At 57.6% G+C, this 57,671-nt stretch carries 51 protein-coding genes and 1 pseudogene (1 of these 52 running past the window's edge); 31 read left to right on the top strand and 21 right to left on the bottom strand.

Annotated features, from left to right (window positions below):
- Positions 1 to 113, top strand: partial view of a YeeE/YedE family protein gene (locus CU102_RS24500; RefSeq protein ID WP_106713698.1) — the 3' portion only. Its footprint begins 322 nt before the window's first position; the window shows 113 of its 435 coding nt (coding positions 323-435); its start codon lies beyond the left edge, outside the window; its stop codon occupies positions 111 to 113.
- Complete coding sequence (locus CU102_RS24495) at positions 110 to 892, top strand: sulfite exporter TauE/SafE family protein (RefSeq protein WP_106713697.1); 783 nt, start codon at positions 110 to 112, stop codon at positions 890 to 892. Before CU102_RS24500 ends, CU102_RS24495 begins: the two co-directional genes overlap by 4 nt.
- Before the next feature lie 266 nt (positions 893 to 1,158).
- On the opposite strand, the gene CU102_RS24490 is transcribed toward CU102_RS24495, so the two are convergent.
- Together CU102_RS24490 and CU102_RS24485 are read right to left on the bottom strand one after the other, a co-directional pair.
- Positions 1,159 to 1,359, bottom strand: coding sequence for a hypothetical protein (locus CU102_RS24490; RefSeq protein WP_106713696.1), 201 nt, complete (start codon positions 1,357 to 1,359; stop codon positions 1,159 to 1,161).
- Complete coding sequence (locus tag CU102_RS24485; protein ID WP_166648593.1) at positions 1,356 to 1,916, bottom strand: flavodoxin domain-containing protein; 561 nt, start codon at positions 1,914 to 1,916, stop codon at positions 1,356 to 1,358. Before CU102_RS24485 ends, CU102_RS24490 begins: the two co-directional genes overlap by 4 nt.
- A gap of 192 nt (positions 1,917 to 2,108) precedes the next feature.
- On the opposite strand from CU102_RS24485, the gene CU102_RS24480 reads away from it, so the two are divergent.
- Positions 2,109 to 2,945: a universal stress protein gene (locus tag CU102_RS24480; RefSeq protein WP_106713694.1), complete on the top strand. Its 837-nt coding sequence runs from the start codon at positions 2,109 to 2,111 to the stop codon at positions 2,943 to 2,945.
- A 38-nt stretch (positions 2,946 to 2,983) separates the two neighbouring features.
- Entirely contained in the window at positions 2,984 to 3,433 is a 450-nt protein-coding gene (locus CU102_RS24475; RefSeq protein ID WP_106713693.1) for a pyridoxamine 5'-phosphate oxidase family protein, read from the top strand.
- 163 nt (positions 3,434 to 3,596) lie between these two features.
- Here the strand turns inward: CU102_RS24475 and CU102_RS24470 are convergent, their stop codons facing one another.
- The gene (locus CU102_RS24470) at positions 3,597 to 3,845 is read right to left on the bottom strand and encodes a hypothetical protein (protein WP_106713692.1); all 249 of its coding nucleotides are present in this window, start codon (positions 3,843 to 3,845) and stop codon (positions 3,597 to 3,599) included.
- A gap of 630 nt (positions 3,846 to 4,475) precedes the next feature.
- Positions 4,476 to 6,017 carry a bifunctional aminoglycoside phosphotransferase/ATP-binding protein gene (locus CU102_RS24465; RefSeq protein ID WP_106713691.1) on the bottom strand — a complete coding sequence of 514 codons (1,542 nt, stop codon included), beginning with the start codon at positions 6,015 to 6,017 and terminating at the stop codon, positions 4,476 to 4,478.
- A gap of 159 nt (positions 6,018 to 6,176) precedes the next feature.
- On the opposite strand from CU102_RS24465, the gene CU102_RS24460 reads away from it, so the two are divergent.
- The 3 genes from CU102_RS24460 to CU102_RS24450 all read left to right on the top strand — a co-directional run bounded on the left by CU102_RS24460 (position 6,177) and on the right by CU102_RS24450 (position 8,828).
- Entirely contained in the window at positions 6,177 to 7,013 is an 837-nt protein-coding gene (locus tag CU102_RS24460; protein WP_106713690.1) for a universal stress protein, read from the top strand.
- A gap of 98 nt (positions 7,014 to 7,111) precedes the next feature.
- Positions 7,112 to 7,762 (top strand): BON domain-containing protein, encoded by a 651-nt coding sequence (locus CU102_RS24455; protein WP_106713713.1) that lies wholly within the window; start codon positions 7,112 to 7,114, stop codon positions 7,760 to 7,762.
- A 70-nt stretch (positions 7,763 to 7,832) separates the two neighbouring features.
- Positions 7,833 to 8,828 (top strand): zinc-dependent alcohol dehydrogenase family protein, encoded by a 996-nt coding sequence (locus CU102_RS24450; protein ID WP_106713712.1) that lies wholly within the window; start codon positions 7,833 to 7,835, stop codon positions 8,826 to 8,828.
- Between the two features lie 283 nt (positions 8,829 to 9,111).
- Here CU102_RS24450 and CU102_RS24440 read toward each other — a convergent pair whose 3' ends face one another.
- Together CU102_RS24440 and CU102_RS24430 are read right to left on the bottom strand one after the other, a co-directional pair.
- Positions 9,112 to 9,639: an Hsp20/alpha crystallin family protein gene (locus CU102_RS24440; protein ID WP_106713688.1), complete on the bottom strand. Its 528-nt coding sequence runs from the start codon at positions 9,637 to 9,639 to the stop codon at positions 9,112 to 9,114.
- Between the two features lie 321 nt (positions 9,640 to 9,960).
- Positions 9,961 to 11,304 (bottom strand): trypsin-like peptidase domain-containing protein, encoded by a 1,344-nt coding sequence (locus CU102_RS24430; protein ID WP_166648594.1) that lies wholly within the window; start codon positions 11,302 to 11,304, stop codon positions 9,961 to 9,963.
- 273 nt (positions 11,305 to 11,577) lie between these two features.
- On the opposite strand from CU102_RS24430, the gene CU102_RS24425 reads away from it, so the two are divergent.
- The 5 genes from CU102_RS24425 (at position 11,578) to CU102_RS24405 (ending at position 17,749) form a co-directional block, all read left to right on the top strand.
- Positions 11,578 to 12,222 (top strand): phosphoribosyltransferase, encoded by a 645-nt coding sequence (locus tag CU102_RS24425; RefSeq protein ID WP_106713711.1) that lies wholly within the window; start codon positions 11,578 to 11,580, stop codon positions 12,220 to 12,222.
- 103 nt (positions 12,223 to 12,325) lie between these two features.
- Positions 12,326 to 14,185 (top strand): heavy metal translocating P-type ATPase, encoded by a 1,860-nt coding sequence (locus tag CU102_RS24420; RefSeq protein ID WP_106713710.1) that lies wholly within the window; start codon positions 12,326 to 12,328, stop codon positions 14,183 to 14,185.
- A gap of 319 nt (positions 14,186 to 14,504) precedes the next feature.
- The gene (locus CU102_RS30595) at positions 14,505 to 14,753 is read left to right on the top strand and encodes a pyridoxamine 5'-phosphate oxidase family protein (protein WP_245425521.1); all 249 of its coding nucleotides are present in this window, start codon (positions 14,505 to 14,507) and stop codon (positions 14,751 to 14,753) included.
- A 263-nt stretch (positions 14,754 to 15,016) separates the two neighbouring features.
- On the top strand, positions 15,017 to 17,227 hold the full coding sequence (locus CU102_RS24410; protein WP_106713685.1) for a copper-transporting P-type ATPase: 2,211 nt from the start codon (positions 15,017 to 15,019) through the stop codon (positions 17,225 to 17,227).
- Between the two features lie 99 nt (positions 17,228 to 17,326).
- Complete coding sequence (locus CU102_RS24405) at positions 17,327 to 17,749, top strand: EF-hand domain-containing protein (RefSeq protein ID WP_106713684.1); 423 nt, start codon at positions 17,327 to 17,329, stop codon at positions 17,747 to 17,749.
- A 394-nt stretch (positions 17,750 to 18,143) separates the two neighbouring features.
- Here the strand turns inward: CU102_RS24405 and CU102_RS24400 are convergent, their stop codons facing one another.
- Positions 18,144 to 18,491, bottom strand: coding sequence for a hypothetical protein (locus CU102_RS24400; RefSeq protein ID WP_106713683.1), 348 nt, complete (start codon positions 18,489 to 18,491; stop codon positions 18,144 to 18,146).
- Between the two features lie 334 nt (positions 18,492 to 18,825).
- A complete protein-coding gene (locus CU102_RS24395) occupies positions 18,826 to 20,997 on the bottom strand; it encodes a mechanosensitive ion channel family protein (protein ID WP_106713682.1) in 2,172 nt (723 codons plus the stop codon).
- A 314-nt stretch (positions 20,998 to 21,311) separates the two neighbouring features.
- Between CU102_RS24395 and CU102_RS24390 the strand changes: the two genes are divergently transcribed.
- On the top strand, positions 21,312 to 21,683 hold the full coding sequence (locus CU102_RS24390) for a response regulator (protein ID WP_166648591.1): 372 nt from the start codon (positions 21,312 to 21,314) through the stop codon (positions 21,681 to 21,683).
- 162 nt (positions 21,684 to 21,845) lie between these two features.
- Here CU102_RS24390 and CU102_RS24385 read toward each other — a convergent pair whose 3' ends face one another.
- On the bottom strand, positions 21,846 to 22,244 hold the full coding sequence (locus CU102_RS24385; RefSeq protein WP_106713680.1) for a RidA family protein: 399 nt from the start codon (positions 22,242 to 22,244) through the stop codon (positions 21,846 to 21,848).
- 205 nt (positions 22,245 to 22,449) lie between these two features.
- Between CU102_RS24385 and CU102_RS24380 the strand changes: the two genes are divergently transcribed.
- From CU102_RS24380 to CU102_RS24370, 3 genes are all read left to right on the top strand, one after another.
- The gene (locus CU102_RS24380) at positions 22,450 to 23,052 is read left to right on the top strand and encodes a TetR/AcrR family transcriptional regulator (protein ID WP_106713679.1); all 603 of its coding nucleotides are present in this window, start codon (positions 22,450 to 22,452) and stop codon (positions 23,050 to 23,052) included.
- A 178-nt stretch (positions 23,053 to 23,230) separates the two neighbouring features.
- Positions 23,231 to 24,142, top strand: coding sequence for an aldo/keto reductase (locus CU102_RS24375; protein ID WP_106713678.1), 912 nt, complete (start codon positions 23,231 to 23,233; stop codon positions 24,140 to 24,142).
- Positions 24,142 to 24,810: a DUF6064 family protein gene (locus CU102_RS24370; RefSeq protein WP_106713677.1), complete on the top strand. Its 669-nt coding sequence runs from the start codon at positions 24,142 to 24,144 to the stop codon at positions 24,808 to 24,810. Before CU102_RS24375 ends, CU102_RS24370 begins: the two co-directional genes overlap by 1 nt.
- Positions 24,811 to 25,035: 225 nt before the next feature.
- Here CU102_RS24370 and CU102_RS24365 read toward each other — a convergent pair whose 3' ends face one another.
- Together CU102_RS24365 and CU102_RS24360 are read right to left on the bottom strand one after the other, a co-directional pair.
- Positions 25,036 to 26,013, bottom strand: a complete 978-nt coding sequence (locus CU102_RS24365) for a DUF2971 domain-containing protein (RefSeq protein ID WP_106713676.1) — start codon at positions 26,011 to 26,013, stop codon at positions 25,036 to 25,038.
- A gap of 403 nt (positions 26,014 to 26,416) precedes the next feature.
- Entirely contained in the window at positions 26,417 to 26,986 is a 570-nt protein-coding gene (locus CU102_RS24360) for a TetR/AcrR family transcriptional regulator (RefSeq protein ID WP_106713675.1), read from the bottom strand.
- 102 nt (positions 26,987 to 27,088) lie between these two features.
- Between CU102_RS24360 and CU102_RS24355 the strand changes: the two genes are divergently transcribed.
- Positions 27,089 to 27,889, top strand: coding sequence for an SDR family NAD(P)-dependent oxidoreductase (locus CU102_RS24355; RefSeq protein WP_106713674.1), 801 nt, complete (start codon positions 27,089 to 27,091; stop codon positions 27,887 to 27,889).
- A 233-nt stretch (positions 27,890 to 28,122) separates the two neighbouring features.
- On the opposite strand, the gene CU102_RS24350 is transcribed toward CU102_RS24355, so the two are convergent.
- The 5 genes from CU102_RS24350 to CU102_RS24330 form a co-directional block, all read right to left on the bottom strand.
- A complete protein-coding gene (locus CU102_RS24350) occupies positions 28,123 to 28,449 on the bottom strand; it encodes a winged helix-turn-helix transcriptional regulator (protein ID WP_245425520.1) in 327 nt (108 codons plus the stop codon).
- 122 nt (positions 28,450 to 28,571) lie between these two features.
- Positions 28,572 to 29,549 (bottom strand): glutathione S-transferase family protein, encoded by a 978-nt coding sequence (locus CU102_RS24345; RefSeq protein ID WP_106713673.1) that lies wholly within the window; start codon positions 29,547 to 29,549, stop codon positions 28,572 to 28,574.
- A 251-nt stretch (positions 29,550 to 29,800) separates the two neighbouring features.
- Entirely contained in the window at positions 29,801 to 32,002 is a 2,202-nt protein-coding gene (locus tag CU102_RS24340; protein ID WP_106713672.1) for a xanthine dehydrogenase family protein molybdopterin-binding subunit, read from the bottom strand.
- Positions 32,003 to 32,011: 9 nt separating this feature from the next.
- Entirely contained in the window at positions 32,012 to 33,028 is a 1,017-nt protein-coding gene (locus CU102_RS24335; protein ID WP_106713671.1) for an FAD binding domain-containing protein, read from the bottom strand.
- Complete coding sequence (locus tag CU102_RS24330; protein WP_106713670.1) at positions 33,025 to 33,528, bottom strand: (2Fe-2S)-binding protein; 504 nt, start codon at positions 33,526 to 33,528, stop codon at positions 33,025 to 33,027. Before CU102_RS24330 ends, CU102_RS24335 begins: the two co-directional genes overlap by 4 nt.
- Positions 33,529 to 33,818: 290 nt before the next feature.
- Between CU102_RS24330 and CU102_RS31025 the strand changes: the two genes are divergently transcribed.
- The 6 genes and pseudogenes from CU102_RS31025 (at position 33,819) to CU102_RS24305 (ending at position 37,808) form a co-directional block, all read left to right on the top strand.
- Positions 33,819 to 34,058 carry a hypothetical protein gene (locus CU102_RS31025; RefSeq protein WP_166648589.1) on the top strand — a complete coding sequence of 80 codons (240 nt, stop codon included), beginning with the start codon at positions 33,819 to 33,821 and terminating at the stop codon, positions 34,056 to 34,058.
- A gap of 484 nt (positions 34,059 to 34,542) precedes the next feature.
- Positions 34,543 to 34,785 (top strand): annotated as a pseudogene (locus CU102_RS30580) (GntR family transcriptional regulator); the annotation flags it as partial.
- Between the two features lie 9 nt (positions 34,786 to 34,794).
- Positions 34,795 to 35,271: a GntR family transcriptional regulator gene (locus CU102_RS24320; RefSeq protein ID WP_245425523.1), complete on the top strand. Its 477-nt coding sequence runs from the start codon at positions 34,795 to 34,797 to the stop codon at positions 35,269 to 35,271.
- A 103-nt stretch (positions 35,272 to 35,374) separates the two neighbouring features.
- The gene (locus CU102_RS24315) at positions 35,375 to 35,911 is read left to right on the top strand and encodes a flavin reductase family protein (RefSeq protein WP_106713669.1); all 537 of its coding nucleotides are present in this window, start codon (positions 35,375 to 35,377) and stop codon (positions 35,909 to 35,911) included.
- A 14-nt stretch (positions 35,912 to 35,925) separates the two neighbouring features.
- Positions 35,926 to 37,410: a 4-hydroxyphenylacetate 3-hydroxylase family protein gene (locus tag CU102_RS24310; protein ID WP_106713668.1), complete on the top strand. Its 1,485-nt coding sequence runs from the start codon at positions 35,926 to 35,928 to the stop codon at positions 37,408 to 37,410.
- Between the two features lie 8 nt (positions 37,411 to 37,418).
- The gene (locus tag CU102_RS24305) at positions 37,419 to 37,808 is read left to right on the top strand and encodes a cupin domain-containing protein (protein ID WP_106713667.1); all 390 of its coding nucleotides are present in this window, start codon (positions 37,419 to 37,421) and stop codon (positions 37,806 to 37,808) included.
- A 569-nt stretch (positions 37,809 to 38,377) separates the two neighbouring features.
- On the opposite strand, the gene CU102_RS24295 is transcribed toward CU102_RS24305, so the two are convergent.
- On the bottom strand, positions 38,378 to 39,262 hold the full coding sequence (locus tag CU102_RS24295) for a LysR substrate-binding domain-containing protein (RefSeq protein ID WP_106713666.1): 885 nt from the start codon (positions 39,260 to 39,262) through the stop codon (positions 38,378 to 38,380).
- A 115-nt stretch (positions 39,263 to 39,377) separates the two neighbouring features.
- Here CU102_RS24295 and CU102_RS24290 point away from each other — a divergent pair, with 115 nt between their 5' ends.
- Both CU102_RS24290 and CU102_RS24285 read left to right on the top strand, forming a co-directional pair.
- Positions 39,378 to 40,250, top strand: a complete 873-nt coding sequence (locus tag CU102_RS24290; protein WP_106713665.1) for a PhzF family phenazine biosynthesis protein — start codon at positions 39,378 to 39,380, stop codon at positions 40,248 to 40,250.
- A 107-nt stretch (positions 40,251 to 40,357) separates the two neighbouring features.
- Complete coding sequence (locus tag CU102_RS24285) at positions 40,358 to 40,741, top strand: RidA family protein (protein WP_106713664.1); 384 nt, start codon at positions 40,358 to 40,360, stop codon at positions 40,739 to 40,741.
- A gap of 352 nt (positions 40,742 to 41,093) precedes the next feature.
- Here CU102_RS24285 and CU102_RS24275 read toward each other — a convergent pair whose 3' ends face one another.
- From CU102_RS24275 to CU102_RS24265, 3 genes are read right to left on the bottom strand one after another with little or no spacing between them, the layout of a single operon-like run.
- Positions 41,094 to 42,068 carry a sensor histidine kinase gene (locus CU102_RS24275; RefSeq protein WP_106713663.1) on the bottom strand — a complete coding sequence of 325 codons (975 nt, stop codon included), beginning with the start codon at positions 42,066 to 42,068 and terminating at the stop codon, positions 41,094 to 41,096.
- Positions 42,052 to 42,735 (bottom strand): response regulator transcription factor, encoded by a 684-nt coding sequence (locus CU102_RS24270; RefSeq protein ID WP_106713662.1) that lies wholly within the window; start codon positions 42,733 to 42,735, stop codon positions 42,052 to 42,054. The genes CU102_RS24275 and CU102_RS24270 overlap by 17 nt, the downstream gene beginning before the upstream one ends.
- A gap of 48 nt (positions 42,736 to 42,783) precedes the next feature.
- A complete protein-coding gene (locus CU102_RS24265) occupies positions 42,784 to 43,557 on the bottom strand; it encodes an SDR family oxidoreductase (protein ID WP_106713707.1) in 774 nt (257 codons plus the stop codon).
- Between the two features lie 267 nt (positions 43,558 to 43,824).
- On the opposite strand from CU102_RS24265, the gene CU102_RS24260 reads away from it, so the two are divergent.
- The gene (locus CU102_RS24260) at positions 43,825 to 45,414 is read left to right on the top strand and encodes a winged helix-turn-helix domain-containing tetratricopeptide repeat protein (RefSeq protein WP_106713661.1); all 1,590 of its coding nucleotides are present in this window, start codon (positions 43,825 to 43,827) and stop codon (positions 45,412 to 45,414) included.
- 925 nt (positions 45,415 to 46,339) lie between these two features.
- On the opposite strand, the gene CU102_RS24250 is transcribed toward CU102_RS24260, so the two are convergent.
- Positions 46,340 to 46,999, bottom strand: coding sequence for a TetR/AcrR family transcriptional regulator (locus CU102_RS24250; protein WP_106713659.1), 660 nt, complete (start codon positions 46,997 to 46,999; stop codon positions 46,340 to 46,342).
- 104 nt (positions 47,000 to 47,103) lie between these two features.
- Between CU102_RS24250 and CU102_RS24245 the strand changes: the two genes are divergently transcribed.
- From CU102_RS24245 to CU102_RS24220, 5 genes are all read left to right on the top strand, one after another.
- On the top strand, positions 47,104 to 48,288 hold the full coding sequence (locus tag CU102_RS24245) for an HlyD family secretion protein (RefSeq protein WP_106713658.1): 1,185 nt from the start codon (positions 47,104 to 47,106) through the stop codon (positions 48,286 to 48,288).
- Position 48,289: 1 nt separating this feature from the next.
- On the top strand, positions 48,290 to 49,804 hold the full coding sequence (locus CU102_RS24240) for a DHA2 family efflux MFS transporter permease subunit (RefSeq protein WP_106713657.1): 1,515 nt from the start codon (positions 48,290 to 48,292) through the stop codon (positions 49,802 to 49,804).
- Positions 49,805 to 50,164: 360 nt separating this feature from the next.
- A complete protein-coding gene (locus CU102_RS24235) occupies positions 50,165 to 51,484 on the top strand; it encodes an alpha/beta hydrolase (RefSeq protein ID WP_425351597.1) in 1,320 nt (439 codons plus the stop codon).
- A 704-nt stretch (positions 51,485 to 52,188) separates the two neighbouring features.
- Positions 52,189 to 53,925, top strand: coding sequence for an adenylate/guanylate cyclase domain-containing protein (locus tag CU102_RS24225; protein WP_106713654.1), 1,737 nt, complete (start codon positions 52,189 to 52,191; stop codon positions 53,923 to 53,925).
- A gap of 446 nt (positions 53,926 to 54,371) precedes the next feature.
- Positions 54,372 to 57,671 (top strand): DUF5801 repeats-in-toxin domain-containing protein (locus tag CU102_RS24220; protein ID WP_106713653.1); only part of this gene is annotated, 3,300 nt, incomplete at its 3' end.

Raw genomic sequence — 57,671 nt, 5'->3', positions numbered from 1 at the left:
GACCAGCCGTCGCATCGCTGTCGCTCGGCCTGATCCAGTCCGTGCTCTTTGTTGTCTTCATGCTCGCGGGGATGATGCTTCACGACCGCTATCTCGCGCGGAGGGCATCATGACAACCAACATCGTCGCTGCGGTCGGCTCCGGCGGACTTGTCGGCTTCATGCTGGGGCTGGTCGGCGGGGGTGGGTCGATTCTCGCCACGCCGCTGCTGCTCTACGTCGTCGGTGTGACGCAACCGCATATCGCGATCGGTACGGGTGCGCTTGCGGTTTCAGTCAATGCCTTTGCCAACTTGACCGGCCATGCGGTGAAAGGCAATGTCTGGTGGCGCTGCGCCATTGTCTTTGCGCTTCTTAGCGCGATCGGTGCTTTCGCTGGTTCGAGCCTCGGCAAGGCAATGGACGCAATATGGCTGCTCTTCCTGTTCGGCATGGTGATGCTCGTTGTCGGAACACTCGTGCTGCGGCCAAGCAAGCTGCATGCAACTAAAGTCCGTCCGGTCAATCGCCGCATGTGCCTTATCACGGCGATTGTCGCCATTGCTGCCGGCGGTGCGTCGGGATTCTTCGGGATCGGCGGCGGATTTCTCATCGTGCCGGGCCTCATGCTTGCGACAGGCATGCCGATGATCAATGCGGTCGGCTCATCCTTGCTTGCGGTCGGAACTTTCGGCCTTGCCACGGCAATTAACTACGCCCTGTCCGGGCTGATCGATTGGCAACTCGCAGCTGAGTTCATTGGCGGGGGTGTCACCGGAGGTCTTGCCGGAATGCTGCTTGCGACGAGATTGTCTGTTCACAAGAACGTCCTCAATCGCGTCTTCGCAGCGCTAATTTTCGCCGTCGCCTCGTACGTGCTGTATCGGAGTGCGCTCCAATTGATCGTTGGATAAGCGGCTTTGGCCCTCCAGTCAGCACCTCGACTATCCAAATAAGGTGTCTCAATCAGAACTACCAAACGCGTTGCTCGCCCTACGCCTGAACGAACTTGGAGGAGGTCCATATGCCATATTATTTATCATGTCACGCTAGGGACGACCAACGCGCAGGACGTACAACATTTCTATGATGTGGCACTTTGCATCCATTTGATCTCCGCGGACCCAAACAATTCTTAGAAGGTTGCCGTGAACTTGTGAGGCCGCTTTTTCAACACGGCCTAGCGGTTCGGCGGATATTTCCGTTGTTTAATCCAGTTGAACAGCAACGGCCACAATGCCACTCCGGCAACAGTGATCGTAATCAGCATCAACATGATGAACATCTGCAGAACCCCGAAGTTTGTAGCGTCGCGCGCAACAAACCATCCGGTGATCGTGCCGGCGACAATGAGAAAGACTCTTACAGCCCAACCAATCATTGCCCGCCTGCCGCATCGCGTTCTTGGGGAAGACCTTGCAAGAAGTCATCGACAAAGCGCTTCACATCCGTCCAATTGGTCAGCTCGTAATCGTGCTTTGTGTCGATCGGTCCGCCCTCGCCGGCGGCAATGCGTTTGAGCATCCAGCGTTTGAAAAAGTCGTATTCCGTATATTTGAGAGCACCGGCGCAGTTAAGAACGGACTGCGGTTTCCAGCCCGTCTCAGCTGTCAGCGTCAACGGATAATTCCTTGCCTCGGCTTTTTCTTCATCATCAGCACTGGCGATCGACAGCGAGACGGAAATGAAGGCTGAGGGCATGCCGTTGAGGATCTCGCACCAGTCCCGGGCAAAATGGACAAACGCGGCGGGATAGCGACCGATATGGACAGGTGCACAAAGGATGGCTCCGTCGCTAGTCCCGGGATCTGCGAATCCGATTTGATTGGCATCGGTTAACAGGACCATATGGTTTTGTGTTTCCAGGTGGCTGGCGACGGCCTCGGCAATCTTGCGGGTCTGACCCTCGATGGTCGAATAAAGCACCAGGAAATTCATGGCAAAGCCTCCTTGTCCGAACATCCGGAATTCATTTCCGGAGGTCTTCAGCTTCCGCGATGCGGGAACCAGATGCATTGACTCGGATCAATCCAGAGTCATCGCGCCGCATTTGATCCAGCGCAATGCCGAGATGTGATTTCGGAGTTATCCATTAACCAACAGATTTTCGACCCACGTTGGAGAAGAGAGATGACCTTCAAAACCCTGCTGAGTGTCGTTGATGTCAAACAGAACGACGACGATCTCAATACCGCCATCGCGCTTTGCGCGGAGATCAACGCGCAACTGTCGGTCGTGGTGATCGCTATCGCGACGCTTCCGCCGCTTGGTGACTACCCGATTGGTACCGCAGACGTATGGCTGAAGGACCGGCACGACGATCTTGAGGCCCTCAGCAAACGAGTCGACGCGGTGGAAACAATGGTGAAGAACGCCGATATTTCAGCGACAGTAGTCGACGAATACCCGGAACCTGCCAGGATCAGTCGCGTGATCGGCAGGCACGCCCGATACACGGATGCAACAATCATTGGCTCCAGCCTGCTCCGACATGACCTTATGATAACGACTGTCGTTGACGGCGCGCTGTTTGAGTCGGGTCGGCCGATCCTTATCGTCCCGCACGGCAGTAAGCCCACCCTGCGTCCAAAATGCGTGCTTCTCGCATGGGACTCGGGAGTGGAATGCACACGCGCTGCCCGGGAGGCTCTCGACATTATGATCTCTGCCGAAGAGGTTCACGTCACGCTGGTTGATCCGGATACCAGTTCAATCGTGAGCGGTCCTGAACCAGGAGCCGACATCGCGGCCTATCTCGCGCATCACGGCGTCAAGACTACGGTGGACCGCCTTCCAAGTGGCGGCAAGGCCATCGCGGATGTTCTCAAGCAGCATGCCATTGACGTCTCGGCCGACCTTATTGTCATGGGTGGCTACGGTCATTCGCGCATGCGCGAGCGCATCTTCGGAGGAGTGACCCGATCGATGTTGGACGAGCCGCGACTGCCCGTCCTGATGGCCCGTTGAATGAAGGATTTTTAGCCGTCCAACAAGGAGTACATGTCATGCATATCACCGAGATGGATCAATTCGAAATCATGCAAGTGTTGGAGCACGCCACCGTGGGACGGCTTGCCTGCGTGCACGACGGCCAGCCTTACATTGTCCCCCTCAATTTCATCTGCCATCTTGGATGCCTGTACTCGTTCACGACATTTGGCAAAAAGATCGAGTGGATGCGGGCCAATCCGCGGGTTTGTGTGGAATTCGATAACATCGCTGCCACCAACGACTGGCAAAGCGTCATTGTCACCGGGCACTATGAAGAGCTGGCTGGTGACCCCGACACCGTCGATGCCCGGAATGAAGCCTACGCGCTACTAAGCAGGAGAGCCGAGTGGTGGGAACCGGCTTATGTGAAAACGGTGATCCGGGATCATGTGCGAGGGCTGCAGCCGGTCTATTTTCGTATCTTGATCACTGAAAAGACTGGCCACAAAGCCGTTAAGTCATAGGAAACAACGGCGCTCCGCAAAAGGTCGAAGGTCAAGGCCTTGCGCCAAGCGCCCGACAATTCCGCTGATGCCGGCAACACGGCCGTTGAACAAGAGGAACATTGTCACGGACAACAACACTTAGCAGAGCCCGGTGTTCCGATCGTATCGCGACCGTTGGCGCTCAACTCTTCCTGCTGAACTTTTTCAAGTAGCTCGCGACGTCGACCTGAACTCTGGCGTCAAGTTTCAGAGCCGCTTGGTCAGCCACTCTGTTCATCGCGGCAAGCACTTCCAGTTTTCCCCATCCCGCGTCGAAAGCGTCGCTGAGCAGTTCCATCAGGCGCAATTGAATAGCCAGTTCGCAATCTTCGGCACGCTTGGGGTCGTTCAATGCGCGGTGTGGTCTCGCGATCATCAGAAGGCCTTTCATCCTAAGGGTCCGCTTTGCGGCTTCTCGTTCATAGTATGCTAGCGCGGCCGGCTAATCTGCACTTTGATTTCGGTCAAAGAGGCTGGAGCCGTGTGTCCGACCTACATTCCCGGCAGGCTAGCCGGATGTGGCCTTAGCAGTTTGATCTGTCATTTGTGGATCACGTTTAACCTAAGTCAATGAGATCCGGCGTCCTTATCAATCTTTAATTTCGGTTCCCTTTGCCGACACCAATCAGGCATTCATGATAGCCAACCAACATCGACAAATCACATTACTGATTCACAAAACTCTATCTCCCTTGCGACAGATCAATCGGCTCGAATTCAGTTATGACAAAGTTGTGTTGAGCGCAGTCCGGAGTCCTTAGCGCCGCAGGCTAGAGGCTCCAAATCAAGACTTTTGGGTAAATGGCTGGCTCGCTGGGGGCCGTAGGATATGCAATGGCCATTTCCCACCCGCGTGGTAGACACACGGCTTCTGTATCTTGTTGTATTTGCCTGTGTTCCACTCTTCGAGCAGTCCATCGATAGCGGCTCTCAGGTCTATCAGCGTCTGAAGTGCGTTGTGCGGGTCTGGAAGATTCCGATCTCAGTAACGGAAGACAGTTAACACTCAACGCATGTGAGGTCAGGCGGGGGCATGGCTGCATGTGATGTCAATCTCCTGGACGACCAGTTCGACGATGGTATCGACCGACAGGTTGGCATCGATATGCCGCCAACCGATTGCGCCTGTATCTTTCGTTTCCTGCAGAGCCAGCACTTCGACAGTTGCATCTGACACGCTGTCTCTTCGCCCCGTGATGCGGGACTTTAGCATTGAATGTTCGCCCTTCAGCCAAATCCCGATAAAGGGCAGCCCAAGCGCGGATGCAACATGTTCCATCGACGTCCTGTTGCCGGGTTTATCGAAAACTGCGTCAACGATGACGGATCCGCGTGCCGACAGCGCGGCTCCGGCTTTGTTGCAGAGACTTTTGTAAACGGCCTCGGAAACTTCAGGGCGATAGGCTTCGGGGGAAAGTCGTGTCGTTGCCGGAACCGCGAACATAGCCTTGCGGAGGCGGTCACTTTCAAAAATTCGCGCTCCCGGTGCGCATCCGACATGTGCGGCCAGCGCCTCTGCGATCGTTGATTTGCCGGATCCGCTTAACCCGCCGATCGCGATCAAGGTGGGTGAGGGCGGCCCCAGCAAATCAATGGCAAGGTTGAAGTAAGATCGCGCCTCTTGCCGAAGGTTGTCGGGTTTGACTTGGGCCATTTCCCCCTGGCTCGCAACCACGTGGGCACGGACGGCTGCGCGCAACGCCATGAAGAAAGGAAGGACTGCCACGCCCTCGTTATCACCCGTTATGTCGAGATATCGGTTCATCACAAGATTGGCATGGTCACGCAGATTGCGGTGCCACAGGTCCATCAGAAGGAACGCCAGGTCGTAGAGCACGTCGACGGTTGCAATCTGGTCATTGAATTCGATGCAGTCGAAGAGCCGGGGTCCCCGTTCGGTGAGGCAGATATTGCGCAGATGAAGATCGCCGTGACAGCGCCTGATCAGGCCGCTGGCTTCGCGGCGATCCAGGTGTCTTCGGTGAGTTGCCAGTGCCGAACGGAACGCTTCGTCAAAAGTTTGGACTTCGCTCCCGGTGAACACGCGGCTGGTCGCAAACCCGCGCTTGTTGATGTCGAAGACCGCTTCGAGGTTTGCTGAACCGCTGCCGGTATGGACTGCAGCCACGTTTTGATGGAATTCAGCGATCGTTCGAGCGGTCGTATCCATCAGCGCCGCTGTCAGTTGTCCTGCTTCCGCCATCCGGTCGAAAAGATTTTCCTGAGGAAACCGCCTCATCTCGACCACGGCATCGATCGTTTCGCTCGACCCGTCGAAGCAGAGTGACCCGTTTGCATCGCGGGTGATACGTCGGACGCCCAAATAGAGCTCCGGTGCCGTCTGGCTGTTGAGCTCTACTTCCTTCAAGCAACAGGAAAGCCGTGCGGTAGGTGTGGAGAAATCCGCGTAGGGAAACTTGACGGCGCGCTTGAGTTTGAACGCTTTGTCAGAAACCAGGAAAATGAGGGATATATGGGTTTCCAGCAACACGACGGGGCCGTCCAGCCCGTAGTTTCGGGCATGTTTCAAAAACTCGATGGTCTCGTTTTGATCATGGCTCATCTGTCGGCCCTCGGACGAATTGCACCTATGAGTTATCAAAGCAGCAGCTGTAATCCTATCAGATGACAAGACCCGTGGGTTGATCTGGATCAAGGCATCCACGTGCCATGAGGCGCAAGCTGCGGGTGCAGAGTGGTCCGCAACTTCAGGAGAGAACTGATGGCAATCAAAACGATCATGTGCGTTGTCGGCGTAAAGGTTGGAGACGGTGATCTCCAGACCGCCATCAGTCTGTGCGCGGAGAACAATGCACAGCTCTCGGTCCTTGTGGTCTCCTTTGCTTCGCCGCCGCCCATCGGCGATTACACATCCACAATCTCGGACGCGTGGCTGGAGGAGCGTACTCGCGAGGTTCAGAAATTGGCGAAACGCGCCGGCAAGGTTGCGGAGGTGGTGAGAACCGCGGGAATTTCGGCCAGCGTTCATTCTGAATATGCCGAATTTGTTTGGACCGCCGATACGATTGGCCGTTACGGCCGTTATTCGGATTTGACATTAATCGGCCCTGAGGCGCTGAAATCCGACGTGCTCAGATCAAAGGTGATTGAGGGCGCATTGTTTGAATCGGGAAGGCCGCTTCTGATATTGCCTGCCGGAAGTGCACCGACGCTCACTCCCAAGCGCGTGCTTCTGGCTTGGGATTCTCGCCTTGAATCCGCGCGTGCGGCCCGTGAGGCGCTTGAAATGTTGATCGGGGCAGATGAGGTTCACGTCACGATCGTCGATCCCGACACAAGCTCAATGATGAACGGACCAGAACCTGGTGCGGACGTAGGATCCTACCTGGCGCATCATGGAGTGAGGGTGATTGTGGATCGGCTGCCGAGTGGCGGCAATCCGGTCGCAGATGTCCTCAACCAGCACGCAGTCGACATAAACGCCGATCTGATCGTAATGGGTGGATATGGCCACTCCCGCCTGCGTGAACGCGTGTTCGGCGGCGTGACGAAGTCGATGATTGACGTTCCGAAATTTCCCATTCTGATGGCGCGTTGAGTTGATCCGCATCAATGCAGAAACGCCGTCACAAGACCATACTTGATCGTTGGAAGGAGCGGCGATCCCGCTTGCTTCGAAAGCAAAGGATCACAATCATGGACGATACGATTCTGAGGCAAAATATCATTGACGAGCTTGATTTCGAACCGAGCATCGATGCCGCTCATATCGGTGTCGCCGCCGAAGACGGAGTGATTACACTGACCGGGCACGTCCCGACGTTCGCAGAAAAGGACAAGATTGCCGAAGTCGTCTGCCGGGTGAAGGGGGTTCGGGGCATTGCACAGGAGATCGAGGTTCGTCAACGTGGGGAGCATCGGACTGCCGACGACGAAATTGCAAAGCGGGCGGTAAATGTGATCAAATGGAACACTGTCATTCCTGAAGGAGCCGTTCTGGTTAAAGTTCAAAACGCTGTGGTTACGCTCACTGGCAACGTCGAGTGGAACTATCAAAGAGTAGCCGTTACGGAAGCGGTTCGAGGCCTGAGCGGCGTGATTGACGTATACAACAAAATAGAGGTCAAACCGCAACCGACCGCTTTGGATGTCAAGAAGCGCATCGAGGATGCGTTGAAGCGAGCAGCCGAAGTCGAAGCCAAGGGCATCACGGTGGACGTCGACGGTTTTGGGAGAGTCAGACTTGAAGGGCGCGTGAACGCGTGGTCGGAACGCAACGCCGTCAAACGTGCCGCCTGGTCTGCCCCGGGCGTAACGGTGGTAGACGACCACATCGTTGTTGTATGATTGTCGTTGGAATCGCCAGTGTTAAAGCCGCGTTCTTCTCTAACTGTTGGAAGTGCCAATGGAAGCGGAGATGCAAGCGATGGTTCTTCACAAAATCGGAGAGCCGTTGATATTGAAGAGACGCCGGATACCGGAGCCTGGCACCGGCGAAATCCTGATCAAAATCGAAGCCTGCGCGGTTTGTCGAACGGATCTCCATGTCATCGACGGCGATCTCACGGAGGCGCGGTTGCCGCTTGTGCCGGGACACGAAATTGTCGGTATCGTCATTGATGTCGGAGGAGGCGTCGACCCGACCCGAGTGGGGCAGCGCGTCGGCGTACCTTGGCTCGGGCGCACGTGCGGAAGATGTGCTTATTGCAAACGGGGAGCCGAGAACCTGTGCGATGAACCAGTCTTCACCGGATACAGCCGCGATGGCGGATTTGCCACGCATGTCGTTGCAGATGCGGATTTCTCGATCGAACTTGATCCCTCTGCAGATCCCGCCTCTTTGGCACCGCTCCTATGCGCCGGCTTGATAGGCTGGCGTTCGCTGAAAAAGGCAGGCGAAGCCGAAAAAATCGGACTTTATGGTTTCGGCGCTGCAGCCCATATCATCACGCAAATCTGCATATGGCAGGGCCGGGAAGTCTACGCATTCACTCGTCCGGGAGACACGCAGGCGCAAACCTTCGCGAAGGAGCTCGGCGCTACCTGGGCGGGCGGGTCGGATAAAACGCCGGTGGACGAACTCGACGCCGTGATCATCTTCGCTCCGATCGGCGACCTCGTACCAATAGCCCTAAAGGCGGTGCGGAAGGGTGGCCGCGTGGTTTGCGGCGGTATCCATATGAGCGACATTCCAGCCATGCCGTATGCCACAATCTGGGGAGAGCGCGAGCTGGTTTCGGTGGCAAACCTGACGCGTCAGGATGCAAGAGACTTCTTTACGATCATCGGAGAAGCCAGCGTGGAAACGACTACCACTCGCTATAGTTTGGATAAGGTGAACACGGCGCTCGGGGATCTGCGATCCGGACGTTTGACCGGGGCGGCGGTAATCATCCCGCATGGAGCCCAGTAAGACTCGTAACGTCGCAGTTCACATTTCGGACTTCGGTCATTCTAGTCTAATCGGATTCTGTATTCGTTACGCAACCATTCAACGCAACCTTCGTCGACACGCAGATACTTTGCGATCTTGTTGTTGCTCATTCCCAAATCAACCAATGTTGCAAGAGCTAGCTGGGGCCAGGGCCCCAGCTGGCTCTCTGCACCGCGACAGCGCATTTCCACATTCTGAGTTTCTTCCGTGGCGATCATCTACGGAGCCTCGCGGTATCAGCGCTGGTGCGCAGACGCAGACTTTATGCCGGCTTGATGGCTATCTTTTTGTTGGTCTTCTGCGCCTGGGCGGTTTTCGGCAACTTTAGCCTGAGAACTCCCTTGGAAAAGGTTGCCTCGATCTTGTCCGCATCCACTCCTTCAGGCAGCTGGAAGGTGCGATGGAAAGATCCGTACCGCCGTTCCGAAAGATAATAGTCTTTCTCCCGTTCTTCCTTTTCCTCGTTCTTCTCGCCCTTGATGGACAGCGTATTATTTGAAAGTTTGATTTCGATGTCCTTTTCATCCATTCCGGGCAGCTCTGCAGAAATCTCAAACTCCTTGTCATTTTCGACCATATCGGTGGCTGGGGCTATCTGCCACGCGGCGGAATGAGGGACTTCGAGTCCGAAGATCGACCGCCCGAACGGGAACCGCCATGCGGTTGTATGAAACTCATCGAAAATCCGGTCGACTTCACGCCTCAGGCTTTCGAACGTCGATGGTTGCGGTGTGACAGCGACTGGCTTCCTTTCGGATTTGATGGGAAGTTTGGTCAGTTTATCGGCCATATCGTATTCTCCTTTGACTACAGTCTGGAAAGGAAACGCGTTGCCTTGAGCGCTCGAGGGATGCTCGAACGTTGAAGGCCAATCAGTCCAATCCACGGACATGCTCGTTCGACCGACTGGACGGATCCGGTTCCGACCAGGCGATATGAGCGTGCGGTGTGACCATCGATTCATCAAACTCCGATTTTGATCGGACGTCTTTGATACGGATCAAAGTTCGGTGAGCGATCGAATTTTCCCGTCCGCGGTCCGATTCTGACAGCGGTTGGATTTCCCAGTAGAATGATCTGACCTGGGTGGTCCTGTCGCCATCTCGACAATTCATTGAACAGTCAAAAACCGAAGGGCATCGTCACGATAGATGCCAAGAAGTAACGAATGTCCGCTACGCCGGGCCAAGTCCAGCGTTTCCTTGGATGAATGAACGGCTTGTCGGTTTATGCTGACGATAATATCACCGGCCGCAAGGCCAGCCGCTGCCGCCTTGCTGTCCTTGTCGATCGCAATCACGAGCGCTCCGTCTGCCTTCCCATATGGTTTCACGCCTGCCTTAACGTCCAGAAGTACAATGGAGCCAAGGTAGGTGATGGGAGATTCTGGCGAATTGTCGTTTTTGAGCTCTGAGAGCCTCGCGGCAATTTCGAACGATTTGTCCGATCTATCGACAAGCAACCGGATTGCCGTGTCCGGCTTGATGCTTCTTATTCTATTCCGGAATTCCGTCGCACTTCCCACCGGGTGTCCGTCAATGGCAGTGATGACATCGCCGGCCAGAACGCCGGCGCGCTGCGCCGCAGAATCGGAATTGACCTGGCTCACAATCACCCCTGATTCATGGTTGATTATGAGTGCAAGGCGGACCTTTGGAGTCATGTCCTGCACGACGACGCCAAGCTCACCCCGTCGCACCTTTCCGTACGCCACCAGCTCGTCTGCAATTTGCTCAGCCAAGACGCTTGGGATTGCGAAATTGATGCCGAGAGCACTCCCAGCCGTAGCGCTGTTGATGCCGACGAGTTCGCCCTCCAGGTTGACGAGGGCTCCTCCGGAATTTCCGGGATTGAAGGAAGCATCGGTCTGAATGAACGTAGCAAGATTGTCGGTTCCCAAACCCGGTCGGCCGAGGGCGCTGACGATGCCGAGTGTCGCCGTCTGTCCGAGTCCGAAGGGATTGCCGACAGCGACAACATAGTCTCCAACCCTCAGATGGCGGGAATCGCCAAATGGCATCGCCAAGAGATTGTCGGCGCTGATTTCGATAACGGCGAGGTCAGTTTCGGGGTCTGAACCGACTAATCTCGCGTGCATCGTTTTTCCGATGTTAAGACTGACGGTGATGGCGTTGGCATGCTCGACGACGTGGTAGTTCGTGAGGATCAAACCGCGCTGCGCATTGAAGATTACGCCGGAACCGACCGCCTGAAATGAAGAGGTCTGTGGCGGCAATTCCTCGGACAGGCCGTAGAAGCGCCGGTAAAACGGATCTTGAAGCAAGGGGTCGATCTCTTCTGCCGCTTTTCCTTTTACGGAAATGCTCACTACACTCTGAAACACACGCTCCAGCATTGGCGCAAGCGATGGAGGCGACGAATCTGCGAAAGCGATGCCTCCGCCAACAAACAGTATGCAGAGGCCGCTGGCGATCAACTGCAGGGCAATTGTCACTGGAATTCTCGAATCGGCACAAGGCGACGCTTCCTGCGACGCGTGAAAAAACCGCGCCCCCCCGGAATCATCCAACGAGCCGAGGCAAATATGGTACCGGGACCATCCTGCCAAAGGAAATCTGTTCATTTGGCCTCCTTGCCGAAGAATGCACCAGCCAGGTTCCAATCGAGAGTATTTGGCGCGGTGGAGCCTGGCATTGAGCTGGATCAAAGACGGCACCCGAGAGTTTGTTGTAATTCATCAACGGCCAATCAGATGGAGCATGCCGCCATGTTTGAAGACCGGGCCGATGCCGGCAGGCAATTGGCCAATGCCTTGAGACGATATCGGGGTGAGGATGTCGTAGTGCTTGCACTCCCGCGGGGCGGTGTCGCGGTCGCAGCCGAGGTCGCAAAGATACTGGGCGCGCAGCTTGACCTGCTGATTGTGCGCAAGGTCGGCGTACCGTATCGACTGGAACTCGCTATGGGAGCGGTCTTGGATGGCTCTCATCCCATAAAAGTACGAAACGAGGATGTCATTCACAGTCATGGAATTTCGGAGGAGGAGTTTCAGAGTGAATGCGCCGAACAGCTAAAGGAAATCGAACGTCGCCGTGCATTGTATTTCGGAAACAGGATCCCGATCTATATCGCAAGCCGAACAGTGATCCTCGTCGATGACGGCATCGCGACCGGCGCAACTGCTCGCGTCGCAATCTTGGGATTACGGCAGCGCAAGCCACGAAAGATCATTATCGCTGTTCCAGTTGGGGCAAGTGAAACGATGGAGGCGATAAGACATGAGGTTGACGAAGTGGTTTGTCTCGAAGAACCCGAAGCGCTGGAAGCGATCGGCTTCCACTATGGCGATTTCCCACAGCTTACTGACGAAGAAGTTATCGAGATCTTGAAGTTGAGTCAGCCGAGACAGTAGTTGGTCTTTGTTGACCGTCGGCCACCAACCGCATCCTGGCATCTCTACGCTGCCCGCCTTCAAGGTTGTGCCGTCGTTGGATGTTTCCTCGAAAGGCCGAACAATGCTCGCAAAATCCGCCACGAGTGGTTCATTGAGGTCGCTGGATGATCATTTGGATCAAATTCTGGTGGTGATTGCGGTCAGTGGTCTCATAGCCGGTTTGGCGTTGAAATTGACGAATATGCCATCAGCGCCACAGCTCGTATGGGCCGCCGCAACGCTTCCGGTCTTGACCGCTCTTCTTTTCCAGGCAGCACGCTCCATGCTTCGTGGCGATTTCGGCCTCGACATCGTTGCTGCCTTATCCATGACCGTTGCACTGGGCTTTGGTGAAACGCTGGCGGCGAACGTCGTCGCACTAATGTATGCCGGAGGACAATTGCTTGAATCCTTCGCATCCGGCCGCGCAGCAAAGGAAATGACGGCATTACTGGGGAGAGTAGCGCAAACTGCAATGCGCTACCGTGGCAACCGGCTCGAAGAAGTTGCCATTGAAACGCTGGCTCCAGGAGACAGACTGCTGATCCGGCATGGTGAAGTTCTGCCGGTCGACGGGGTTGTCTTTTCGGGCTCCGCTATACTGGACCAATCGGCGCTGACCGGCGAAGCCATTCCAATTGAGCGTCGGGCACCGCATGAAGTCCTTAGCGGGAGTACATCCGTAGGAACCACCTTCGACTTGATGACCCTCCGTCCGGCGTCAGAAAGCACGTATGCGGGCATCGTTCGATTGGTCGAAGCCGCCCAGCGAAGTAAAGCGCCGATGGCCCGCCTGGCGGATCGGTACGCAATCGGGTTTCTGTTTCTCACGATCGGCCTGGCGATTGCGGCTTGGCTGCTTTCCAGCGATCCTCGTCGGGCGCTCGCAGTCCTGGTCGTCGCTACGCCTTGTCCGCTGATCCTGGCAGTGCCTGTCGCTCTCGTCTCCGGACTTTCACGTTCCGCAAAGGCCGGTGCCCTGATAAAAGGAGGCGATGTTCTGGAGGCGCTCAGCCGCGTGCGCGTGGCGTTGCTCGACAAGACCGGGACGGTAACCCAGGGTTCTGCAGAAATTGTCCAAATTCGCTCCGCGCGTTGGGTGCCGGAAGCCGAACTGTTGCGGCTCGCCGCATCGCTGGACCAGGCTTCCAACCACGTTATGGCCGCCGCTCTCGTTGCCGCCGCGAAAAAACGTGGTATTGCGCTTTCGTCGCCAACGGATGTCCGGGAGGACGCGGGCGCAGGAATTGAAGGTCAGGTCGAGGGCAAGCGGGTCATTATCGGCGGCAGCACATTCGTCCAAAACTGCACCAATGAAGGCGATCCGCGGACATTCCGGTTCGGTATCAAGCCCGGTCAGGTCGTTGTTGCAGTGGCCATCGATGGCGCGGTCGCTGGCATCATCGTAATGGCGGATCAAATTAGAAGCGATGCCTCTCTCGCCATCAAGCAACTCAGGCGAGCAGGCATAACAAAGATCGTTCTCGCAACGGGAGACCGCCTTGATGTTGCAACCGGCATCAGTGAAGAGCTCGGGATCGACGAGATACTGGGCGATCTCACGCCAGAAGCAAAGGTCGACGCTGTGGTTGCCGCCAGAAAGTCTGGTCCCGTCATGATGGTCGGGGACGGCATAAATGATGCGCCCGCTCTGGCATCTGCAGACGTGGGCATAGCAATGGGCGCGCGCGGTGCTGCCGCTTCGTCTGAAGCCGCTGGAGTAGTCCTGCTGGTCGACAAACTCGCGCCTCTGGCGCAGGCCATCGTAATCGCGCAACGGACAATCATAATTGCAAAGCAAAGTGTGATTGCGGGCCTCGGTTTGTCATTGGTGGCGATGTGCTTCGCGGCTTTCGGCTATCTACCTCCCGTTCAGGGTGCACTTCTGCAGGAGTTAATCGATCTGGCCGTCATCCTCAACGCTATGCGTGCCCTAAGATGAGTAGCCAGGAACCAAGCCGACTGCGGCACTACGAACCGTGGTGCAGCAGAACAGTGAGGAATGCCCGCAAATGCGAAACATCCAGGCTCACGCTGACAGGCAAGTATTCACCCGGCTTCGTCACAGGCATTCTATTACGAATTGTTCGCCGACCGCTCACGGGAACGGCGTGGTTCGCCACCGCCAATGCTGGAGCCAAATGATGGGTTGCCTCGAGTGCTCTTGATGCAGATCAATGCCAAATGGCCCCGACAGTTCTATGGTCCGCTGATCCTTATCACCTTGGCCGCGTGTTCGGAGAAGATCCATGGATAAGAACATGAAAGAGAAGATCCTGGCATTGCTGGACCAGCACCGGATCATGACGATTGCCACACTCAGGCCGGATGGCTGGCCGCAAGCGACAACGGTCGGATACGCGAACGAAGGTCTCACCCTCTATTTCCTTTGCGGGCTGGACAGTCAAAAGGCGGCAAATCTCGATCGAGATGATCGGCTCTCGCTAACGATCGACCACGACACGGCGGTCCGGTCGAGGCAGACAAAGTCTTGCGCATGTTGCCGCTGAAGTACCCGGAACAGACTTCTATGCCGATGCCGATGCCGATGCCGACGAGGGATGAGGTTCGGCTCTTTCGCGTGACGCCGACCGTTATCTCGGTGCTGGACTATTCCAAAGGCTTTGGGCACACAGATCTCGTTGTCTGCTGATAATTTTCGGCAACCGGAGTAAGGCCAAGGGACGAGGTCCTCGGCAACGCGTAACTTTCTGTGGCCCACTAACCTTATCACCTTGGCGGCGTGTTCGGAGACATTGGGGAGGAACTGTCCATGACTGACCACCACGTCCATGAAGGCCACGGCCATCACCATCACCAAGAAGGGTGGCCGGCCACACAAGCGGCCACCGAGCCGGAGGCTCCGGAAGACGTGATTTATACCTGCCCGATGCATCCGCAGATCCGGCAGATCGGCCCCGGCACCTGTCCGATCTGTGGTATGACGCTCGAACCGGAAATGGCGACCACGGCGACCGGGCCGGGTACCGAACTTGTCAACATGACCCGGCGGTTCTGGATCGGCCTCCTTTTGTCGCTACCCGTCCTCGCGCTTGAGATGGGCGGCCATCTCACCAACCTACACATGGTGTTTGCTGCACAGATCTCGAACTGGATCCAACTCGTGCTGGCGACGCCCGTCGTGCTGTGGGCCGGATGGCCTTTCTTCGAGCGCGCCTGGGCTTCGCTCGTCAACCGTAGCCTTAACATGTTCACGCTGATCGCGATGGGAACTGGCGTCGCCTGGATCTACAGCGTCGTCGCCACGGCCGTGCCTGGCATCTTCCCGGCCACATTCCGCGCCGCCGACGGATCGGTTGCGATCTATTTCGAGGCAGCGGCGGTCATCACCTCGCTGGTGCTGCTCGGCCAGGTGTTGGAACTGCGGGCACGCGAGCAGACCGGCGGTGCCATCCGGGCGTTGCTCGACCTCGCACCGAAGACGGCGCGCCGCATCTTGGATGACGGCTCTGACGAGGACGTCGGACTGGAGGCCGTCGCGGTCGGCGACCGCCTGCGCGTTCGGCCGGGCGAGAAGGTTCCTGTCGACGGAGAGCTTATTGAAGGACGCAGTTCCGTCGACGAATCCATGATTACGGGGGAATCCATGCCGGTCACCAAGGCAGTCGGCGCGAAGGTGATCGGCGGCACGATGAACCGGAGCGGCGGCTTCGTGATGCGGGCGGGCAAGGTCGGGCGGGACACGATGCTGGCGCAGATCGTGCGCATGGTCGCTGAAGCTCAGCGATCCCGTGCTCCGATCCAGCTGCTCGCCGATCAGGTGTCGGGCTGGTTCGTTCCCGCGGTAATCCTCATCGCGGTTGCCGCCTTCGTCGCCTGGGGCGTATGGGGGCCAGAGCCGCGCTTCGCGCACGGTTTGGTTGCTGCCGTCGCCGTACTTATCATCGCGTGCCCGTGCGCCCTCGGACTGGCGACACCGATGTCGATCATGGTGGGCATTGGCCGCGGCGCGGGGCTGGGCGTGCTGATCAAGAACGCCGAGGCGCTGGAGCGATTCGAGAAGATCGACACGCTCGTCGTTGACAAGACTGGCACGCTCACGGAGGGCAAGCCGAAGGTGACGGCTCTGAAAGCGGTCGGACGCATCGCCGAAGACGAGCTCCTGAGGCTGGCCGCAACCCTCGAACGCGCCAGCGAACATCCTCTTGCCACCGCTATCGTCGCAGCGGCGCGGGAAAGGGGACTTACACTTGGCGAGGCGCGCGAGTTCGATAGCCCCATCGGCAAGGGCGTGACCGGCGTGGTCGACGGTAGGAATCTGGTTATCGGCAGTCACCGGATCATGAGTGAGGCGGGCGTTGACCTTTCGGCCCTCATGGCAGACGCGGAAGCCCTGCGCGGCGAGGGCGCGACAGTGATCTATGCGGCGATCGACGGCAAGGTTGGTGGCCTTATCGCCATCGCCGACCCGGTCAAGGCGACGACCGCCGCGGCGCTGCGTTTGCTAAAGGAGGAGAACATCCGCGTCGTGATGTTGACTGGTGACAACAGGACGACGGCGGAAGCTGTTGCGCGCAGGCTTGGCATCGACGAGGTGGAAGCCGAAATCCTGCCCGAGGACAAGGGCAAGGTCGTCGCGCGGCTACGCAGCGAAGGCCGCATCGTCGCGATGGCTGGCGACGGAGTTAACGACGCCCCGGCGCTCGCGGCCGCCGATGTCGGCATCGCCATGGGCACGGGAACCGACGTTGCGATCGAAAGCGCTGGGGTGACGCTGCTGAAGGGGGACCTGCAGGGGATCGCAAGAGCCCGCAAGCTCAGTCACGCGACCATGAGCAATATCCGTCAGAACCTGTTCTTCGCCTTCATCTACAACGCAGCAGGTGTACCCGTGGCAGCCGGCGTACTCTATCCGGCCCTGGGTCTGCTGCTGTCGCCGATCATCGCGGCCGCCGCCATGGCACTGTCCTCCGTCAGTGTCATTGGCAATTCCCTGCGGCTGCGCCGCTCGCGCTTGGATTAGGCGGCCCGACGACGCCGGCTGGGACGTATTATCTGAATGCCTGTCTTGCGCGGGATAGTGGACGCAGGCGGGAGAAGACCACGCAAAAGGAGAATGGACATGACGACCACAACACTGCCACATGCGGCCATGCTGGCCGCGCTGATCGCGGTCGGCGGAGCTGGTCTCGCGCTCGCACAAACGAACGATGCCGACCCCCATCATCCTGCGACGTCGGCGCAGGCGGCCCCGCCGTCTGACGCGGACGACGGAACAACGGGGCAGAGCCAGGGGGGCATGCCCGGCGGCTCCGGCATGATGCCCGGCGGGATGATGGGTCGGGGCATGATGATGCAACCCGGCATGATGCCCATGCGCGGGCATATGATGAAGATCATGTTCGCTGTCGCGGACGCCGACGGCGACGGTGCGCTTTCCTTCGAGGAAGTGACGACGATACATAAGCGCATGTTCGATAGGGTCGACGCCGACAGGAACGGTAAGGTCACGCCTGAGGAGATGCAGGCGTTCATGCGCGAGTAGCAGGTCGCCGGGGCAAGGTGCTCCCATATACTGCCGGGGCTCGACTGTTCACTGGCTCTCGCAAGAGATTAAGTTGCTCTGGAATACGCCGGAGCGGCATTCCTCTGGACAGTGATCAGTCGTTATCGTCGCTGGTGAAAGGTACTGCATGGGATCGTCGCGCGACTTGGCGGCAAAGGGTGCATGGTTGTTGGGGTTAGGGCCGTTCTGACGCATTCGAAACAGATCCATGGAACTCATCTCATTGGCATGGGTATCCTCACGATACGGCTGTTGAGCGCCGTATATCTGGCTCAACCCACGTCAGCGAGATTAGAGCTGCGCGCTGGCGGCAATCGACGAGCTCATGCGAAACAGATCAAAGAAGATCAAGAATAGCATTGTGGGCTGAGCATCAGTCGCCATCGCCTCGGTCATCATCATCATCATCGTCATCGTCATCGGCGAACCTCGAAGGATCGACAACTGGGACTAGGAAGATACGCCAGTCCTCGTGATCACCGGGTTCGCCAGACCGGCCGACCATCGCGCGGCTAGCATGCCAGGTTTCAGCCTCCTTCGGGAGCGCTCCACGCAAACTGATTTCCGAGACACCGTCCCAGAGGGATCGGCCTTGGTTTTGGAACACATGCAGGTCCCTCCGTAACGCCCTGTCCGACAGCCGCGCCATGGCCTCATCCTCGTTTGCTGCGTCAAAAGCAACAATGCCTCGTCCTGAAATTTCGGCAACGAATACGGTCATTATTTGATCCTTTCAGAGCTGCGTTAATTGGCTCCCGAAGCCCGAACTCGCATTTCGACGAAAGGCAAGTTCATCCACTTCAATTTCCGACAAGAACGTTCTTTCAACTACGTTCGTCACATCGGCCGCCACATCGCCGTGCGGTAACGGTTTCGCTTGGTGCTTACGCTAGTCAAATCTCGATGATTCACTTTGCCGTCAGCCCAGTATGGTCGTCTTGAGGAGTCCCGCGAAGCATCCCCAAAGCGGAATTTTGACGGTCTGCCTCCAGGTCCGTCAGGGGAGCGCCGATCGCTGGACTCGCAGCGACAAGGCATCTTGCTGAGCCGTCAGCTCAGCTTTGGCCCTCCACCAATTGCAAATTCGCTTCAGCAGCCCTCTTGCGGGCCACGGCGTCGCTTGTAGCTGCCGCTACGGCCCCCGCCGAATGTTCCTCGCTGCCGGCGACATGCACCGTCGGCGACGCAAACCCGATGCCGTTTGCAGTGAAGGCCTCGCGGATCATAGCATATGCCCGGCGGCGGATAGTGGACTGGTGGCCGGGTTTCGTCATCATTTTAAAGCTCAGCTTGATACCATAATCGCCGAACTCCTCCACGCCCTTCATCTTTACCGTCTCGAGGATCTGCGGGCCGAGTTCCTCATCTTCAAGCAGCGCCGCGCCGACCCCCTTCACCAGCTTTTTGACCTTGGCGATGTCAGCGTCGTAGTTCACCGAGAGGAAGAACTTGTCGATGACCCAATCCCGGCTCATGTTCTGCACCGCACCCAGTGTACCATACGGAACGGTGAAGATCGGGCCACGATGGTGGCGCAGTTTGACGGAGCGGATGCCGATGGATTCGATGGTGCCTTTGTAGCTGCCGCTCTGGATATATTCACCCACACGGAAGGCGTCATCGGTCATGTAGAAAATGCCGCTGATAATGTCCTTGACCAGGGACTGCGAGCCAAAGCCGATGGCAACGCCGAAAATGCCCGCGCCTGCGATCAAGGGACCGATCGCGACACCGAGTCCGGACAGAACCATCATGACGGCGATGGCCGCAATCAGCACTGCAAGGAAGTTGCGCAGAATCGGCAGCAGGGTCAACAATCGTCCGCTACGGGCCAACTCAGCTGGATCGCCCCCTTCGGTGCGGGCACGTTCGATGCGGCGGTTAATGAGGCCCTTGACCATATGCCAGATCAGGTCAGCGGCGAGCAGTATTACAACACCTCCCAATATTCCACGGAACAGGCGAGCGACGGCCTCGTCCTCCATCAATCCGCTGGCGCGGAAGCGAATGACCACGGCGAGCCAGGCAACGGCGAGAGCAATGATGACCACCCTTGCTCCCCGCTCAATGAGCACCTCAAGGACGGGAGCCTTGGGCTTTTCTGTGTCGTCGGGTCCGGCAAAGAATGACTTCACGGCTGTGCTGGTCGTCCTCAAAATCGGCGGCAGAACCAGCACATAGATTCCGACCCACAAGGCCAGGCTGAGGCCAGCAACCCACAACAACCAGAGCAGGCACAGATAGAATGTGAGCAGCCACTCCTTGACGCGAAATGCGCGAGAGGCAACCGGAGCTTCAGGCTGACGCCATAGCGTTTCGAGTGCAACCGCCAACAGGCCAAGGCCGAGGATGTAGATGATCAGGCTCTTGACGTTGGGCGTGAAATTCAGCACGGTCATCAATCCGGCTGCCGCCCATCCGGTAAAGAAGATGCCCGAGAACACCGCAACCCGCCGGTACCAGAAGGCGGCCTTCACATCGTCCATCGGGATGAGACGGACAATGGCAGATCCGCTCTCGCTGTCCCGCCTGCGATTGATCCCGAGCAGAATGGCTGTTATCCGCATGATGACCCGCCAAGCAATCAGCGCAACGAGCAAGGGCAGCACCAGCGCGGCAAGCAATGGGGGCCAGGTGAACGCGTGAAAAGCGCCGATGCTGACGACAGCGAAGACCACCAGGGGGGCCATCGCGGCGAAAATCGACCGGCCAATGATGTGGTGGCGGGCGGGGGGTGCCTCATCGACAGTGGCGGTCGCAACATTTCGTTGGCTGGCGCGTTTGACAAGGCGCCGGAAGACAAGTTCGGCCCCTAGACCTAGCGCTGCAAATGCAGCGAACAGAATCAGTATAGCCCCCGGTCCGCGGCCGTTGATTTCGGTCATGATGGTAGAGCTTGCCCCCGAAAACTCGCCGGGGACAGCCGGAATTGCTTGTCCGATACCCCGCAAATGCGCGCGAATGGCGTTTGACCAGAGCATAAAGTCGCTCGCTGAGGCACCCACCGGTTCCTCCGCCGGTGGTGGAGCGCTCTTGGTTGCAATCCATGCCTTGACGTCCGGGTCATCCAGCAATTTCAACAATTGCTCAACCTTTTCCGGTGGCGGTTGCGACGCAGAATTAGTCTGGGCTTGGGAACCCGCGATAGCGGCACACAAAAGAGCCAGGCTCAATGCAAGCATGACGCTTGCTCTTGCGGTCAAGTCCCGGATAACGGCAATGTACATTCATTTGCCCCTGACTGTCGCTACTATAGCTGGAAAATACTCACCTGTCTCACGAACAGATGTGCAGCCTGATGCGCAACCAATGGCGGAGCAGTTTTGAAGCCTGCGGCAGCGCCAAAACCGAGTTCTAGGTAATTGGGCAAGCTCTCCCGTTGGGCGCCACGTCGAAGGTGAATGCCTACGATTTCCCGCGATCCAAGGCTGCGTCCTGACGCACCTCGGATATCGAGGAGTGAAATCCGCTATCCGCAGCGCCGCGAATTCTTTATTGTCTAAAGTCCCACTATCAGGATAATTCTTGTTCGGAGACTGTCGTGATCGACGTTACAGTGAAGCCGCCACTATCGATTCTCGTTTGCGAGGATGAGCCACTCATCAGGAGTGAAGTGGCGGCAGTTCTGAAGGACGTCGGCTGTATTGTGAAAGTCAGTGCAACGGCCTCCGAGGCGAGGGTCGCTCTGGCTCAGCAGAAATACGACGTCCTTCTTGTCGATGTCGAACTGCCGGATGGGTCGGGTGTCGAGCTGTCGAAATTCGCCCGGGCAGCAGACCCTGACATTGGCGTCATATTGGCTAGCGGGCATGCAGATGTCCCGGGCGCAGCCGAGGTTTGCAATTCAATCCTTCTGACCAAACCTTACGGAGAAGCGCAGCTCATCCGCGCCATTGGACGAGTGACCGGGTGATTTCGCAAGGGTACAGCGCAGCCGGTCGCCTCGCGCGTCATGTCGTTGGCACAGTCGGGATACTTGCGACCGAAACATCACTCTAACGGGTGGTTTTTGGCGGTCCGCTTCCGAGCAGCCAGTTCCGGAAGCGGAATTCACGCGCATGGAACCGATTGCCACTCAGGCACCTTGAGGGATGCGGGCGATGGCCTTGATCTCGAAATCGAAGCCCGCCAGCCAGTTCACGCCGACCGCTGTCCAGTTCGGATAAGGTGGCTCGCCGATCACCCTCTCACGCACTGCCATGACGATCTCGATCTGGGCAGCCGGGTCGGTGTGAAAGGTGGTGACGTCCACAACGTCCTCGAGGGTACAGCCGGCGGCCTTGAGGACAGCCCCGAGATTGTCGAAGGCCAATTGCACCTGACGCTCGAAGTCGGGCTCGGGCGAGCCATCGGAGCGGCTTCCGACCTGGCCCGAGACGAACAGGAGGTCGCCAGAGCGGATGGCTGCCGAATACCGGTGGAATTCGTAGAGCGCATGCCTGTTGGCTGGAAAAATGGCTTCGCGTTGGGTCATCGTTTCTATCCTTTGTGCAGAACGTCAACGGCGTACACAGCAGGCCCGAGCTGAATCGGACTGTCCCGCCTTCACAGTCGGGGCATAAGTTGATATACGCCCCGTATGTCAGTAAATCACATACATACGCCGCGTATGTCAATAGACATGCGCGACGTATGTCGAATGAGAGGAGGGAGTTGTGGTCGCAAGACGACGTTCCGAGATGATGGAGGAGACTCGCGCCAGGCTGATCCACGCCGCGCGAAAGGCCTTTGCCGAGAAGGGTTATGCAGCCGCCTCGATGGACGATTTGACCGCGGAGGCAGGTCTGACGCGAGGCGCGCTCTACCACCACTTCGGTGACAAGCGAGGACTATTGCTGGCCGTGGTCAACCAGATAGATGCGGAGATGGCTACGCGCGCTCGTGCCATCGGTAGTCTCGCCGACAACGACTGGGAGGGACTACTGGCGGAGGGCGTCGCTTATATCGAGATGGCGTTGGAGCCCGAAGTCCAGCGAATTGTGCTGCTGGACGGACCGGCCTTCCTGGGCGATCCCTCGAACTGGACCAGCCAGAACAGTTGTCTCCAGGCGACCTGGCAAAAAGTAGAGGCTCTGACTGCGCAGGGAATCATCAAGCATGTGGACGCGGAAGCTGCAGCACGGCTTTTGAACGGGGCCGCGCTCAACGCTGCGCTCTGGATTGCAGCCAGCGACGATCAGCAAGATGTCCTCGTCAAGGCCATCGAGGCGTTTCGGTGCCTGGCCGGAGGCCTGATGGAGGTCCCGGCTTCATTGCCAGCGTCTCCATCTCGCCGATCCTGAAGTAGCCGGGAACCACTGCATGGCATGTAGCCCGGATCACCTTTTGTTGAGCATAAAGTGACAAAAACGAACGATATGCTTGGCCGCGAACTCGAGCGATCGCCGATCAGTTGTAGGCTTGGGGGCCGACCTTGGCTGACACTGGTCTTATGCGATCTTCATGACAGTGAGGAGAAGCATGCCGATAGGACGGCGGAGAGTTCTTGAAGGATTGCTGGCAATCGCGGCTGCGGCTTTCGTGCCAGCATCGACACATGCCCAGGCCGGGCTTTTGGCGCGGCGCATCCCCTCTTCGGGAGAGACGATGCCAGTGGTCGGCCTTGGCAGCTGGATCACCTTCAATGTGGGTGACGATACGGCGTTGATGGACGAGTGCGCCAACGTCATGGCTGCTTTCTTCGCAGCGGGCGGGCGAATGATCGATTCCTCGCCTATGTATGGCTCTTCCCAATCGGTGATTGGGTATGGCCTTGCAAAGCTGGGCAATCTCGAATCGTTATTTTCGGCCGACAAGGTGTGGACGTCCGGTCAGGACGGTCCCAGGCAGCTTGAACGATCGCGTCAATTTTGGGGGGTGCCGCGGTTTGACCTTGTCCAGGTCCACAACCTTATCGACTGGCAGCAGCATCTCGAAACCCTGACCGGCATGAAAGCCGCCGGCAAGGTTCGTTATGTCGGAGTAACGACGTCTGAAGGACGACGGCATGATCTGCTCGAAGAGATCATGCGCATGCAGCCGCTCGATTTTGTGCAGTTTACCTATAACGTCGTTGATCGCGAGGCCGAGCAACGGCTGCTTCCATTGGCGGAAGATCGCGGTATCGCGGTGATCGTCAACCGACCGTTCCAGCAGGGGGCACTCACCCGCCGCCTCCGCGGAGAGAACCTTCCCCCATGGGCAAAAGAGATCGGCGTTACCACCTGGGCACAGTTTATCCTCAAATACATCATCTCGCATCCGGCGGTCACAGTTGCCATTCCGGCAACGACAAGCGTCGACCATGTGCGTGAGAATATGGACGCGGCACGCGCAATTCTACCGGACGCCAGGATGCGCGCGCGCATGGTATCCTACGTTCAGGCGCTTTGATGTCGCAATGGTGGACTTACCGTCCGGAAGACATGCTGCTGTTTTCGCCGCGCGTCTATTGGCGAATGTTCGAGCTGCAGAATGCCTCCGTCTGGCCTTTCCAGCTGGTTACATTCGGGGCTGGGCTCTTAATGCTCGGCCTTGCCACGAAACGTGCAAATGGCAATGAACGCTGGATCGCATTCACGCTCGCCTTTCTCTGGGTCTTTGTCGGATGGACCTTCCTCTGGCACCGCTATGCGACCATAAATTGGGCCATCAGCTACGTAGCACCGCTTTTCTTGCTGCAGTCGGTGCTCCTGCTGATCGCCGGCATTGTTCCGCGCGCGCTCGTCTTCGAGGGACGCGGTCTTACAAGCTGGAGCGGGATGGCGCTCGCCAGCACCGGACTTTTCTTCTATCCCGTTCTTCTTCCTGCGTTCGGTTCCAAATGGGAACAGGCGCAGATTTTCGGGATTGCTCCGGATCCCACGGCGATCGGAACAGTGGGTTTATTGCTGATGGCACGGGGTAGGCTGCGCTGGTCTCTGTTCCCGGTGCCTGTTCTTTGGTGTCTCGTGTCGGGTCTAACTCTATGGACGATGGGGGAGGCGACCGCGTGGCTGCCGATAGCAGCTGTCGCGTTAGCGCTTGCAACTTGCGCTTGGGCGGCCGTACGAGCGTCATGAGTACGCAGGCGGCTTCTGCGGGTTCCTCACTGTTCCGCCTGGATATTTTCGGACCTTTCGGCGAAGAAGTCGCTTGCATCTGCGCTCAGGTACTTGCCAGAACAGGATTGCCACTATTCGGTCGTGAAAATGCCGGGCGCGACTGGCCCCGGATTTCAGGCTTAAGTTTGGCTGTTCGGCAATGTCTGCCTGACAACGTCGAGCGAGGCCAGCCACCGGGGTTTATCAACCCATCCCTGTCGCGCGGACCGGTATCCCCGATGCGATAACTCTTGAGGCAGCATCGGGTACGTTTTTCTCTGTCAGTTTTGCGACGATCGCGTCACGGATCGGACCGACGTGAATCGACGGCCCAATGATCACTCGGTCGATCAATTGAGGCAGTTCTATTCCGGTCAGGTTGTCATCGGGACTATTTTTCAACGGCAGTCTGTAGACTGTTTGCGGTATGCCGTCGATGACCGCCTGGTGTTCGATAAACCGGGTCGAGGGCCAGAGCAGCGGATTGGTCAGGACGCGCCATTCGCGCTCCTGGTGTAATGCGGCGTGTTTCGAACATGTCGCCGCAAACAACAGCATCAGGAATACCATCTCGGTCAGTGCGAATTTGCTCACCTGCAACAGGAAGTCTTTGTTGGCCAGGATGCGATGAGCTACCACGTTAAACTCATCCTCAAACTGCTGCCGCGTCCAGTAAGTCACTGGACCGGGATAGGCCATCAGAGCATCCGTCATCTTCATGAATGGAGCTACATCCACAACGACAGCAACGCCGACCGCACCTTTTTCAAAGGCACGCCATAGCGCCAGCCTGCCGGTTTCATTCTCATCTGAATCCTGTTCCGCAACCGATAGTACATAGGACTGGGTGCGCAAGTTCGGAAGCCAATGGTGATATTTTTTGAGGCCCGCTTGCCACACCCCGGGCATGCACGCTTCAAGTGCGCTAACCAGCGATGCAGTACTCTGCGGATTGTTGCTCCACTGATGAAGCTGCATAATACCATGCTCAATATCGCGATGGTCATTCATGCATCTTGTGTTGCGAAACCAGATCTCCTCTTTATCCAGAATACGAAACAGGTTTTCTGCAGTCGTATAATGAACGAAGCGCGAATATCCTTTGATGGCTAACCGCCTTTCAAAACTCGTCGGCATGAAAATGCTCAGCAACTTGACGACAGCAGGATCCCACTCTTCCATTACCTATCCCCTTAAACTTCGCTGGCACCCACGTTGCCCGGTTTTGTAGCCATCGGCAATATTATGCCGCCGTCCTGGCGCCCATGGCGTGTGAGCGGCGGACATTACCGAATGCGACGGGCAACGCGAACCCATCTTTCAGGTCCAAAGCAACCGATTTTTTAGGATGTCATTGGCAAGTGTCCACAACGCTGGTGACCAGCGGGCATCTGATCGAAGTCACGGTGTCTCCTTTCTGACAGTACGCCCGAGTTGTTCACAATATGGGTTACGGCGGCGCGCGCCCGCGCAAGTTATCTGAGGTTTTCATCTCGGCCACTTGAAGCCATTGCGGAGCGATGCGGCTACGTAGACGGTCGACTTATGTCTTCCTTTGCCGAAATGCGGGAAAGGGCAAAGGAGATTAAGGAGTTATATCCAGATTCTGCATGGATGCCGTGCCAATCCACTCACGCGTCTGCGTCAGCAGTTCGTCCGAAAGGTGCGGGTCATCGCTCATCCGCGCCAGGATCACGGCACCAACCATTGCCGCCCAGCTCCCAATGGCAGCCTGACGTTTTTTGGCAGCCGTCGCACCCGGAGCTGAGCGGCTGAAGAGTTCAATCTGCCGTCGCAAGCCTGCAGTCATCGCGGCGCGCGCGTCTGGCGATTGGCGGATGGTTTCACCAGCCAGCCCTGCAGTGGGACATCCGCCAGCGATATCATCACGATGACTTTCTGAGAGGTAGCTCGTCGCGTAGCGCGTCAGTTCGAGGTTCTCTGGTATTCCGGCTGAAACGATGTGCGCCAGAGTCTGAGCGATCAGGTCGTCCTTGGAACTGAAATGCCCATAAAAAGCGCCGTGGGTGAGCGAGGCGGCCTTCATGACATCCGCCACCGTGACAGCCTCGAAACCTTTGGCCCTGAAGAGTCTACCGGCTGCGTCCAGAACCCTTCGCCGATTTTCGGCCACTTGCTCGCGACTGACTTTCATTTTGGTCCTCGATTTCGTCTCTTGACATTAATCATGTTAGTCATCATTAATAGCTTACATGATGACTATCATGAATAATGGCCGAAACACAAGGAAAAACCAATGAACGCCAAACCTGCAGTCCTGATAACCGGGGCCTCCACTGGGATCGGTGCCGTTTATGCCGACCGTTTCGCCAAGCGCGGGCACGACCTCGTTTTGGTAGCGCGTGACCGCGCTCGCTTGGAAGCTCTGAGCGACCGCTTACGCCGCGAAGCTGGCGTGAATGTCGACATTCTCCAAGCCGATCTTACAGACGACGTTGAACTCGCCCGGGTTGAGACGCGGGTGCGCGACGACCCAAGCATTGGTATTCTGATCAATAATGCAGGCGCTAGCGCAGCTGGCGGCTTCGCTGATCAAACGCCGGACGCTGTAGCCAAGCTCATCAGCCTCAACGCGACTGCGCTGACCCGGCTTGCGAGTGCAATTACGCCACGCTTCATCGAAGCGGGCGAGGGCGCGATCATCAATATCGCCTCGGTTGTCGGAGTGGCACCGGAGTTTGGCTCAACCGTCTATGGAGCGACCAAAGCATTCGTGTTGTTCCTCAGCCAGGGACTCCAACTCGAGCTCGGCCCAAAGGGAATATACGTCCAGGTGGTGCTGCCAGCGGCGACGCGAACGGAAATCTGGGAACGCTCCGGCAAGGATGTGAACGCGCTTCCGGCCGTGATGGAGGTAGACGAACTGGTGGACGCAGCTCTGGTGGGCTTCGATCGTCGCGAGACCGTTACCATCCCGCCGCTTCCGGATGCCGACCAATGGAAGGCTTTCGACACGGCTCGCCAGCTCATGATTCCAAACTTTGCGCAGGTCCATGCTGCCGACCGTTATCAGTCAGTAAAGGAGCTTGCAGTATAGCAGTATGGAATTTCTGGCGATCACGCCACCGCACTTGAACTAAGCCAATGGACAAGTCCTCAAGCCGGCCCACTTCAGGGCTTGTCCGTCCAATTTTCCGGGTAATGCTTGGGACCATTTCGGGAGCGCCGGAGTACGAGCGCTCCCGAAATGCATTCTTGCTGACGTAAGCTGCGATCAAATCTGTAGTGAGTTGGCGAGATAATCTAGTTGCGCTTCAGTCGCAATCAACATCAATCCTTGTTGTCGTCGAACATCCCGCGCGACGCGAGGATTTCGATCACATGCTCGCGCGCCCACGAACTAAGCGGCTCGACAGCCGTCCACAACGTTCCGCCGAGCTTCGTCAGTTCATATTCCACGCGCGGCGGGGTCGTAGGGTAGACGGTGCGTGTTACCAGCCCGTCCCGCTCTAATCCTCGCAGCGTGAAGGCGAGCATTCGCTGTGAAATACCGCCGACCATGCGCTTGATCTCGTTGAAACGCTTCGCTCCATCGCCGAGCAGAACGACAATCAGCACGGTCCACTTGGGGCACCTTTCAATAGTGCCATTAGGCAATGTTCGGCGACAAGTTTCCTTGCTGAGTGTTGATCGGAGGAGATGCTGGTACCGCAAAATCGCATTCTGAATGTCTGCTTTCTGAAACAGACTAAATGTCTGTTCTTGGCCCAGGCGGACAGTCAAAACTGCCCGCGATCGTGCGGGGCGGCGTAATCGATCGCCGGTCCCGCAGGAATTATCCCGGTTGGATTGATGGTTTTGTGGCTGCCGTAGTAGTGAGACTTTATGTGTAACAGGTTCACCGTGGGTGCGACGCCCGGCACCTGATATAGATCACGGACATAGTTAGGAAGGTTGGGATAGTCGGCAAGACGCTGGCGATTGCATTTGAAATGCCCGACATAGACCGGATCGAATCTGAGCAAGGTCGTGAATAGCCGCCAGTCAGCTTCGGTCAATTGATTGCCCGCAAGATAGCGCTGGCGAGACAGGCGTGCTTCGATCCTGTCGAGAGCGTCAAACAGCTGATGATAGGCCTCCAGATAAGCTTCCTGGGTCGTCGCGAAGCCCGCACGGTAGACTCCGTTGTTGACGTGCGGATACACGAAAGCATTGATCTCATCGATCTCTTCTCGCAGGTGCTCCGGATAGAAATCCAAGGATGCGTTGCCGAATTCGTTGAAGGCGGAGTTCAGCATGCGGATGATTTCCGACGACTCGTTCGAAACGATCGTGTCCCGCGTCTTGTCCCAAAGTACCGGCACCGTTACGCGGCCCGTATAGCGAGGATCGGCCCGCGTGTAGACCTCATGCAGGAACTTATACCCAAACAGCTGATCGGGTGTCGAACCATCCCTTTCAAGAAAGGTCCAGCCGTCAGCTCCCATGTAGTGGTCGACGACCGACACGCTGATGATGTGCTCCAACCCCTTCAGTGCACGGAAGATCAGAGTGCGGTGGGCCCACGGGCAGGCATAGGAAACATAGAGATGATACCGATGCGGTTCAGCGATAAAGCCCTCATTGCCGGTCGGTCCGGCCGTGCCATCACGCGTAATCCAGTTGCGAAATTGGGATTGGGCGCGGATAAACCGCCCGCGACTTTCCCCGGTATCATACCACTCGTCGTGCCACACACCGTCCATCAACCGACCCATCTCATTCTCCTTTACAATAAATGAATCACGAGTGTTCAATGAAATCGCCGGTTCCTACTCTGGTACACCTGAGTGCAGACGGGATGGATGAAGTTAATGTCTGCTGCGCTTCGAGCGCGTCCCAAGCGAAGCTTTCCAGATCCTGATTCCATGCATGCATGCAGCGGCTCCGAACGCAAGGGAGCCAATCGACTGCGAAGAGAAGCGTGACCCGCGTTGCTGTCCCGTTCAGATACGGGACCGCTTTGGGTCTAATCTCTCGATCGTGCCAGACGATCAATGGTGATTGGAAGGTCCCGTATCCGTTGCCCTGTCGCATGGAATATCGCATTTGCAATGGCGGGCGCGACAGCGACCGAGCCGATTTCGCCTACACCCTTCACACCGATTGGACTGACTTTGTCATCAGTTTCCTCAGCGAACAATACTTCGATCTCATAGACATCAGCATTCGAGGGGATGTGATAATCTGCGAAACTGTGAGCCATGCATCGCCCCAAATTGTGGTCGGTGGCGGCGTCTTCGTATAGGGCTTTGCCAATGCCCATAACCGACGCGCCGATGATCTGGCTTCGCGCCGTGGCAGGATTGAGGATGCGTCCTGCGGCGACCGCGCATACAAGGCGGGTGACCCGAACGACCGCAAGCTCTTCATCGATGCGGACCTCGGCAAAAACTGCTGAATGAGTGGCACCCGTGTATTTCTTGCCGAACGGAAAATTGATGATGGTTGCGGTGGCGCTCAGATTATCGTGGTCCGATAGTCTTAATAAATCAGCGAGAGCAGCCGGAGAAAGCAATTCGGTTGATTGTCCATTTCCCACGATTCCGGCCTGCTTCGCACGCGACAGGATCTTCTTCTTCAGCTTGTTGCAGGCGGCCTGGACGGCAGAGCCCGAGGTTGCGGCAGTCCACGAACCTCCTTGAATGGGATTGAAAGGCAGGGCGGAGTCACCGAGCTTGACAACCACGCGCTCGATGGACGCTTCAAGCGCATCGGCGGCAATTTGGGTGAGGATCGTGTAGGTTCCGGTGCCGATGTCCGTAATAGAGCTTGTCACTTCGAACCTGCCATCGGCAAGAAGCCTGACTTTGGCACGTGCGGGTACGGGTGACATTGCCGCCTCCCAAACCCCCGTTGCCATACCCCACCCAACCAGTTCTTTCCCCTTTCGCATCGATCGCGGCGCGTGACTGCGCTTCGCCCAACCGAAGCGCTCGGCACCTTGAGCATAGCATTCGCGAAGGGCCTTGCTGCTGAACGGGCGGTTTTCGCTTTGATCGCGCTCCGTATAGTTTGCAAGGCGCAGGACGAGCGGATCAACGTTGGTGGCATAAGCCAACTCATCCATGGCGCATTCCAGAGCGAACATGCCGGTGGCCGCGCCGGGCGCGCGCATGTCGCACGGCGAAACGGTGTCAAGTTTTGCGAGTTCGTAGGCGAGTTTGACATTATGGCAGCGGTAAAGGCTTGCCGAGAAATTCAGCATCGGATCCTGGGCATCCTCGTTTCGCGAGGTTGCGGCAATGGCTCGATGCCGGACCGCGAGCAGGTGGCCGTTTTTGTCAGCACCAAGGGAAACCGTCTGGATCGAATTAGCACGGTACCCGAGCGCGAACATCTGGTCGCGCGGGATCACCAGCCGAATGGATCGTTTGAGTGCCTTTGCCGCCAGAACCGCCAGGAAAACGGATTGCTGAGGTCGAAGGCCGAGACCGAACGCGCCGCCGACAAAGCTGCTTACAACACGCACTTTGCGCCGAAACAGGCGGAAGGCAACCTTAAGAAAGATCTCCACGCTCTTGGGGCTCTGTGTCTTGTCATAGACTGTGACGGTCTTGTCACCCCATTCTACCGTTGTTGCGAACAGTTCCATCGGATGATGGTTTTCCGCAGCGGTCGTGTAGGTTGCCTCAACCTTGACGGGAGCCTCCGAAAATGCGCGGTCAGCATCACCAGTGGGCTGCGGTGTTGGAGCAAGACCGAGCCGACGTCTGGGCGATTTATAGGCTCTTGATACTTCTGCAGCCAAGTCAGTCGAGTGTTGCTCGCGGTGATAGGAGACGCGGACCAACGCCGCCGCATCGCGTGCCGCTTCGTAGGTGTCGCCAACAACGAGAGCCACCGGTTGTCCGCTAAAATGCACGCGATCATTGTACAGGGGCCGGAAGGGTTGGCCGGGCGGGCCAGCCGGATCCTTGTAGAGAAAGCTGAACGGCCAGAACCAGGGGCGGTTTTGATGAGTGAGAACCGCCACAACACCCGGGAAACTTTTTGCGTCTGCACTATCAATCGAGATCACCCGACCTTTTGCGATCGATGCGGATACGATCGCGGCATGCAGCAGATCGGGGACCTCATACTCTGCGGCGTATTTTGCTTGGCCCCGAACCTTCAGCGGCCCGTCAATCCGAGGAATACTTTTGCCGGTGATCGCAGGTCCCCGATCCATAATGCCCTCTCAATGGATATGCTTGTCGGACTGAGATTGCGGCGTTCGCGACGCGGCCTGTTCGAGCGCCCGAACGACAGTTCTGCGGGCGAGTTCTATCTTGAAGCCATTCTCCGACAGCGCATCGGACCGCAACAGCAGCATCGACGCAAACTGATCGAAATTTCCGCGTGATGCGGGACGCCCGACCAGCACGACTTCCGCAGCCGTGTCCCGCCAGGGTTTATGCGCCACACCACCCAAGGCCACATGCGCCGTCGAGATCACGCCATCATCGATTGTCAGCAACGCTGCAGCCGATACGAGCGCAAAAGCATAGGACAAGCGGTCGCGGATCTTTAGATAGCTGTATCGCTGAAACTCGGGCGCAGGGGTCAACTCGATTCCAAGAATGATCTCGTTGTTTTGCAGAGTTGTGTCCTGCTCGGGTGTGTCGCCGGGCAGCCGGTGAAAATCTGCGAGCGAAATCGAGCGCGCGCCGTTAGGACCCTGAACAATGATCATCGTTCCTATTGCGGCAAGAGCTACACACATGTCGGAAGGGTGGGTGGCTACGCAGTCTTGGCTCGCGCCGAGAATGGCATGGTTCCGATTTAATCCATTTCGCGCTGGACAACCGGTACCGGGCGTTCGTTTGTTGCACGGTGTCATTACGTCATAGAAATATGAACAACGCGTGCGCTGCAGCAGGTTGCCAGCGACTGTGGCAACGTTGCGGAGCTGCGCAGACGCACCCGCGAGAATGGCGCTCGCTAGCAAGGGATAACGGTTTTCGACGACTGGATGGAAAGCCACGTCCGAATTCGTCGCGAGAGCGCCGATCCTAAGGCCCCCGTCCGAGGTTTCGCTAATCTCCCGGAGCGGCAGGTCGTTGATGTCAATGATTGTGGTCGGGGTCGCCACATCGTACTTCATTAAATCGACGAGGTTGGTGCCGCCAGCCAGCAGTTTTGCGCCAGGCTCATCAGAAAGCCTCTCGATAGCTTGATTGATGCTCGCCACGCGCAAGTATTCAAAACGTCTCATGGCACCGTCTTCCGCTTGGGGGCTGCCATGACCTCTTCGATCGCATCGACAATGCCAATGTATGCACCACAGCGGCAGAGATTGCCGCTCATTGCCTCTCGGATCTCGTCACGTGTTTTAGCCCTGCCTTCCGAGATGAGGCCGATAGCCGAACATATCTGGCCCGGTGTACAATAGCCGCATTGAAGGGCGTCATGCCGCACGAATGCCTCCTGTAGGGGATGGAGTTCGTCGGGCGTACCAATTCCTTCAATCGTTGTGATTTCGGAGCCATTGCGGCTCACAGCGAGCACGAGGCAGCTATTGATACGCGTTCCATTGACGAGGACCGTGCATGCGCCGCATTGGCCGTGATCGCAGCCCTTTTTCGTGCCTGTAAGGTGAAATTCCTCGCGCAGCAGATCAAGCAATGTCACGCACGGTTCAATACTGGCGTTGCGCTCAACACCGTTGATGGTCAGTGTTACGCCGACTGCTGTGTTTGACCTCGCTTCCATCATCGTCCCTTTGGACTCGAGCTCGTATCGGTGCGGGCAAAAACTCTAGGCGTGCACACACTCGCTGACAAGTTTGAAAGCAAACTTTCATGCAAGCAGAGAGTCAACCTCTAGCCCAGAGTAAGCAAAGACCGCGCAAACTATATCGCAAGCAAATTGGCGCAGCCAACCGATCATCCCCGTCTGTTTTGGGTCAAGGAAGGGATTGGCTGCCGCGGCCCCTATGGCCGCTCCTGCCGCCACTCCCGCTGCAACCGCACCGCTGCCATACCAGGCCCGCGGTAGACCGGGGCATGCCAATCAGTCCCGCCGACGTGAGCAACATTGACGTCATTGACATGGGCGAAATTTCCATGGAACCCCCCGCTGCCAAAATCGCCACCTTGGAACCCGCCACCACGGAATCCGCCGCCCGCAAAGCCGCCGCCGCCAAAGCCTCCACCGAAATGATCGATGAAGAGCGCCGCGGATCCACCATTGAGACTTCCTTCCAAAACCGTGATGTCAAAGCTAATCCTAACCAGACGAGTTAAGAGAGGAATGCCCGCAGGACAGGCAGCTACGTTAAGTCTGCCGGAAGCCGAGAGGCTCTAAGAGTAGTCGTCGAAGAGGACAAGCCGAAGAATAAACCGGCACCGAGCAAGAGGAGTGTAGGACTGCGGTATTGCGAAAGAGCGGGAGGAGCGCGAACGGCTACCGTCTGCGATGCTCATCACCAAATTGACTGCGGGCCTTGGCGGCAAATGTGCAGTCAGGGGATCAGAATACACCCCAAGACGAACACCGACTAACCACTGTTTTCCATCTATCCACTGGAGAAAGGGAGGGAGCACCGGCGATCTTTAAAGTTCGGGTGTCGTCGTCGAATCTCAGCTTTTTCAGCTTCTTCATGTGCATCGGAGGTTGGACTGTGATGACCACGGGCACAATCAGTGGGGAGAGCGCCAGCGTGCCGGAAACCTATCGCTCGAGAGTGCGATCGAAAGCTACTTGCCTAAATGTCAACATCATGTGTACATGTTGTTTATGACGAGATTACAATCAGCTAGAAAGCGCTCTACAATTGAGCCGCCAGCCGAGGCCGCTCAGGATGTCGTTTACCGATGGTTGAAGCAACATGTCCTGACGTTGCCGCGTCACGAGGCATCTTTCGTGACCGAGGCGGAGGTTTGCCGCGCGACAGGATCGTCACGGACGCCCGTGCGGGAGGCCTTGTTGAGATTGGAATCGGACGGATTTCTCCGGATTGTGCCCAAGAAAGGCGCATACGTGGCAGCAATAACCGAAGCCGATGTCGAGTCCGTCATGCAGGCCAGAGGGTTGGTGGAGGATTGGTGCGTGCGACGCGCGGCGCTGTTGGGCGATCCGTTGGCAGCAGAGTTGGACCGGCTCGTAAGCCGGCAAGCGGATCTGCAGCAAAGCCCGGTAAAGTTCATCGAGTGCGACCGCGAGTTTCACCGGACGATCGTGCTCTCTGCCGGCAATCCAATACTGGCGGATTTTTATGAAACTCTGCGGGATCGACAGTTGCGAATGGGATTGCACGCAATTGCTGCTTCTGAGGAGCGCACTCGTATTGTGTTGGCCGAGCATGCTGCCATCGTCGAAGCAATACGCTCCGGCGATCCGGAACGCGCTGCTGGTTCAATAGCCGCGCACTTGAGCAATACCTTGCTCGCGATGCGATTGCCGACAGCACCAGGCTGGGTGCGCAGCGTGTCTGACACGCAGGGAAGTCGGTTTTGATGAAATGAGGGTGCGAGTGTTTGAGTGGTGAACCTGAGGTCTGGAAGTAGGCGCAGCCAAAGCGGTTCTTCTCCCTGACCATTCGAACGGAAAGGAGCGGGAAATGGGCCTCGAGTTGAAAACTGCTTTCGATCGACAGGCATTTCGGCAGGCGTTGGGCCAGTTTCCAACCGGCGTCTGCGTCGTGACCTGCACAGCGGAATTTGAACGGCTTGGCATGACCATGAGTTCATTCAACTGTTTGTCTCTTGATCCACCCCTCATCCTCTTTAGCATCGATCGCAAGGCTGTGAGCCTCCCCTTGTGGGAGAGGGCCGGGGGCTACGCGGTCAATGTGTTGGCCGAAAACCAAACGGAAATTTCCAATCAGTTCGCGAAGTCTCATTCAAACAAATGGGAAGGAACGAGATTTGCGCACGGACAATTCGGTGCACCCTTGCTGCTTGGCGTTGCCGCGGTTTTCGAGTGCATTCCCTGGGCCAAGTATGACGGCGGTGACCACACACTGTTTATAGCAGAGGTGAAGAACTTCTCGTCGTCAGTGGACCGGATGCCGCTTGTGTTCAGCAAGGGGCGCTATGCAGCGCTGCAGTCAACCGAATTCGTTGCGCCACTTTGGCCGCTCGACATTCACTACTGACGAGGGAGAGGGAGATGATCAAGACCGGGGCAACACACATCGCAATGCTGAACGACGGCAGACAGGTCTACATCAACGGTCAGCTGGCCGGAGATATCACAGCCCATCCCGCTTTTCGGCAGACGGTTCGATCGATCGGAATGCTTTACGATTTTCAATCCAGTGCCGATAATCTGGAACTGATGACGTTCGAAGTGCCCGACACGGGCGGAGAACGTGCCAACCGGATTTGGCAGCTGCCGCATAGCTATCAGGAACTTTTGGAACGCCGCAAGGCACTCGAGGCTTGGGCCGAACTCCATGGCGGTTTTCTGGGCCGTGCGCCGGATCACGTCGCCTCATGCATCTCAGGCATGTATATGGGGATCGAGTTATTCAGGGCCTATGACGCCGTCCGCGCCGCTGCCCTTGCCGACTATTATCGATATGCGCGCGACAATGAGCTTTATCTCACCTATGTCATCATTAATCCTCAAGCCGATCGGTCAAAAGCCGCGAACGAACAGCAGGATCCGTTTCTTACCGCGGGCGTAGTCGATCAGGACAGCGAAGGCCTGACCATTCGCGGTGCCAAGATGCTGGCAACTGGCGGTGTGATGGCAAATGAAGTGCTTGTGACCTGTATTCAGCCTCTTCGCGAGGGAGATGAGCGCTATGCGGTTTCCTTCGCTGTGCCCATGAATACCAAAGGGCTAAAGATCCTCTCGCGCAAGTCGTACGAGGAAAACGCTACGAGTGTTTTCGACAATCCGCTCGCCAGCCGCTTCGATGAAAACGATGCAGTTCTTTACTTCGATGATGTGAAAGTGCCGTGGGATCGCGTGTTCGTTAATCAGGATATCGCCATGACCCTGAAGCAGTTTCACGCAACGCCGGCCCATGTCTATCAGAACTATCAGGCCCAGATACGCCTGATGGTGAAGATGCGGTTCCTCGTTGGCATCGCCAAGCGCATTGCGGAGACAAACGGCGTCATCAGCTTCCCCCAGGTGAAGGAAACACTGGGTACCCTGGCTGCGCACAACACCATGGTGGACGCCCTCGTCCACTCGATGGAAGTAAAAGGCCGAATGCACGGCGCATACTTCATTCCCGACGCGCACACCTTGTACTCGGCCCAGGTCTTGACCCAGCAACTTTATGCGCAAGTCATGGTGACCCTGCGCGAGCTGGCCGGGGGCGGACTGATCATGCTGCCATCTTCGGTTTCGGACTTCGCGAATGGTGAACTGCGTGAGCTGATCGGGAAAACGCAGCAATCCCCCGTCGCCTCCTCTGAGGGCCGTGTGAAATTCTTCAAGCTTGCTTGGGATGCAGTCGGATCGGAATTTGCGTCGCGCCACACGCAATACGAAATGTTTTATGGGGGAGCTGCTTTTGTGACCAAGGGCCACAGCTTCAGAACGTTCGATTGGGATCGTTGCACGCAGCTGGTTGATCAAATGCTCGACAGCTATGCGCTCGAGGACGAAATCAAAGAAAACCCTGTAGCCGCCTGAGGTGTACCATGCCAAGCGAGAAAGAGCATAAGGAATTCCACTCCGTGGACATGGATGGCGAAGGCTGGCATTCGCCACCCGGCTATCCGCTTGAGATCGAGCAAAAGCTGCTTGCGGGCAGTCTCGACGAAGCTCACATGACGGGAAGTCGAACGCGACTGCTTCGATTCAAGCCGGGCGCGTATACAACAATCGCGTTTGTGCACGATTATTGGGAGGAGGTATATCTGATCTCGGGGGATCTCATCGTCGGCGGAGCAGATGCTCAGCACCAGCTGAGCTTCTTTTCCCACACCTATGCTTGCCGGCCACCCGGCGTCTATCACGGTCCCTTCAGGTCGGAGACGGGATGCCTATTGCTTGAGTTTCACTATTATTCCGACCGATCTGCGCCATGATGAGCCTATAGATTTTGTCGTTTCGCTTCTATGCAACGGAAGTCGTGAACGTGGTCGAAGATGCTGCCGCTCGCGGCTTTCCTATCGTTGCCATTTCAGAAAGCACGCTTTCGCCTCTGGCTAAATCTGCGAACGTTCTTTTCCCGGTTCCCGAGCATGAATATACGTTTTCACGCTCTTGCTGCCCCGATGTGTCTTGCACAGGCTTTGACCGTTGCGTTGGCGAGTCGGCTCCAAGGCAGCGAGGACGAGCCTCGGATTCCAACTGTGACCGGGCAATAGAGCCCATCCCGCGTCATGCGGGCGGTCTGCTCCGATGGGTCGATGCGGTGATTGCAGAATTTCGGGCACCAATCAACAATCGGCCCAAATGACCATTATCGGCCTTTTCAAAGGAACGTGTGTGGACGCCTTCCGTCTTTTTATAATTGTAATTTGGCAGCACCTCTTCAAAGGCACTGTAAATGGTGGGTCCTAAGGTAGTTCAGGAAAACAGTTGTGGTAAATGTATGAATTGTAATGATAATCTCTAGGAAATGGCGGAGAGAGCGGAGCGCATCAACGATCGATCATTTCAATGAATCCTGGAACCATTCGCGAAGCGTTTTGACATAAGTACGGCTGCCGATACCGGGCCGACAGACAAAATGATAGATACCGCCGGGCAGGATGTGGCGGAAAGGCTGGACCAGCAGGCCAGCAGCGAGAGCGTCTGCCGCCAGCACCAGGCTGACAATCGTCACGCCCTGTCCGGCGATAGCGGCCTGCATGGCATGCATGCTGTTGGTAAATCGGAGGCCAACCGCCGTGTCTATGCCGCTGACGCCCGCCTCCGAGCACCACCTCGGCCAGTCGGGTAAAGGCAACGGTGCGGTGCGACCATCGACATGAATAAGTTCGATGCGACGAAGATCCTGAAGGTCCACAATATTTAACCAGGGACTGCACACTGGCGCGAACGCATCGGTCTTTAGAAGAGTTGCTTCGACGCCCGCAAATGGTCCAATGCCGTAGCGTATTGCGACATCGATTTCGCCCGGCTGCAACTTCACGATCGTTTCGGAGGCATGCAGACGGAGATCGAGATCCGGCAAGACGTGCCGGATTTCTGCGAGGCGCGGAACCAGCCAATGGCTCAGGAAAGCCGTGGTCGAAGAGAGGGTCAAGGTGCTTGGATTTTCGGTTTCGCGAAGGCGCTCGACCGATCGGCGGATTTCGCCGAATCCCATTGTGGTCGCGTCATAGAGTTCCTTGCCCCTTGCCGTGAGACTTACGCTGCGCGGTGTGCGATCAAGCACACGCAATCCCAGGTATTCCTCAAGTTGACGGATCTGATGACTGATGGCCGTTGGTGTGACAAACAATTCCGCTGCCGCCGCTTTGAAGCTTCTGAGGCGGGCGGTCGCTTCGAAAGCGCGAAGTGCTGTAAGTGGCGGGATATCTGAACCTGTCATGATGAAACCGTTTCATCAAAAGCATGAGAAATACGATTTTGCTACTGCATTGTCTACAACATATGCTGTGGGCTTAAATGAGTTGAATTCATCTCGAAAGAAGGCGTATGCACCGATGGCCAATCCAATCTCAGGCATGATCGACGTTTTTGCTGACACACCGTTGAGCGGTAATCCTCTTGCCGTGGTCGAGGGGGCAGACCACCTTGAGGATGACGTGCTTCGCCTCATCGCGCGCGAGTTCAACCAGTCGGAAACAACCTTTATCCTGAAAAGTGATCGCGCGGACCGACGGCTCCGGTCGTTCACCGCGAGCGGCGCAGAAGTTTTCGGTGCCGGTCACAATGCTCTCGGTGCCTGGCTCTGGCTTGGGTATGACGGCCAGCTCGGCGATCTGAGTACGGCGCAGACATTCCTGCAAGAGATCGGTGATGACATATTGCCGATCACAGTCGAATCGCGAGACGGCCGCGTCCATGGCCGTATGAAGCAGGCATCCCTGCAGCTGTCACCGCCGCTGAACTCGTTGAATTCCTTAGCGGAAGCACTTGGGTTGGTGGCCGATGATCTTCTCTCGAACCCCGTCCCACGGGCCGCCGACACTGGCGCAAGCCATCTTATGGTCCGCTTGCGGGACCGGCAGACCGTCGATCGTGCCGCGCCCTCTGCAGAGAAACTAATCGAGGTCCTTGGTCCCGCAGGTGCGGAGGGATGCTACCTCTATGCATTCGAAACCACCGATCCGGAAAACGCTTATGCACGCTTCTTCAATCCCGCGGTTGGGCTTTGGGAAGACTCGGCGACTGGAACGGCGGCGGGACCTTTGTGTGCATATCTGGGCTCGATGGGCCTGCTGACGCGGGACACGCTCCTGATCGAACAAGGCACCCGGATGGGACGGCGAAGTTTTCTGAAGGTAAGGCTTGATCCTGACCCTGAAATATCGGGCTCCGGCGTCGTGGTGTTTCGTGGTACGCTGCATCTGTGATGAAATGCATGGTACCGTTTCTGTGCATCGCCCAAGGCGGTTCTCAGCCATACAGCCTCAGTCTTCGGGAATAGCGACAAGATAGCGAGTTAAGAGGAGGCTAGCTCATGCAAGGAGAACGCATCTATTCGGGATCACCTTACGAGGAAAAAGCGGGTTATGCGCGCGCTGCGGTTGTCAACGGCTGGATATTTGTGTCCGGAACCACTGGCTTCGACGCACAAACAAAAGAGTTTCCGCCAGATGTCGAAAGCCAGTGCGAAAACTGTTTTCGCAACATCGAGATCGCACTCGGAAAGGCAGGAGCAACTCTGAAGGATCTCGTTCGCGTGCAGATTTTCGTTACGAGCCAGGAAGAATTCGAGCGGATTATCCCGATCATCCGAAAGCATTGCTACGAGGCCCGGCCTGCCAACACAACGGTCTTCGCGCAGCTTGTGGCACCACACATGCGTGTCGAGGTCGAGGCGATTGCAGTCATTCCTGGTTGACGGTTATAAAGTGAGTAGGGTCATCTGCCCCCACTTCGCCAGATTTCGACGCTCACGAACCGTGCCGCGCAGTTCGTCTAGGCGTTCGCAGTTGATTGGACGGCTCGATGCGAATTATGAACCACGACGAAATGAACAATGATTGAAACAGAGCGTTTCATTGCAAAATACTAGATCTGCGGCGATCGCCGTACAAATCCGCTGCAAAACCGGTGTTAAGCAGCATGTGAAGTCCGAGATAGGCTTTACGAACTTCCTGATCGTTAAGAAGGGCGGCGCTCTCGCCGGAAAGATGTATTTCCCGTTCACCATAACATAGGCTCTCTGGGATATGGGACGATCGCATGCTTGATCATTCGACGTGATTTGCTGGGGTCGGATATTCAGACAATGCCAACTTGTTCACAGCGGTGGCAGCGCTTTCAGTCGGGATCGAGAAACGGAATACCGCCCCGCCGTCCGGGTGATTGGCTGCGGCTATTGTTCCTCCGTGGGCTTTGACGATTGATTGGCAGATAGCCAATCCTATGCCCAATCCACCTTCCTTTGTCGTGAAGAATCCGCCGAAGATCTGCTCCAAGTGGTCGGCTGGGATGCCAGTGCCCATGTCCCTGATCGAGAAGGCAACTTGATCATGCTCGTCCAAACTGGTTTCGAGATGGATCTCGCGCTGCGATAGAGGTGTAGTGTTCATAGCCTGGATGCTGTTGACGATCAGGTTGACAATAACTTGCTGCAACTGAATCCGATCGCCCCGGATGAATGGTAGGTTCGGTTCCAGCCTGTTCTTGAACACAACATTCTTGTTTTCGCTCTCGTGGCGAAGGAAAACCAGGCATTGCTGAACGATGTCGTTGAACTCAAGCAAAGTATTGGTGGGTGCGCGCTTGCCGGCCATATCCTGGATCCGGCCGATTATGTCGCTGGCCCGCTGAGCGCTTTCGACGATACGGGACATCAACTGCTCTGCCTTTTCAAGATTTGGCTCAGCCTTCCTGAGATATCGCAGGCCGGTCTGTGCATTCATCAGGATTGCCGAAAGCGGCTGCTTTATCTCATGTGCTATCGAAGTGGTCATCTCGCCCAACGTCGATAGTCGTGCGGCGTGGGAGAAGTCAGCTTCGACCTTCCGCAACCTGGCTTCTGCCTCGAGACGCGCAGTGTTGTCGATCACCACGAGGATTGTCGTGTCGGAACGTTCACCAGATAAATGGAAACAATGATCAAGTTGAAAACTCTCGTGCAACTCACTGACGTTGCAAGGTTTTAATATCCGATCAATCACGGCTTTCTCAAAGCCATACGAATGTCTAAGCCGGGTATTCATGACGTATATCCGCAGGCAGCGACTGCCATACCCGAACCAGGTGCGTGAGGAAGGGGGTCTTCATCTTTCGCATCACGTTGCTTCGATGGAGCTTGACCGTGATTTCCGAAATGTTCAGCTCGAACGCTATCTGTTTGCTCATTGCGCCCCGCACGACGGCCCCCATTACTTGCCGTTCGCGCGGGGTCAGCGTCGCATAAAGTGCGCGGTTGGCGTCGGCGATGCGCTGTTTCGCTCGCTTATCCTTGTCGATTTCTATGGCTCTGTTCACCGCGTCGAGCAGCGTCTGGTCGCGGACGGGTTTGGTCAGGAACTCGACCGCACCCGCCTTCATCGCCTGGACCGTCATCGGAATGTCGCCGTGGCCGGTCAGGAAAATGATCGAGGCGGAAATGCCGTTCGCGGCCAGGCTAGTCTGAAAATCAAGACCGTTCACACCCTGCATGCGGACATCGAGTATCATACAGCCCGACCGGTCCAGCACGTCGGCGTCCATGAGCGCTTGGGTCGAGTCGAAGCCGGCAGCTTCAATACCTACAGATTCCAGCAACTCGCAAATCGAAAGGCGCACCGATTCATCGTCATCAACCACCAATACAAGGGGGTCTGGCCCGAAGCGAGCACGAGTTTCCGTTGCGCTGACTATATGCCCTGACAAAATGTTCATCTTAATCTCCAATGCGTTGCGCAGCCTTACGCTGCAGATCGCGACACTTCAGCCTCTCGAATGATCCTTTGTCTGAGATACCGTATAGCTGAGCCAGTCCTCAAAACGGGTCGATCCGATGCGGGGATTGTCGCCGGGCGTAAGCGTTAGATCGTTCAACTCCGCACCAAAATAGCGTGCATGGACATCGGGGATCACGGTTCGCGGGTCCTTCGTGGCTTGCAAGTATTGACGCACAAGCTCATCGATCGGCACCCGTTCAGGCCCGGCGATTTCGACAGTGCCGTTCATCGGCACCCCGACCGTGATTTCTGCCATAGCGTCAGCCACGTCGTCACAACCGATAGGCTGGAATAGGGCAGGTGAAAGGTGGACATGCTCTCCCACCGTTCCTGATTGAGCGATGCGGCCTAAGCACTCGAAGAACTGTGTTGAACGGACGACCGTATAAGGAATGCTCGAGGCCTTGATCAGCCGTTCTTGAGATATCCTCCCACGGAAGTAGCCATTGTCAGGACAACGCTCGATGCCGACCACCGACAGCACAACGTGATGTGTGACACCCGCGGCTGCCTCCGCAGCAAGAACGCTACGACCTGACGCCTCAAAAAACTCCAGAACCGCCTTATCATCGAATGAGGGAGGATTTGCCACGTCGACGACGACCTGAGCGCCTGCGAATGCGATAGCCAGTCCCTCACCAGTCAGGTTGTTCACGCTCGTGTTCGGTGTTGCCGCCACTACCTCGTGGGCCCGCTGGCGAAGCTTGCTGGCGAGCTTCGTTCCGATGAGGCCGCTGCCGCCGATGACTACTATTTTCACGATTTGGCCTCCGTTCCACATCGATCTGATCAATTGTGAGGGAGAATGCCAGCACGGTGGCAGGAAGTCATTGTAGAGACCTTCAAATACGATTTACTCTGCCTTGAATATTCGTTTAAAAACCGGCAAATAGTGGTCCGGTGAGAGGTCGAGCCGCGATCCGCCTGACGACGGCCACTGTCCTTCCAATAGCTCCCACCTGACAGTGCTGGCTCAATCGCATGGCTACATGACCGACACGTTTGCACGGGTTTGGAGATCGCCTAAATGCAATTTGAGTTTGGAGACTACATTCTCGACCCCGACCGACGGGAACTCACCCGAGGCTCCGAGGTGATTTCAATCGGCCCGCAAGTCTTTGATCTGCTGGTTCACCTGTTACAAAATCGCGAGCGCGTCGTCAGCAAGGATGACCTGCTTGGCGCGGTATGGGACGGCCGGATCGTCTCCGAAGCAACGATAACCAGCCATATCAATGCGGCGCGCAAGACGATTGGCGACAACGGTCAGGAACAGCGCTTGATCCGAACAGTCGCCCGCAAAGGCTATCGGTTCATTGGCGAGGTTACCGAAGCAAACTCATCGGATGGTTCCAGCTTGTCGACGACCGATCCCGAACGCGCTGAACTGGACCAGCCTTCCGAACTCTTGCTGACCTTTCCTGACAAACCCTCCATTGCGGCCTTGCCGTTCCACAACTTGAGCGGCGATCCAGAGCAGGAATACTTCACCGACGGCATGGTAGAAGACATCATCGCAGCGTTGTCACACATCCGCTGGCTGTTCGTCATCGCACGCAATTCGAGCTTCACATACAAGGGCCGGACGGTGGACGTTAAACAGGTGGGGCGCGAGTTGGGAGTTCGATATGTGCTGGAAGGCAGCGTGCGCAAGGCAGCAAACCGGGTCCGCATCACAGGGCAGCTCATCGACGCCACGACGGGAGGACATCTCTGGGCAGACCGATTCGAAGGCACTATCGACGACATCTTCGAGCTGCAGGACCAGGTCGCCACGAGCGTTGTTGGCGCGATTGCGCCGCAGCTTGAGCGGGCTGAGATCGAACGAGCGAGGAAGAAGCCGACTGAAAGCCTCGATGCGTACGACTGCTATCTGCGCGGCGTGGCGGACGTGCAAAAGGGCACCAAAGCGGCCATCGAAGACGCCCTGCCGTTGTTTCACAAGGCAATACAGCTCGATCCGGATTTCGCCTCGGCCTACGGGATGGCAGCTTGGTGCTATTTCTGGCGCAAGGTCAACGGCTGGATGACCGATCGGGCGCAGGAGACGGCCGAGGGTTCTCGACTGGCCCGGCGGGCCGTCGAATTGGGCAAGAACGATGCGGTTGCCCTCACCAGAGGTGGTCATGCGCTCGGCCATCTCGCTGGCGACCTCGATGGCGGCATCGCATTGCTCGATCGGGCTCTCGTGCTCAATCCGAACCTCGCGGCCGCCTGGTTCCTCGGCGGCTTCCTCAGAACCTGGCACGGCGAACCAGACGGCGCAATCGAGTACTTCGAGCGAGCGATGCGGTTGAGCCCCCTGGACCCGGAGATGTATCGCATGCAGGCCGGCATGGCGATCTCGCATTTGTTTGCAAGGCGCTTCGACACAGCGTCGTCATGGGCGGAAAAATCATTCAGGGATTTGCCGAGCTTCCTGATGGTGGTCAGCGTCATCGCGGCAAGCCATGCACTTGCCGGGCGGGCGGGCGAAGCGCAGCGCGCGATGCAGCATCTACGCCAGCTCGATCCAGCGCTGCGCATCTCCAATCTCACGGACTGGCTTCCGATCCATCGACCGGACGATCTTGCCATATTCGCTGAAGGACTGCGAAAAGCAGGGCTCCCAGAATAAAAATTCGCTCGTATCTATTCGGCGATTCTGGCTGCTGGGACATCGAGCATGGACCGGACTTGGCACGATGGATTGACGATCTGCGAGATGGTCACTTTGCGCCAAAATCCGCGCTACCTCCTCATTTGGCAGATACGGACGATGACGTGGCGCTTAACGATCCGGAGCTTAGAATTGTATTCAGCGCATTGCTTCGAGACTGTTTTTCCAACGTTGTTCAAGGGCCCGTATCTACAGACCTATCCCGTGTCGCAAGGCGCATGTCGGTCGATGCAGCGCGCAAAGGCGTGTGCCGGCGCTAACTTTTAGAGTCGTAGTTTGCCAGTCCTAAGTCGAGACATCCGTCGTTTCTCCCAACTCCACCATTGGTCGACCTAGACGAAGGAGTAGTACCACTGCACGCAAGTACGATGCCCAGCGCGCGGCCATCGGGTCATGATGGTCATACTCAACCCGATCAAAGAAAGGACTGAAAATGACACCGCGCGTCAAACTGACATTTTTGTCCACAGACCGACTGCATCGGCGCTTCTCCAGACCTTCCTGCTAGGTGCCTGCTTCGTGGTGCAGATCGGTGCACCAGAGATGTCGAGGATGCCGGGCGTCCGGCGCGCCATTCAGATGATGGATGATCACAGCGCGGCAAGCGCTATGCCAGTGACAACAAACTCCATCTTGCCCGCTGCGAACAGGCGACCCTCCGTCGATGCAGCAGCATGAAGTGTCTTTTGACGTGTCGCATACAAGCCTCGGGCCGCGGCTGGACCTCGTCAGACGCTCCCGTACCAACTTGGCAATGCCAGTAGCGTCGCAGCTAATTGGGTGAAGAAGAGGAACGCGACGAATGGAATGAACCCATCTCCGCCCTTCCGATTGTCATTAGCTGCTGTAAAGCCTAGCCTGCCAACGCAAGTCTGAACTCCTCTCATTGAGCGCGTTCCTTTGGAGCAGGCCGACGATCGCCGCCATAAATTCCGTGAAGGAAAATGCTGATCGCCGAGGCCACGAGGGCTTCCGCTTCCGCAGGCGACGGCGGCGGCCGCAATCCGAGAATGACCTGCAGATGGAGATTGTCGCGCAGCATGCCGACGAGGTGGTCCGCCGCTTTATTGCAGTCGTCGATCTGGATTTCACCGCGGGACTTTGCTTCTTCCAGTACTTCCGCGAGGCGGCCTGAGGCGCGGCCCGGTCCTTTGTCGTAGAAGGCCTTCGCCAACTCGGGAAAACGCAGTGCCTCGGTCATAATCGAGCGATAGACGCCGATAAGGGCAGGCGACATGTAGATGGCCATTAGCCGCCGCCCAAATTCGAGCAGGATTTCACTGAGGTTCCGCCCGGCAAACCGCTCGACGGAGAGCGCGGCGAGGGCCGAGTCTGCGCTTTCAGTAATCAAGGCGGTGAATAAGCCCTCCTTGTTTCCGAACTCGTTGTAGATATTTCGCTTCGAGCCGCCGATACGCTCGATGATCGCATCGATGCTGCTTGCGGCATAGCCCTGCTCAAAGAAGACTTGGGCTGCCGCCTCGAGAATGGCGGCACGCCGGTCTTCCTGGGGCATGCGCTTTGAGCGAGCGGGTGTAGCCATGGGAGAACTCCATTCGTTATTTGCTTTTGCCCCTTGACTGGTACGGTACATTACCTTACCTGTCAAGCATGGTACGGAGCATTACCAGATTTTGGATGGTGAATATGGAACTCGTGAAAGAGACCGCGACAGAAGAAAATGCATTGATCAGCTTAAGGCGGGAGGACGACATCCCGGTCGATCACGCGTCACCCAAAAGGACGCGGCGCAAGAAGCTCTTTCTCGTGTTTGCGGTGGGACTGGCGCTTGCCGCGGCAACGTGGTGGGGCTGGACGACGTTCATTGCTGCGGACACGGAAGCCACAGAGAACGCCTACGCAAATGTTGAGGTGTCCCAGGTGACGCCCCTCGTCAGCGGGCCGGTCAAGCGTGTCCTGGTCGTCAACAGTCAGCAGGTCCGATCCGGCGATATCCTGGTCGAGCTAGATGACACCGATCTTCGACTGGCGGTCGATCAGGCCGAGGCGGCACTCGGGAGAGCGCGCCGTCAGGTTCGTCAGATAGAGGCGAACGACGAAACCCTGGCCGGGCTGGAAGCCGCCCGTGCCGCGGACGAGGCGACGGCGAGGGCGGACCTTGCCCGCGCAGAAGCCGATCTCGACAAGGCGCACCTTGACGACGGCCGCGCGAAGACCCTCACAGTCAAGGGTGTAGTCCCAGTCCATCGGCTTGACGACACGGGAACCGTGGTCCGTCAGTCCCAAGCGGCCATTGCCCAGGCCAAGGCCCGCATCGCTGCTTCGGAGGCTGCCCGGACTGCGGCCGCAGGCGCAAGGCGGGCCAACCAGGTGTTGATCGAAGATGCGAGCGTCGAGACCAACCCCGAGGTCGTGGCGGCTCAGACCAAGCTTGATCAGGCCAAGGTAGACCTTGAGCGGGCCATCATCCGTGCACCCGTTGACGGCATCGTCGACCAACGTCGCGTCGCCGTCGGCCAGCGCATTCAGGCGGGCACCCCGATAATGGCTGTGGTGCCGCTGCAGGCGATGTATGTGGATGCCAACTTCAAGGAGGTGCAGCTCCGCCGCGTCAAGCCCGGACAGCCCGTGCACCTGGTTTCCGACCTCTACGGGTCAGACGTTGTCTATCACGGCCGCGTCGAAGGCTTTGCCGGAGGAACGGGTTCGGCGTTTGCCGCGATCCCGGCACAGAACGCGACCGGCAACTGGATCAAGGTTGTCCAGCGCCTTCCCGTGCGAATCCGGCTCGATCCGAAGGAACTGCAGGAACACCCGTTGCGCGTGGGACTGTCGATGCACGCGACGATCGATCTGTCGGGAGCGCATTAGGATGTCGGGGGCCGGTCATCCGCCGCTGAGCGGAGCAAAGCTCGTGCTGGCGGCGGCCGCGCTGTCGTTCGGCAACTTCATGGTGGTTCTTGACACGACGATCGCCAACGTCGCTATGCCAACGATCTCGGGCGACCTCGGCGTTTCGACGACGGAGGGGACCTGGATCATCACCGCCTATGCCGTTGCCGAGGCGATTACGGTGCCGTTGACGGGCTGGCTGGCGCGACGGTTCGGGGAGGTACGCCTCTTCTCGGTCTGTGTCGTTGCGTTCGTGATCACTTCGATCCTCTGCGGTCTCTCGGGAAGCCTCGAAATGCTGGTGCTGTTCCGGATTCTTCAGGGATTCGTGGGCGGGCCGCTCATTCCATTGTCTGCAACGCTGCTGATGTCGGTGTTCCCGAAGGAAAAGTCGAACGTCGCATTGGCGATATGGGGCCTCACGACCGTGGTCGCGCCCATATTCGGACCAATCCTCGGCGGGTACATCTCGGACAACTACTTCTGGGGCTGGATTTTCTACATCAACATTCCGTTCGGTGCGGCGGTCGGCGGCGTGACGTGGTGGCTGATGCGAACGCGGGAGACCCCGATCGAGCGCAAGGGCATCGACGTCGTCGGCCTGCTGCTCCTCGTCGTCTTCGTCAGCGCCTTCCAGTTGATGATAGACAAGGGGCGCGAGCTCGATTGGTTCTCGTCCTCGTTCATCGTGGGATCGGCCATCGTGGCATTCATTTCGCTGGTTGCCCTCATCATCTGGGAATTGACCGACGAAGACCCGGTACTCGACTTTTCGGTGTTCAGGTCCCGCAACTGGCTTGTGTCGACGGTGTCGCTCGGCCTGATGTTCGGCCTGTTCTTCGGCAACATCGTCCTGACGCCCCTTTGGCTTCAACAGATGATGGGATATACGGCGACTTGGGCGGGCCTCGCGACAGCGCCGATGGGCATACTTGCGGTTATTACAGCTCCGATTGTCGGTCGGCTGATGACGAAGATCGATCCGAGGCTGATCGTCAGCTACGGCATGGCAGTCCTGGCCGTTTCATTTTACATGCGCGCGCAGTTCACTGCGCAAGCTGACTACATGTCCGTCGCCATCGCAATGTTCGTCCTGGGGGCAGGCGTGCCGGCTTGTCTCGTGACGCTAACGTCGCTCGCCGTCTCTGATCTTCCGCCGGAGAAAGTGGCGAGCGGCTCCGGACTGCAGAACTTCATCCGCATCATGGCAATGGCGGTCGGAGCCTCGCTTACATCCACCTACTGGGAGCATGCCACAAAGGAGAGCCGCGCCGATCTCGTCTCGATCATCGATCCGACAACAGTGCTGACCACGCCGTCAGGGCTTCCGGACGGGTCCGGCCTCGCCATGTTCTCCAGGATGGTCGATATGCAAGCGGTGATGCTCGCAACCAATAATTTCTACGCGATGGCGACGGGTCTCATTTTGATATTTGCCGGCGTTATTTGGCTGGCAAAGCGGCCGAAAGGCCCGATGAAACAGGTGAGCCACTAAAGCCGCATTTGATTCGGTGCAGAGCTCGGTGTCTTGGTCTTTTCATTTCACGCTTCCCGTGTTTTGACGTGACGACCATGAACATCGAGAGCGAGAAAATGCAGTACTATTAGTCGAACACTTGTCTAAGAGAGCTAAACTGCATTTGGCGACCGTGGGGAATGGTCGAAGTTTGTATGTTGCCAAGAGCGTCGCTTTCGGCCCCGCCGGACGCATATTTGTTCCTGGGGACAAGTCGAGTTATTGGAGGTAAGATCGACCCCAACGACGAGCTCCGATTGGCTAAGCCGGCCGCCGCAACCGAGGCGAGGATCGTCCGTTATGCCGTCATCTCGAGGCAGTCGGGCTGTGGGGGGACGCATGGGACAGGTCGGATCAATAAGTTTTTGTCGGGCAATGGCAGGGCTCCTCTTGCTTGTCTCCCTTGCTGGCTGTGCCACGCAGCGCGCGGAGGTTGCAACGCTGCCCGTTACTGCGTCGCCGGCGTTGCAAAGCACCCAGACCGTTCAGTCCCGCGACAGTTCCGGAGCCGCCGACCTCCTCTACGTTACCGACCGGGCACCTGTAACTGCGTCGAACAGAACGTTGTCCTACGGTGCCGAAAGAGCCATATTCTTGAGCTTCGGGTCGGTGTCGATCACCCCTACGCGCGATTCTCCCTCCAGCAAAGGCAAGTTTCGTGTTGGCGCGATTTCCGAGACCGGACGGTTTCCGGCGACGCCTTACGGCGTCGTGGCGACCGCGAACGGGCCACGCCGCACGCCGGTGGCAGTCGCTGCCCATGAACAGGCTGCCGCATCGCTGCAGGCCGAAGTCGCCCGTCGTCTCGCAACAGCCGATCGCAAGGAAGTCGTGGTCTTTATTCACGGATACGGCAACAGCTTCGACGACGCCGCGCTCGCCACAGGCGAGATTTGCAGGTCGCTGCAGAACCAGTTTGTCTGCATTGTCCTGACATGGCCTGCTGGGGGCTCCGGCGGCTTCTTCTTTGGCTACAACATCGACCGCGAGTCGAGCGAGTTTGCAGTCGCGGACCTCAAGAAAGCCATTCGCATCATCGCGGAAGCCAAGGGTGTCGAGCGGCTTCACCTCCTGGCGCATAGCCGCGGAACCGATGTGCTCGCGAGTATGGCCCAGCAACTCGCCATCGAAGCCTATATTAGCAGATCCTCGCTTTGGCAGCGCTACAAGATCGCGAACGCGGTGTTTTTCGCTCCCGATATTGATCTCGATGTGGCTTCTTCCAAGTTGTTCGCGTGGGTATCGGACCCCGACCTTGCTTTCGGCAGCAAATCAAATCCAGGCGCGTTCCCGCCTCAAGGCCCTATGCATCTCACGGTTTATTCCTCTCCCAGGGACAAGGCGTTGGGGGCATCAACGCTGCTCTTCGGCAGCGCCTTGCGGCTGGGGCAGCTCGCTGTCGCAAGACTTCCCAAGGACAGGAGCGAGGCGGCGTCCCAATGGGCAGGGTCTAACATGGGAGGGCTGGTCGATTTCATCGAGTTTTCAGGCGGCCGCGGCTTCATCGGCCATAGCTATTTCTTGTCCGATCCGGCTGTTAAGGCGGACTTAGTTGCGCTCATCCGCGACAGAGTGAAGGCGGGCGATCCCCGTCGCCAACTCGTCGAAATCAAACGCCCTTTCTGGCGAATATCGGATGTCCAGCAGGCCTCGCGATGATTGTCCCAAAATGATCCCTATTGCCGCGCCTTTGTAAACCGTGCAGACGGTCTGATACTCAGGCTGCAATCTCCCAATTAGGTTCCTGACCCGCCGTCGATGCCGCAGGCCGCACAGGGCCGTCGGCCAGGAGCCTTGTCAGTACTGGCGTAATCGTGTTGCTGATATCGGTAGCATGGGATCATCGATCGCGATCCCCGTGTCTCTCGGCGAAAGCGTTGGCGCATTCACGCAAAGTGAGGGGTCGCTGCGCCTTCCTAAGGATTTCAAGCGTAAGCTGGCGGGTGTTTGTGTCCCTGAGGCCCGAATTCAGCTGCTCCATCGAGCCTGATCGCGACGGGCGTCCGCGGCGCTTGCGCGTGGGTTTGTCGACCGTCCAATCAGGATCAGAACTCGTCGGCATGAAAATGCTCAGCAACTTGACGACAGCTGGATCCCACTCTTCCACCCCTTAAACTTCGCTAGCACCCAAGTTGCCCGGTTTTGCAGCCATCAGCAATATGATGCCGCCGTACTGGCGTCCATGGTGTGCGAGGGCAACTTTGGCGGCGGCATTACCGACTGCGACACGACCAAGGGCACGTTCAAGGTAGCTTGCTTTCAAACGGCTCCGATCAAAGCGACAGGCCGACGGACTGATAGACTTTTGTAGACTGCACCAATACAATTGCATGCTCTGCGTTCTGTGAAAGGAGTCATGTGAAGTGGCCGAAGAACGCGCCCATCGCCGTCTCGCCGCCATATTGGCCGCCGATGTCGTCGGCTACAGCCGACTCATTGAACGGGACGAGACGAGCACGCTTCAGGCACTGAAGGAGCGCCGAAAGAACATCCTGATGCCGCTGATGGCATACCATCGGGGACGCATCATCAAGGTGATGGGAGACGGCGTTCTGGCGGAATTTGCAAGTGCCGTCAATGCTGTCGCCTGTGCGGTCGAGCTTCAAGCCAGGATGGCAGAGGCGAACAAAGATCTGCCAGAGGATCACAAGATCGTTTTGCGCGTGGGTATCAATTTGGGCGATGTCATCGTCGAAGGGGGCGATCTGTACGGCGACGGCGTCAACGTGGCTGCCCGGTTGCAAAGCCTTGCTATGCCGGAAGATATTTGCATCTCCGGAAGCGTGTATGATCAGGTCAAGCGCAAGCTGGACTTCGTCTATGACGAAATTGGCCCGCAAACGATGAAGAACATCGCCGAGCCGGTACCTGTCTATCGGGTCTGGGCGCCTTCCTCCAGGCAGGAGTATTACGGTTCGGCGGAGAAGGCGTTGCCACTACCAACAAAGCCTTCGATCGCCGTCCTTCCATTCACGAATATGAGCAACGATCCGGAGCAGGAGACGTTTGTCGACGGGCTCACCGAAGACCTGATCACCGACCTGTCAAGGACCGCCGGTTTGTTCGTCATCGCGCGCAACTCGACCTTTGCTTACAAGGGAAAATCACTGGACGCGCGGCGCATCGCTCACGACCTTGGCGTGCGCTATCTTCTGGAGGGCAGTGCCCGGCGGGCCGCCGGGCGGGTCCGCATCAACGTGCAGTTGATCGATGCAATCCGGGGTGACCATCTGTGGGCCGAACGGTTCGACCGCAGCCTGGAGGATATCTTCGCCGTGCAGGATGAGGTGACAGGCAAGATCGTCGAGGCCCTGATCGGCCGGTTGACGGTTCAACCGGCGCGTAACAAGCCCGCCAACCTGGAAGCTTATGAACTGTGTGTGCGTGCACGGACTCTGGGCCTTCAAACGTCACTGGCGGCACGCGAGGCGATTTTCCTGTTGAAGCGCGCGATTGCGCTCGACCCGGAATATGCCGAGGCGCACCGCTGGCTGGCGCTTAACCTGTGGTTAGCCTGGGAATTTTGGGACGAGCCGATGGATCCAAGCCGGGCAAAGGCAGAGGCGGAAGCGCAACGGGCCGTGGCGCTCGACCCGAACGACGCCGGAAACCGCTGGGTATTAAGTATTATCCTCGGGCATGAACGCCGCTGGGCAGAATCGGATGCGGAGTTTGAAGCCACCCTCAAACTTGATCCAAACTATGCGGACGCATGGGCGATGCGCTCGGATCTGATTACGTTAGCCGGCCGGCCGGCCGATGCTGTCGAACACGTATACAAGGCGCTCAGGCTCAATCCTCACCCGCCTGGTTGGTATTACTGGATGCTGGGGCAAGCGCAGTATGCGCTTCACGACTACAAGTCCGCAGTCCAGACGTTGCTCCGGCCCGAAACCTATCGCACGACATCGCGCCGCATTCTAGCGGCGAGCCTGGCGCAACTCGGACGCCTGGAGGAGGCGCACCGGGAGGCAGAGATGTTCATGATGAGGAATCCGAATTTCACAATTCGGCATTGGTCGGCTTCGCAACCCTTCCGCGATGAAGATCTCCGGCAGCACTTTATCGAGGGCTATCGCATGGCCGGATTGCCAGAGTAACTGTCGTTGGCCAGGCATCCGGCCTATCTGTATCTCAAGCAATCTCGCAAAACACGACACAATAACTCCACTTTGTAGATCGAATTGCCTACCTGCATTTTCAATGAGTTTGCAGTATTGTGTAAAGTTAAGGAGAATTTCGCGCGTAGACGCGGGGGGTGATGGCCATAGTATTCATAGATTGCCGTTGAATTTTTTCCAGCTCTCTCTTGTACTGTCTGAGAAATTAATCTTCGACGTTCTTATCAGAGCGATCTCTAGGTATGGCTATTCACCTTAATACTATCGAATTGAGAATGGACGGGTGCTCTCGATCGGCGAGACAATAGTAGTCAATTGAGAGCCGTAAATTCAATGCGAAAGGGGATAAACCCCGGCGGGTGCACTTCGGCACCTGGGGGGCTGGATCCTTTTTCCTGATGCATTTTAAACCGAGGAGAATTTCCATGGCACTCGACATCACCACCCAAGACATCATCATCGACGAGAGCACCGGTCTTACGGACAATGATGTTGACCCGTCCGTTTCGCCGCACGACAGCAACACCACGCTGCAATATATGCTAACTCTCGACGGTGCGGGCGGGCTGACCTCACCGGAGGTCGCCTTCCAGACCGATTTCGTAGAGGCCACGGCGAGCGCCGGGGAAACCATTGCCTCGGTCATTCTCACCCAGGACTCGTCCGGGACCCCGTTTTCCACTACCGTCGGCGTGAACAGCGGGATTCAGACGGTCGATGGCAATTATGTGTGGCTGTTCCAGGACTCAACTGATCCAACCGTCGTGATCGGCGTCATTGGTACCTCCGACCCGCTCGTCGAGCCCGCTGAGACCGGGCCGCTTGCCCTCTCGTTTGCGCTGATCAGCACCAGCAACACCAATGCGGACCTTTATACGGTCCAGTATGTGCCGTTGCTCCATCCCGATGCGACCGACCCGGACGACCAAATCGATCTGACCGATAAGGTGTTCGCCTCGGTCACGGGGACGTCCGTGAATAATTTCTCAGGCCAGAACGCCGCGCCAGGTAATAATGATTTCTATGTGATCAATTCGTCCAATGACGCTACCAAGCAGCTTCTGGTGACAGGTTTTCTGGGGGCGGCCAATGCCACCGCCAACGTGAGTACACAGGGCTTCGGCGTCAACAACCAGAGCATTAATCCGACCGAAACGCTGCAGGTCGATTTTGTCACCGGCGGTACGCTGCCCGCAGGTTCTGCCGCGCAAATCCAGTACGGCAGCCATCTCGATAACGTCATGCAGGCGGGGTTCACGATCAATCAGATCACGCCGTCTGCTCCGAATTTGCGGGTGGACATCAGGATCAGCGCCTTCGACGTTACGGGCAACGAGCAAGGCTTGAACTTCTACGACGGCAGCCCGACCGCCGCCGCGCCCATTACCAGCATCACGTTGACGGGCGCATCGGGGTTTGCGTCGCCCATCATCGCCAACGGCACCTATGCTACGGCGGGCGGCAATGTCACCGTCAGCGGGCTCGGCACCGGCGTCGTCACCGTCACCGGGCTCGATAACGTCACCACCGTCGATGTCACAACCAGCAGCCAGATGGATCGGCTGACGGTTACGGGGGTCGATTCAAACGAAGGGCTCGACATCACCGAGTTCCATTTCTCGGCGCAGACCACCAATGCCCACAGCGAAGAGGTTGGCTCCTTCATCAATTTTGACGATGACGGCCCGACGATGACGGCAGACGGTGTTGTGCCGGAACTGACGGTGGATGAGACCGACCTGACGACCAACGCCAGCGCGGATTTCTCGACGGCCTTCACCTCGGATGCCGGTGCAGATGGTGACGCCATCACCTATGCGCTCGGCATCAGCCAGGTCACGAACGATAGCGGCCTCACCGACACCGCAACCGGCGACCCCGTCCTGCTGTTCGTGGAAGGTGGCAACGTGGTCGGCCGTGCCGGCTCAGCCGCCGGCCCGATCGTGTTCACGGTCAGCGTCAGCGCCGCTGGCCTCGTGAGCCTCGACCAGGCTCGGGCGATCGTTCACGCGGACGCCACTGATCCGGACGACAGCACGACGTTGGCTGCTGCCGACCTCATTACCCTGACGGCGACCATCACCGACAACGACGGGGATGAGGCCTCGGCCACGCACGACATCGGCCAGAGCCTTAACTTCGAGGATGACGGCCCGACGATCACGGCAGACGGTGTTGTGCCGGAACTGACGGTGGACGAGACCGACCTGACGACCGACGCCAGCGCCAGCTTCGCGGGCGCCTTCACCTCGGATGCCGGTGCAGATGGTGACGCCATCACCTATGCGCTCGGCATCAGCCAGGTCACGAACGATAGCGGCCTCACCGACACCGCAACCGGCGACCCCGTCCTGCTGTTCGTGGAAGGTGGCAACGTGGTCGGCCGTGCCGGCTCAGCCGCCGGCCCGATCGTGTTCACGGTCAGCGTCAGCGCCGCTGGCCTCGTGAGCCTCGACCAGGCTCGGGCGATCGTTCACGCGGACGCCACTGATCCGGACGACAGCACGACGTTGGCTGCTGCCGACCTCATTACCCTGACGGCGACCATCACCGACAACGACGGGGATGAGGCCTCGGCCACGCACGACATCGGCCAGAGCCTTAACTTCGAGGATGACGGTCCGACGATCACGGCAGACGGTGTCGTGCCGGAACTGACGGTGGACGAGACCGACCTGACGACCGACGCCAGCGCGGATTTCTCGACGGCCTTCACCTCGGATGCCGGTGCAGATGGTGACGCCATCACCTATGCGCTCGGCATCAGCCAGGTCACGAACGATAGCGGCCTCACCGACACCGCAACCGGCGACCCCGTCCTGCTGTTCGTGGAAGGTGGCAACGTGGTCGGCCGTGCCGGCTCAGCCGCCGGCCCGATCGTGTTCACGGTCAGCGTCAGCGCCGCTGGCCTCGTGAGCCTCGACCAGGCTCGGGCGATCGTTCACGCGGACGCCACTGATCCGGACGACAGCACGACGTTGGCTGCTGCCGACCTCATTACCCTGACGGCGACCATCACCGACAACGACGGGGATGAGGCCTCGGCCACGCACGACATCGGCCAGAGCCTTAACTTCGAGGATGACGGTCCGACGATCACGGCAGACGGTGTCGTGCCGGAACTGACGGTGGACGAGACCGACCTGACGACCGACGCCAGCGCCAGCTTCGCGGGCGCCTTCACCTCGGATGCCGGTGCAGATGGTGACGCCATCACCTATGCGCTCGGCATCAGCCAGGTCACGAACGATAGCGGCCTCACCGACACCGCAACCGGCGACCCCGTCCTGCTGTTCGTGGAAGGTGGCAACGTGGTCGGCCGTGCCGGCTCAGCCGCCGGCCCGATCGTGTTCACGGTCAGCGTCAGCGCCGCTGGCCTCGTGAGCCTCGACCAGGCTCGGGCGATCGTTCACGCGGACGCCACTGATCCGGACGACAGCACGACGTTGGCTGCTGCCGACCTCATTACCCTGACGGCGACCATCACCGACAACGACGGGGATGAGGCCTCGGCCACACACGACATCGGCCAGAGCCTTAACTTCGAGGATGACGGGCCGACGATCACGGTGCCGTTCGACGGTGACCAGAACGCCAACAACGGTAACGGGACCCACGAGACCCTGGCCAACGTGCTCAACGCGTCGGCCACCGGAGCCTTCGGGTACAACATCGGCGCCGATGCGCACACGGCCGCGTTCTACACGGGCGGCGGTTCCGACTTC

The organism is Phyllobacterium brassicacearum (assembly GCF_003010955.1).
GTDB lineage: Bacteria > Pseudomonadota > Alphaproteobacteria > Rhizobiales > Rhizobiaceae > Phyllobacterium > Phyllobacterium brassicacearum.
The sequence above is the reverse complement of the archived record's forward strand: the minus strand, read 5'-3'. Positions and strand labels throughout refer to the sequence as shown.

Excerpts from the sequence above, each read along its gene's own strand:
- CU102_RS24495 (WP_106713697.1), top strand. The coding sequence starts at position 110 with ATGACAACCAACATCGTCGCTGCGGTCGGCTCCGGCGGACTTGTCGGC.
- CU102_RS24490 (WP_106713696.1), bottom strand. The coding sequence starts at position 1,359 with ATGATTGGTTGGGCTGTAAGAGTCTTTCTCATTGTCGCCGGCACGATC.
- CU102_RS24485 (WP_166648593.1), bottom strand. The coding sequence starts at position 1,916 with ATGAATTTCCTGGTGCTTTATTCGACCATCGAGGGTCAGACCCGCAAG.
- CU102_RS24480 (WP_106713694.1), top strand. The coding sequence starts at position 2,109 with ATGACCTTCAAAACCCTGCTGAGTGTCGTTGATGTCAAACAGAACGAC.
- CU102_RS24475 (WP_106713693.1), top strand. The coding sequence starts at position 2,984 with ATGCATATCACCGAGATGGATCAATTCGAAATCATGCAAGTGTTGGAG.
- CU102_RS24470 (WP_106713692.1), bottom strand. The coding sequence starts at position 3,845 with ATGAAAGGCCTTCTGATGATCGCGAGACCACACCGCGCATTGAACGAC.
- CU102_RS24465 (WP_106713691.1), bottom strand. The coding sequence starts at position 6,017 with ATGAGCCATGATCAAAACGAGACCATCGAGTTTTTGAAACATGCCCGA.
- CU102_RS24460 (WP_106713690.1), top strand. The coding sequence starts at position 6,177 with ATGGCAATCAAAACGATCATGTGCGTTGTCGGCGTAAAGGTTGGAGAC.
- CU102_RS24455 (WP_106713713.1), top strand. The coding sequence starts at position 7,112 with ATGGACGATACGATTCTGAGGCAAAATATCATTGACGAGCTTGATTTC.
- CU102_RS24450 (WP_106713712.1), top strand. The coding sequence starts at position 7,833 with ATGCAAGCGATGGTTCTTCACAAAATCGGAGAGCCGTTGATATTGAAG.
- CU102_RS24440 (WP_106713688.1), bottom strand. The coding sequence starts at position 9,639 with ATGGCCGATAAACTGACCAAACTTCCCATCAAATCCGAAAGGAAGCCA.
- CU102_RS24425 (WP_106713711.1), top strand. The coding sequence starts at position 11,578 with ATGTTTGAAGACCGGGCCGATGCCGGCAGGCAATTGGCCAATGCCTTG.
- CU102_RS24420 (WP_106713710.1), top strand. The coding sequence starts at position 12,326 with ATGCTCGCAAAATCCGCCACGAGTGGTTCATTGAGGTCGCTGGATGAT.
- CU102_RS30595 (WP_245425521.1), top strand. The coding sequence starts at position 14,505 with ATGAAAGAGAAGATCCTGGCATTGCTGGACCAGCACCGGATCATGACG.
- CU102_RS24410 (WP_106713685.1), top strand. The coding sequence starts at position 15,017 with ATGACTGACCACCACGTCCATGAAGGCCACGGCCATCACCATCACCAA.
- CU102_RS24405 (WP_106713684.1), top strand. The coding sequence starts at position 17,327 with ATGACGACCACAACACTGCCACATGCGGCCATGCTGGCCGCGCTGATC.
- CU102_RS24400 (WP_106713683.1), bottom strand. The coding sequence starts at position 18,491 with ATGACCGTATTCGTTGCCGAAATTTCAGGACGAGGCATTGTTGCTTTT.
- CU102_RS24395 (WP_106713682.1), bottom strand. The coding sequence starts at position 20,997 with ATGTACATTGCCGTTATCCGGGACTTGACCGCAAGAGCAAGCGTCATG.
- CU102_RS24385 (WP_106713680.1), bottom strand. The coding sequence starts at position 22,244 with ATGACCCAACGCGAAGCCATTTTTCCAGCCAACAGGCATGCGCTCTAC.
- CU102_RS24380 (WP_106713679.1), top strand. The coding sequence starts at position 22,450 with ATGATGGAGGAGACTCGCGCCAGGCTGATCCACGCCGCGCGAAAGGCC.
- CU102_RS24375 (WP_106713678.1), top strand. The coding sequence starts at position 23,231 with ATGCCGATAGGACGGCGGAGAGTTCTTGAAGGATTGCTGGCAATCGCG.
- CU102_RS24370 (WP_106713677.1), top strand. The coding sequence starts at position 24,142 with ATGTCGCAATGGTGGACTTACCGTCCGGAAGACATGCTGCTGTTTTCG.
- CU102_RS24365 (WP_106713676.1), bottom strand. The coding sequence starts at position 26,013 with ATGGAAGAGTGGGATCCTGCTGTCGTCAAGTTGCTGAGCATTTTCATG.
- CU102_RS24360 (WP_106713675.1), bottom strand. The coding sequence starts at position 26,986 with ATGAAAGTCAGTCGCGAGCAAGTGGCCGAAAATCGGCGAAGGGTTCTG.
- CU102_RS24355 (WP_106713674.1), top strand. The coding sequence starts at position 27,089 with ATGAACGCCAAACCTGCAGTCCTGATAACCGGGGCCTCCACTGGGATC.
- CU102_RS24345 (WP_106713673.1), bottom strand. The coding sequence starts at position 29,549 with ATGGGTCGGTTGATGGACGGTGTGTGGCACGACGAGTGGTATGATACC.
- CU102_RS24340 (WP_106713672.1), bottom strand. The coding sequence starts at position 32,002 with ATGGATCGGGGACCTGCGATCACCGGCAAAAGTATTCCTCGGATTGAC.
- CU102_RS24335 (WP_106713671.1), bottom strand. The coding sequence starts at position 33,028 with ATGAGACGTTTTGAATACTTGCGCGTGGCGAGCATCAATCAAGCTATC.
- CU102_RS24330 (WP_106713670.1), bottom strand. The coding sequence starts at position 33,528 with ATGATGGAAGCGAGGTCAAACACAGCAGTCGGCGTAACACTGACCATC.
- CU102_RS31025 (WP_166648589.1), top strand. The coding sequence starts at position 33,819 with ATGCCAATCAGTCCCGCCGACGTGAGCAACATTGACGTCATTGACATG.
- CU102_RS24315 (WP_106713669.1), top strand. The coding sequence starts at position 35,375 with ATGGGCCTCGAGTTGAAAACTGCTTTCGATCGACAGGCATTTCGGCAG.
- CU102_RS24310 (WP_106713668.1), top strand. The coding sequence starts at position 35,926 with ATGATCAAGACCGGGGCAACACACATCGCAATGCTGAACGACGGCAGA.
- CU102_RS24305 (WP_106713667.1), top strand. The coding sequence starts at position 37,419 with ATGCCAAGCGAGAAAGAGCATAAGGAATTCCACTCCGTGGACATGGAT.
- CU102_RS24295 (WP_106713666.1), bottom strand. The coding sequence starts at position 39,262 with ATGACAGGTTCAGATATCCCGCCACTTACAGCACTTCGCGCTTTCGAA.
- CU102_RS24290 (WP_106713665.1), top strand. The coding sequence starts at position 39,378 with ATGGCCAATCCAATCTCAGGCATGATCGACGTTTTTGCTGACACACCG.
- CU102_RS24285 (WP_106713664.1), top strand. The coding sequence starts at position 40,358 with ATGCAAGGAGAACGCATCTATTCGGGATCACCTTACGAGGAAAAAGCG.
- CU102_RS24275 (WP_106713663.1), bottom strand. The coding sequence starts at position 42,068 with ATGAATACCCGGCTTAGACATTCGTATGGCTTTGAGAAAGCCGTGATT.
- CU102_RS24270 (WP_106713662.1), bottom strand. The coding sequence starts at position 42,735 with ATGAACATTTTGTCAGGGCATATAGTCAGCGCAACGGAAACTCGTGCT.
- CU102_RS24260 (WP_106713661.1), top strand. The coding sequence starts at position 43,825 with ATGCAATTTGAGTTTGGAGACTACATTCTCGACCCCGACCGACGGGAA.
- CU102_RS24250 (WP_106713659.1), bottom strand. The coding sequence starts at position 46,999 with ATGGCTACACCCGCTCGCTCAAAGCGCATGCCCCAGGAAGACCGGCGT.
- CU102_RS24245 (WP_106713658.1), top strand. The coding sequence starts at position 47,104 with ATGGAACTCGTGAAAGAGACCGCGACAGAAGAAAATGCATTGATCAGC.
- CU102_RS24240 (WP_106713657.1), top strand. The coding sequence starts at position 48,290 with ATGTCGGGGGCCGGTCATCCGCCGCTGAGCGGAGCAAAGCTCGTGCTG.
- CU102_RS24235 (WP_425351597.1), top strand. The coding sequence starts at position 50,165 with ATGGGACAGGTCGGATCAATAAGTTTTTGTCGGGCAATGGCAGGGCTC.